This window comes from Xenorhabdus aichiensis (assembly GCF_028598775.1).
In the GTDB taxonomy this organism is placed as follows: Bacteria; Pseudomonadota; Gammaproteobacteria; order Enterobacterales; family Enterobacteriaceae; genus Xenorhabdus; species Xenorhabdus bovienii.
Window position 1 is genome coordinate 115344 of record NZ_JAQRFO010000004.1, and the last position, 52789, is coordinate 168132.

Consider the following 52789-nt stretch of genomic DNA (forward strand, 5'->3'; position numbering starts at 1 on the left):
TGGCGGAGTGGGATCAGCTTTATCGTCAACAGGGTATCAGTGAAATCGATGATGAAATCTATGATCAACTATTGGAAACCCTGACACTTTGGCGAACTTGTTTACATCAGACGTCAGACAGCACGTTTTCTGTTGCTGTACCACGGCAGGGAAAACAACCTCATCCTGTGCAGCATACCGGATTAAACAAGCTGAAAGAGGTAAAGGAAATTCACCAGTGGTTACAGGGACGGTCGGCTGTTTGGCTGCAACCCAAAGTTGATGGTGTTGCGGTTACGTTGGTCTATGAAAAAGGCCGACTGGCGGGGTTAATCAGTCGTGGCAATGGTTCAGAAGGAACGAACTGGATGGACAAAAGTCCATTTATTACCCGCATTCCCAAACAGATAAAAAATGCACCGGAGCGCTTGGTATTACAAGGCGAGTTGTTCTGGCAGCAGGATAATCACCGCCAATCTGTTGCCGGTAGTCAGGGAGCGCGCAGCAAGGTCGCAGGGCTGATGATGCGTAAGTCATCTGCGCCAGAACTTGGTCAGATAGGGATATTTATCTGGGGCTGGCCAGATGGGCCAGATGAGATGGCGGTAAAGCTGGAGCGATTGGCATCAATGGGGTTTCCTGTTGCACAGCAATATAGCCACCGAATTATCAGTGCGGAAGATGCTGAGAAAAGATGGAAATCTTATTTTATCCAGCCACTTCCTTTTGCCACGGATGGCGTTGTCTTAAGACAGGAAACTGAGCCCACTGGCCGGCAGTGGCGCGCAGGCTCAAACAGTTGGGCGATTGCCTGGAAGTACCCATTACAGCAGCAATTGACAACCGTGAGAGATGTCTATTTCAAGATAGGCCGGACAGGAAGGATTTCCGTTTTGCTGGAGTTGGAAAAAGTGAAGCTGGATGACAGGCAGGTCAGGCGTGTCAATATCGGTTCCGTCAGACGCTGGAAACAGTGGAACGTTTATCCGGGAGATAAAGTTACGGTAGCGCTGGCGGGGCATGGCGTCCCGAAACTCGATAAAGTGGTATGGCGCATTGCTGAACGGCCTGATATTCAGCCACCGAATGCGCAGGATTTCCATTCGCTGAGTTGCCTTGTATCCCATGATAGTTGTCAGCAACAATTTATTGCCCGTCTGACATGGCTTGGGGAAAATCTGAAAATGAAAGGTATTGGTCAAGGAACATGGGCGGCTTTGGTGAAACATGGGCTGGTGACACATTTAACGGATTGGCTGGCGCTGGATATTGCACAACTTACTGAAGTGCCAAACATAGGAACCAAACGTGCCGAGTTGATTTTTGCCCAATTCCAGCAGGCAAGATTACAGCCGCTTTCGTCATGGCGTGAAGCGATAGGGTTGCCTTATGCCAATCGATTTACGGATGAAATGGGCTGGCAATGGGATTTGCTGTTATCCGAAACAGGCATGAAGACTCCATTAACGGCAAAGCAAACCGCAAAAATTGCAGCCTTTTTGCAGCATCCAGAGATTAGAGCGTTAGTTCATGCATTAACTGTACATAGAATTGGAGAAAAGCAGGGAAGTGAGGAGAATAAGGTTGGGGAGAAGAAAGAAGCGGAGCCGATAAGTCATTCAGAAGCAAGGGAGCAAGAGCGTGCTCCCGATGCTCTTAATAATGTCAGTGATCAGAACCGTCATAATTGAAGATGGGTAAACCAAGACGATAACGGATAGCAATCAATCGAGCCGCCAGCCCTGCGATAAGCGTAATCAGGATCACGCTGTTCGGGTGCAATGGCGTGTGTAATAACCCGATATATAGCCAAGCAGCAGCGAAAGAAACACCCGCATAGATCTCTTTCTGGAATACCAGCGGGATAGTATTACAAAACATATCGCGCAGTACCCCGCCAAAAACCCCGGTAATCACGGCAGCAATGGCGGCGATGATCGGGCTGTGGTTCATATTCAGCGCAATTTGTGCACCAATAATGGAAAAGACAATCAGACCAATGGCATCGAGAATGAGAAATAAACGGCGCAGATGTTTCATCATGGGGGCAACCCAGATAGTGATCACCGCAGCGCAGGCAACGGTCACGATATAGGCTGGGTTTTCTACCCAGCCAAGTGGGTAATGACCCAGAATAATGTCACGGACGGAGCCACCACCAATGGCCGTCACGGAAGCAATAATGATAACGCCGAATACATCCATTTTCCGGCGACCTGCGGCTAAGGCGCCTGTCATGGCTTCAGCCGTGATACCAATGATATAAAGGACACTAAGTAGCATAAGTTTGATCAAATGGAATAACGTAGTAGTAAAGTGTAATGTTGGAATAATAACGTCTCGACTGAAATTTTTTAGCCGCATTTACATAAGATTAGTTTTTATTATGCGAAACTCCGCAAAATAAGGTAGAAAAATGGTCTTTAAGGAACGCCAGATTACATTCGACAGCCGTAGCCATCAGATAACTAATATAAATATCTGGACTCCTGATAGCCAATGGCTGGTATACGACGTTCGCCCCAGTGGTGCGTCTTTTACGGGTCTCACGATAGAAAAAATTCATGTCGGCAGTGGGCAGGTAGAAGTGATTTATCAGGCGCAGGATGGAGCGCACGTTGGTGTAGTGACGATAAATCCACAGGAGCCTGTTCGCTATGCGTTCATCCACGGTCCAGAAAAGCCAGATACACAGTGGCAGTATGATTTTCATCATCGCCGAGGCGTGATTGTCTCTGATACCCAGCCAAATAGAGCTATCAACATTGATGCGCTGGATATCACTCCCCCTTATACATCCGGTGCTCTGCGTGGTGGTACGCATGTTCACGTTTTCAGCCCTGATGGTAACCGTTTGAGTTTTACTTATAACGACCATGTGATGCATGAACGAGATCCGGCGCTTGATTTGCGCAATGTTGCCGTGGCTATTCCTCTGAGAGCAGTCATTCCACCGAAAAAACATCCCAGAGAATATGATGGTAGTTATTTTTCGGTTGTTGTCAGCCGCACGACAGCGCAGCCCCGTTCTGGCAGTGATGAGATCAATCGGGCTTATGAAGAAGGCTGGATTGGGCAACAGGGATATCTCAAAGAAAATGGTCAATGGCAGCGTTGGGCGCTGGCTTTTATTGGTGATACCCGCGCTGAGAATGGCGAAAAGATACCAGAAATTTATCTCGTTGATTTACCGGAGAACAATGAAGATTATGCCATTGAGAGCAAACAGCCTTTGGCAGGAACAGAAACAACACTGCCAGCACCACCAGCAGGTGTGAAACAGCGTCGTTTAACTTTTACCCATCAAAATCGCTGGCCGGGAGTGGTAAATGTTCCCCGACACTGGCTGAGAACATCACCAGATGGCAGCAAAATCGGATTTTTGATGAAAGACGAAGCGGGTATCGTTCAGTTATGGTACATCTCGCCAAATGGTGGAGCGCCAATGCAACTGACTCACAGTGCATATCACATACAGTCGGCATTTAACTGGGACAGTGGTGGTCGGTTCATCGCCTTTGTTTGTGACAATAGTATTATGCTCTGTAATAGCCAAAATGGCGAAATGCATCGGCTGACAGCACGTACTGATGATGCACCTTCTGCGGATGCGATTGTGATATCACCGGATGACCGATATGTTGCCTTCATGCGTGATATTGATGGTTATCGGCAAGTTTTGATTGTCGAAACTGGCATCGTTGGTGAGTGACGATATCCGATAAAATACCTGTTATAACTCACAATACGGCTGCTGGTGTGGGGGAATAATTATGTTTCACTGTGCGTATTTTCTGGGGCTGTTGCTGTGGCAGTTGAGCGTTGCTCCAGTTTTTCAAGGCGATGCTTAGGTGAGTGTTCAGCTTGGTCTTTGCTGGAACGGGTATAATCATAGGGAAACAGGAGCGTATCCAGAAAGGCAGAGAATGGGAGATCCACGGCGAGCAAAGGTTTCATGACCCACCCGGTACTGTCATCTTTCAGCATGCCAATGCTGGCTTTTGCTCCAGAGTAATAACCTTGATAAGGCCCGCTGTGGGTCATTATGCTGGAGCAGCCAGTGACAAGTGACCATCCCAGTGTGGTACACAATAATAGAAGCACTTTATGGTTTTTCATCGTTTCCATGATCTCAGTGAGTTAATTTGCCGATGCTCAGATGCTTTATGTGCGCTTTAACATTGCTTTTTCCAAAGCATGAAAATAAACCTTGCATATTATTCACTATAGTCAGGTAATACTCAGTTTGCTATAGCATTTATCGTTAAATTTAACGATTTTTTGTGACGGAAATTTAAATTCCACTTTTATGTTTGTTTAAATGTAAACATAAAGGCAAATTATTGAATAATTTATTAACAATACGAATAAATTATTCAATTTAATATCGATTTAAACTATTTATTTATATTTAATGAATGTTTGGCTAAACCAATTTTTTATTAAACAAGTAAAGTCTTTTCCAAATCGTATGCGACGGTTTATCCACTGGTGATGTTTTTGAGGATTATGCCACCTCAAATATTGGTGATTATTTTCTGGACGATGTGATGTTTAAAAATGATTTTGAATAATTAAGGAGATTTTCTTGATTCATTAAATGTGCTTTAGATCACACAATATGGCTCAATCATCTCAATTTCACATAGTAAAGGCAATTTAAGGCAAAAAAATCCTTCTTATTCAAGTTATTAGATTCGGGTTTTTCTGATTAAATAGACTCAGTTCAGGGAAAGAGTATAAACAGGGATTGTTTTCCTTTCCTAATTGTGTGTGAAGAATTCTTTTTGGATTCTAATAACTACTGTCCTGTTCACAGGTAAAAGTCCTCGTTATCATCTTGCTCCCTCCCCCTAAATGAGGGAGCTTTTTTTGTGCCCAAATCAGCGAGTCGCTTCTCTATGCGCGATCTCAATCTCTTCCGACAGAATGCGAATGCCTTCTTCGATCTTTTCCAAATCAGGTACATAGTTCATGCGCATACATTGATGAGCATGAGGCCAGTTGTGTTCCAGACCTGGGAAGAAGAAATGACCCGGCACCATTAATACTTTCCGTTTCTTCAAGCGCTGATAAAGCACTTCCGTGGTGATTGGCAGGTTTTTGAACCAGAGCCAGAGGAATATTGCACCTTCCGGCTTATGGATAAGGCAGCGATCTTCTGACATATGGCGACGAATGATCTCAATCACGTTGTCCACCCGCGTTTTATAAAATGGCTGGATGACATTTTGAGATAGGCGGAATAGATCATTGCGTCTGATCATTTCCAACGCGATAGCGGGACCTACACCGCCCGGTGCGAGGCTAATAACACCATTCATATTACTGACGGCACTGATGATTTTCTCATTAGCGATGATAATCCCGCAGCGGGAACCCGGCAGGCCAAGTTTGGACAGGCTCATGCACAGGATAATATTGGGATTCCACAGTGGCGTCGCGTCATTGAAGATAATACCGGGGAACGGTACACCATAGGCATTGTCGATTAACAGCGGGATCTGATGTTGTTGAGCTAGCCCATCTAAGCGCAGCAACTCTTCGTCAGTAATGACATTGCCGGTAGGGTTGGTTGGACGGGAGACGCAAATCAGGCTGATATCTTCGGAAATATTCAGGTGATCGAAATCGACCCGATACTTGAATTGGCCATTGGGCAGCAACTCAATATTCGGTTTATTGGCGACAAACAGCCCTTCATCCAGACCAGAATCGGAATAGCCGATGTATTCAGGTGCAAGAGGGAATAAAACTCGTTTCATCGAGCCATCCTCACTGCGGCCAGCCAGTAGATTGAACAGGTAGAAAAAGGCGCTTTGGCTGCCGTTGGTCAATGCGATATTTTGTGGATGGATCTCCCAACCGAGTTTTTCCTGTAACTCTTGGGCCAGTGCCGCTATCAGCGTATTTTTCCCTTGTGGCCCATCATAGTTGCACAGAGTTTCGGCCAACTGGCCGCTTGACACCAGATCAGCCAATATCTGCTGGAAATAATCATCCATTTCAGGAATATGGGCAGGATTGCCACCACCTAGCATGATGGCGCCAGGTGTTCTCAGGCCTTGGTTGAGATCATTCATCAGGCGGGTAATTCCAGAATCTTGTGTGAATTTGTTTCCGAATTGAGAAAATTTCATAACGGCGTTTGCGTCTGTTGTTTTATAGGAGAAGGGGACACCATACCCCGCCCCTTATTGGGGCGCAATGGGGTAGAGTCTGTTCTCTGTGTTGTTATATATTACAATATGATTATTCATTGAATTTAAAAACTGGGTCTTTTGAATTTCTCCAGCTTTATATTTTAAAGTGAATTTATCACCTATCTTTATGCACTGATTTCAATTTTTCGACACAGGCAGCTTATGAGGTGATCATTGACTAAACCCGCCGCTTGCATAAACGCATAGCAGGTTGTGCTGCCAATAAATTTGAAGCCCCTTTTTTTCAGTGCATTTGACAGGTCATCAGAAATGGGGGTTCTGACAGGAACGTCAGTCAGGGATTCCCAGTGATTAATGAGTGGGGAATCATCAACAAAACGCCAGATAAATGAACTGAAATCCTCTCCTTGATCGGCCATTTGCAGGTAAATACGGGCATTGTGGATAATGGCATTGATTTTGGCTCGATTGCGCACAATAGCCGGATCTTTGATCAGTTGTTCGACATTATTTTCATCCATGCCGGCGATTTTGACCGGATCAAATTGATGGAAGCATTTCCGGTAGCCCTGCCGTTTTTTTAGGATTGTCAGCCATGATAACCCTGCTTGCTGCCCTTCAAGGCAGAGCAGTTCAAAGAGCTGCTGGCTATCCTTCAATGGCTTGCCCCACTCATTATCGTGATAGGCAAGATAATCTGGATCGGCGGTGACCCAACCACAGCGAATACTTTCCTTGTTGATGAATTCCATATCTTTACTCCCACAGGCGATGGTGAATAATTAAACTTATATTAACTGTATAAATATACAAGTAAAGAGGCTCGAATAAGATTTTTTTATACTGCGGCAAAATTGGCGGGTGATCAGTGCTGTATATCTTACGGTCAAAGGGTATACTGACCGCTTTCGTTTAAATTCATATGTATCGCGTGATGTATCGCGTGTGGATTCAACATGCAAAAGTTTGATACCAAAACCTTTCAGGGGCTCATCCTGACATTGCAGGATTACTGGGCGCGTCAAGGCTGCACCATTGTCCAACCACTGGATATGGAAGTCGGCGCAGGAACTTCTCACCCTATGACCTGCCTGCGCGCTTTAGGGCCAGAACCCATTGCGGCAGCTTATGTGCAACCTTCCCGTCGTCCAACTGACGGTCGTTACGGCGAAAACCCGAATCGCCTTCAGCACTATTACCAGTTTCAGGTCATCATCAAGCCATCTCCAGACAATATTCAGGAGCTTTATCTCGGTTCGTTGAAAGCGTTGGGGCTCGATCCTACCATCCACGATATCCGTTTTGTTGAAGACAACTGGGAAAACCCAACGCTGGGCGCATGGGGGCTGGGTTGGGAAGTTTGGCTGAATGGTATGGAAGTGACTCAGTTCACTTACTTCCAGCAAGTCGGTGGTCTTGAGTGCAAACCAGTTACTGGTGAAGTCACTTACGGTCTGGAACGTCTCGCGATGTATATTCAGGGCGTGGACAGCGTTTACGATCTGGTGTGGAGCGATGGCCCACTGGGTAAAACGACTTATGGCGATATTTATCACCAGAATGAAGTTGAACAGTCTACCTATAATTTCGAACACGCTGATGTGGATTTCCTGTTCACCTGTTTTGAACAGTATGAAAAAGAAGCACAGGAACTGTTGGCGCTGGAAGCACCACTGCCACTGCCAGCTTATGAGCGTATTTTGAAAGCCGGCCATACCTTCAACTTGCTGGATGCTCGTAAAGCGATCTCCGTGACTGAACGTCAGCGCTATATTCTGCGTATCCGTACCCTGACCAAATCGGTTGCTGAAGCATATTATGCCTCCCGCGAGGCGCTTGGCTTCCCTATGTGTAAGAAGAATTGAGAGGCCATCATGATTCAACAGACTTTCCTTGTGGAAATCGGCACAGAAGAATTGCCACCAAAGGCGCTGCGTTCGCTGGCTGAATCCTTTGCGGCCAATTTTGAAGCAGAACTGAAAAACGCCAATCTGGGTCATGGTGAAATTAGCTGGTTTGCAGCCCCTCGTCGTCTGGCACTGAAAGTGGCAAATCTGGCTGTAGCACAGGCTGATTGTGAAGTGGAAAAACGTGGCCCGGCTATTGCTCAGGCATTTGATGCAGAAGGCAAGCCAACCAAAGCCGCGGAGGGCTGGGCGCGTGGCTGTGGTATCACGGTTGATCAAGCCGAGCGCATGGTAACGGATAAAGGCGAATGGTTGCTTTATCGTGCGCAGGTTAAAGGCCGTGAAGCGAAAGAACTGCTGGCGGATATGGTGAGCAGTTCGCTGGGCAAGCTGCCTATCCCTAAACTAATGCGCTGGGGCGATAAAGAAACTCAGTTTGTCCGTCCTGTGCATACGGTCACGATGCTGCTGGGCAGTGATGTGATTGACGGTGAAATTCTGGGCATCAAATCTAATCGCATTATCCGTGGTCATCGCTTTATGGGCGAGGCGGAGTTTGCAATTAATAATGCAGAGCAGTATCCGGCGATTTTGCAGGAACGTGGCCGTGTCATTGCGGATTACTATGCACGTAAAGCGTTGATCAAGCGTGATGCAGAACAGGCAGCGATGCAGCTTGGCGGTGTGGCAGATCTGACAGACAGCCTGCTGGAAGAAGTGACTTCTCTGGTGGAATGGCCAGTGGTTCTGACAGCGAAATTCGAAGAGAAATTCCTTGAAGTGCCTGCCGAAGCGCTGGTTTACACCATGAAAGGCGATCAGAAATATTTCCCGGTTTACGATAAATCCGGCAAGTTGATGGCGAACTTTATTTTTGTTGCCAATATTGAATCGTCTGATCCACAGCAGATCATTTCGGGTAACGAAAAAGTGGTGCGCCCACGGCTGGCAGATGCGGAATTCTTCTTTAAGACTGACCGCAAACAGCGTTTGGAAGATAATCTGTTGCGTCTGGAAACGGTACTGTTCCAGAAGCAGTTGGGTACACTGCGTGACAAAACGGATCGTATTCAGGCTCTGGCTGGCTGGATTGCTGAAAAAATCGGTGCAGATGTCACTCATGCGGCCCGCGCGGGACTGCTGTCCAAGTGTGACCTGATGACCAACATGGTATTTGAGTTCACGGACACTCAGGGCGTAATGGGAATGCACTACGCTCGCCATGATGGTGAAGCGGAAGATGTGGCATTGGCACTGAATGAACAGTATCAGCCGCGCTTCTCTGGCGATGAATTGCCATCCACGGGTGTTTCCTGTGCTGTGGCGATTGCCGATAAAATGGATACCCTTGCCGGTATTTTCGGTATTGGCCAACATCCGAAAGGGGATAAAGACCCGTTTGCGCTGCGCCGTGCGGCACTGGGTGTTCTGCGGATTATCGTTGAGAAAAAACTGCCGCTTGATCTCCAGACCTTGGCAGAAGAAGCTGTGCGTTTGTACGGTGACAAACTGACCAATGAGAACGTGGTGAATGATGTGGTCGAGTTTATGCTCGGCCGTTTCCGCACTTGGTATCAGGAGCAGGGTTACAGCGTTGATGCTATTCAGGCAGTGCTGGCGCGTCGTCCGACTCAACCGGCAGATTTTGATGCCCGAATGAAAGCGGTAACGCATTTCCGCACACTGGATGAAGCGGTTTCACTGGCAGCCGCTAATAAGCGCGTTTCCAACATTCTGGCGAAGTCAGAAGAGAAGCTGAATGACGGTGTTCTTGCTTCTGTATTGAAAGCCGCGGAAGAGATCCAACTGGCAACACATCTTGTGGTGTTGAAAGATAAGCTGGCTCCTCTGTTTGCGGAAGGCAACTATCAGGACGCGCTGGTTGAACTGGCTTCTCTGCGTGAAGTGGTGGATGCGTTCTTCGACAATGTGATGGTGATGGATGAAGATCAACAAGTCAGAATTAATCGCCTGACACTGTTGAGTGAACTGCGCGAGTTGTTTTTGCGCGTGGCAGATATTTCATTGCTCCAGTAAATATTGCTGCATTGTTTGATTAGAAGCCTCGCCTGTTGTGGCGAGGCTTTTTTCTGCCTGTCTCGATGTTTTTTATCGCCATTAAGTGTCACTGATGATGCTTCATGGTACGTGTTCTGGTTGGTTTATCATCAAATAACCACTTATCTTTAAAAAGATATTGACGGTTTGCAGCACTGGCAGTAAGATGCGCTTCGTTTTCGGCGAGTAGCGCAGCTTGGTAGCGCAACTGGTTTGGGACCAGTGGGTCGGAGGTTCGAATCCTCTCTCGCCGACCAGCATTCAGAAACCCTGCTCTTTGAGCAGGGTTTTTTCGTATGTGCTAAATAAAAACTCGGCGTTAACTCACTCCTTGATCTCTATTCATTAAACATCGACGTTATATCACGGTCGGTTTGATAAAATTGTTCATCTATCTGGATTTCATCTCTGAATCTCCCCGATTCGATAATTCATTATTTTTCTCTTTATTCATAAATTAACTTTACTCAATAAAGTATTGCTTTAATGAATAACACGATTATTTTTGTACTAATTGGCTAAATTTAAAACATTTCTTCTTTTCTACCCGTACCCGCATCTTATATTGCCCCGCCTTTTTTATAAGGCGGATTGTTCATTTTTTAAGTATTCAGTCACAAATTTCAAATTATCACCAATAGAAATTAATTCTTTATATATCCACTATTTTTAGTGATTTTATCTGTTTGATGTGCCGATTGTCATATTTTTACACCGTAAGTGTTAATTATTTTTTGATTTTATGTTTTTCTAATGTTGCTAGTGTTATATGTGATTATGTTGACGTCAGGCATAACAATTGGTTAATTGATAAACGAACAACAATAAAGCTGGTCGAGACGGCATCATTTAGGTGGAAACGCTGGGCTTGGCCAAGACACAATAAACATCACAAACGGAGTTTAAGTAATGACAATCTCCAGTAAGAAAAAGTTCAGTTTACTGAAACTGGGCATTGGCCTTGTTGCGTTAGCAGTGACAGCAAGTGTTCAGGCAAAGACACTGGTTTATTGCTCTGAGGGTTCTCCAGAAGGCTTCAATCCACAGTTATTCACTTCCGGCACAACTTATGATGCCAGTTCTGTACCAATTTATAACCGTCTAGTGGATTTCAAATTAGGCACGACAGAAATTATTCCAAGTTTGTCTGAACGCTGGGAGGTCAGCGATGATGGCAAAACCTATACATTCCATTTACGTAAAGGTGTGAAATGGCAAAGTAGTAAGGCATTCAAACCGACCCGTGATTTCACCGCCGATGACGTGATCTTTACTTTTATGCGCCAGAAGGATAAAAAACATCCGTACCACAGCGTTTCAGGTGGTAGCTACGAATACTTTATTGGCATGGATCTGGATAACATCATCAGCAAAATAGAAAAAGTGGATGATTACACCGTCCGTTTTGTGTTATCCCGCTCTGAAGCGCCTTTCATTGCCGACCTTGCGATGGATTTTGCTTCGATTCTGTCTAATGAGTACGCTGATGTGATGATGAAGGCGGGTACACCGGAGAAAGTTGACCTGAATCCGATTGGCACAGGCCCGTTCCAATTGCAGCAATACCAGAAAGACTCCCGCATTCTCTATAAAGCCTTCAAGGATTACTGGGAAGGCCCGGCGAAAATTGATCGCTTGGTGTTCTCCATTACGCCTGATGCCTCTGTACGTTATGCAAAATTGCAAAAAAACGAATGTCAGGTCATGCCGTATCCAAACCCTGCTGATCTTTCCCGCATGAAGCAGGACAAGGATATCGTCCTGAAAGAGCAGGCAGGTCTGAATGTGGGCTATCTCTCTTTCAACGTCGATAAAAAACCGATGGATAACCTTAAGGTTCGCCAGGCGCTGGCGATGGCGGTGAACAAAGATGCGATTATCAACGCGGTCTATCAGGGGGCTGGGCAGAAAGCGAAAAACCTGATCCCGCCAACTATATGGAGCTATAACGATGACATCAAGGATTATGCCTATGATCCTGCCAAAGCGAAGGAATTGCTGAAAGAAGCTGGCCTCCCGAATGGCTTTGAAACCGATCTGTGGGCAATGCCAGTACAACGTCCGTATAACCCGAATGCGCGCCGTATGGCGGAGATGATTCAGGCAGATTGGGCGAAAATTGGCGTGAAGGCCAAAATTGTCAGCTATGAATGGGGTGAATACCTGAAGCGTGCCAAAGATGGAGAACCGATGACCGTCCTCTTTGGATGGACGGGGGATAATGGTGATCCCGATAACTTCTTCGGCACTCTGTTTAGCTGTGCGGCCAAAGAGAAAGGTTCCAACTATTCAAAATGGTGTTACAAGCCATTTGAGGACATTATCCAGCCAGCTCGTGAAACCGCGGACATGGCTAAACGCATGGAACTTTATAAACAGGCACAAGTTGTGATGCATGAGCAAGTACCCGCATTGATCATTGCTCATTCCACGGTTTATGAACCCATTCGTAAAGAAGTAAAGGGTTATGTGGTCGATTCTTTTAGTAAACATCATTTTTACAACGTGACTCTCGACTAATTCTGCTCTTGATTTGTTGTGATTAACCATCCCCCAGATTTTTCTGTGGGGATGGTTTCGCTTCTCTGACAGGCAAATTGACCCTTGTATGACACCAAGCAGCCTGAGAGCTGTAACTGGTAATTAAAAAGAGAACCCAGGATATGCTGCAATTTATCCTCCGACGTTTGGGAATGGTAATCCCCACGTTTATTGGTATTACACTGCTGACTTTCGCTTTTGTGCACATGATCCCTGGCGATCCGGTGCTGATTATGGCGGGAGAACGCGGTATTTCTGCTGAGCGTCATGCCGAATTGATGGCTGCTATGGGGTTGGATAAACCTCTCTGGGAGCAATATCTTCATTATATTAATGGTATATTTCATGGTGATTTGGGGATCTCCCTGAAAAGCCGCATTCCTGTGTGGGACGAGTTTGTGCCCCGATTCAAAGCGACATTAGAGTTAGGGGGCTGCGCCATGTTACTTGCGATCTCTGTTGGTATCCCGGTTGGTGTACTGGCAGCGGTCAAGCGTGGATCTGTTTTTGATCATACGGCTGTCGGGATATCACTGACGGGCTATTCCATGCCGATTTTTTGGTGGGGGATCATGCTCATCATGCTGGTATCCGTTCAATGGAATTTGACTCCTGTTTCCGGCCGAATAAGCGACAGCGTATTTCTTGATGATAGTTACCCGCTGACGGGATTCATGCTGATTGATACTCTGTTCTGGGGTGAAGAGGGCAATTTTATCGATGCTGTAATGCATATGATCCTGCCTGCGGTTGTGCTAGGGACGATCCCACTGGCTGTGATTGTGCGCATGACCCGTTCCGCGATGCTGGAAGTGTTGGGGGAAGACTATATCCGTACCGCCCGCGCAAAAGGCTTGAGCCGTATGCGTGTCATTATTGTCCATGCCCTGCGTAATGCTTTGCTGCCAGTCGTCACTGTCATCGGCCTGCAAGTGGGGATCATGCTGGCAGGTGCCATTCTGACAGAAACCATTTTTTCATGGCCGGGGCTGGGACGCTGGTTGATCGATGCTCTTCAGCGTCGTGATTATCCGGTGGTGCAGGGGGGAGTATTGCTAGTGGCGACCATGATTATTTTGGTCAACCTTGTGGTTGATTTGCTGTATGGCGTCGTCAACCCACGTATCCGTCATAAGAAATAAGGAGCACATGATGACTCAAACAACTGAGCCAGCGGTATCTGATGTGCCGAAATTGATGACACCGATGCGGGAATTCTGGCATTACTTTAAACGTAACAAAGGTGCGGTAGTCGGGCTTGTCTATATCGTATTGATGTTGCTGGTGGCTTTATTGGCAGGTGTGTTGGCACCGCACGGCCCGGCAGAACAGTTCCGTGACTCCCTGCTGTTTCCCCCGGTATGGCAGGACGGAGGAAGCTGGCAGTTTATCCTCGGTACTGATGATGTGGGGCGCGATATTTTGTCCCGTCTGATGTATGGCGCACGCCTCTCTTTACTGGTTGGCTGCCTGGTCGTGGTGATGTCGCTGGTGATGGGCATCATACTGGGTGTTTTGGCAGGTTATTTCGGCGGTCTTGTCGATACGATCATCATGCGTATTGTCGATATCATGCTGGCATTGCCAAGCTTACTATTGGCATTGGTGCTGGTTGCCATTTTTGGTCCGTCGATTGTCAATGCTTCACTGGCGCTGACTTTCGTCGCCTTGCCTCACTATATTCGTCTGACAAGGGCGGCGGTACTGGTTGAAGTGAACCGAGATTATGTAATGGCTTCACAAGTGGCTGGTGCAGGAGCCATACGTCAGATGTTCATCAATATCCTGCCAAACTGTCTTGCTCCCTTGATTGTGCAGGCATCATTGGGTTTTTCAAATGCCATTCTCGACATGGCTGCCTTGGGGTTTTTGGGCATGGGGGCGCAGCCACCCACACCAGAATGGGGAACCATGCTGGCTGATGTCTTGCAGTTTGCCCAGAGCGCGTGGTGGGTAGTGACCTTTCCGGGGCTGGCTATCCTGCTGACCGTATTGGCATTTAACCTGATGGGGGATGGGCTGCGTGACGCACTCGATCCTAAGCTCAAGCAGTAGGGGTATTGAAATGGCATTGTTGAATGTAGATCAATTATCGGTGCACTTCGGTGAAGAAGATGCGCCATTCCGCGCCGTTGACCGTATCAGCTACAGTGTTGAGCAGGGACAGGTTGTCGGGGTTGTTGGAGAATCCGGCTCAGGTAAGTCTGTCAGTTCACTGGCAATTATGGGGCTGGTTGATTATCCGGGCAGGGTCATGGCAGAAAAACTGGAATTCGATGGCCGTGATCTGACAAAAATTTCTGAGAAAGAGCGTCGCCAGTTGGTCGGTGCGGAAGTGGCCATGATCTTCCAAGATCCGATGACCAGCTTAAACCCGTGCTATACCGTGGGATTTCAGATTATAGAAGCGCTTAAAGTACATCAGGGGGGTAGCCGCAAAACCCGTTACCAGCGGGCGGTTGATTTGTTGACGTTGGTGGGTATTCCTGATCCGGCATCCCGTCTGGATGTCTATCCACACCAATTGTCTGGTGGGATGAGTCAGCGCGTCATGATCGCTATGGCGATTGCCTGTCGTCCTAAGCTGCTGATTGCCGATGAACCTACGACGGCACTGGATGTGACCATTCAGGCACAAATCATCGAATTGCTGCTGGAGTTGCAACAGCAGGAAAACATGGCGCTGGTCTTGATCACGCATGACTTAGCGTTAGTGGCAGAAGCGGCTCATCATATCATCGTGATGTATGGCGGGCAGGTAGTGGAAGCGGGCAAGGCAACTGAAATCTTCCGTGCGCCCCGTCATCCTTATACACAGGCATTATTACGGGCGCTGCCGGAATTTTCGACGGATAAATCCCGTCTAGCGTCGTTGCCCGGCGTGGTTCCGGGCAAATATGATCGTCCGACAGGGTGCCTGCTCAACCCCCGCTGTCCCTATGCGAATGAACATTGCCGTCAGGTAGAGCCAGCATTGAAAACGGTTGGGGAAAGTCAGGTTAAATGTCATATGCCGCTGGATGATGAGGGGAGGCCGACAGTATGAGTGAGCAAAACATTCGTAATCAAAACAGGCGTGAACAGGAAAAGGCCACTGTCCCTTTACTCAAAGCCACCGAGTTAAAGAAATATTATCCGGTGAAGACAGGGATGTTTGCGCCTGAGCGTATGGTTAAAGCGCTGGATGGTGTTTCATTTGAGCTGGAAAAAGGCAAGACACTGGCGGTGGTAGGGGAATCTGGCTGTGGCAAATCCACACTTGGCCGCCTGCTGACCATGATTGAAAAACCGACGGAGGGTGAGCTTTATTATCAGGGACAGGATTTATTGGTGCCAGATAAACAGGCAGAAAAACTGCGGCGCCAGAAAATCCAGATCGTCTTCCAAAACCCTTATGCCTCTTTGAACCCGCGCAAAAAAGTGGGGCAGATACTGGAAGAACCGTTGCTGATCAACACGTCGCTCACCGCAGCGGAACGCAAGGAACAAGTGTTGCAGATGATGGAAAAAGTGGGATTAAAACCTGAATATTATCAGCGTTATCCGCACATGTTCTCCGGCGGCCAGCGTCAGCGCATTGCCATCGCCCGGGGATTGATGTTAAATCCAGATGTGTTGATTGCCGATGAACCGGTTTCTGCGCTGGATGTTTCGGTGCGGGCGCAGGTCTTGAACCTGATGATGGATTTACAGCAGGAGCTGGGACTGTCTTACGTGTTTATTTCTCATGATCTCTCGGTGGTTGAACATATCGCTGATGAAGTCATGGTGATGTATTTGGGGCGTTGTGTTGAAAAAGGCAGTAAAGACCAGATTTTCAATAATCCTCGCCACCCTTATACACAGGCGCTGCTGTCTGCGACACCTCGCCTGAATCCGGCACTGCGTCGTGAGCGCATCAAACTGACAGGGGAATTGCCAAGCCCGATGAATCCGCCTTCGGGTTGCGCCTTTGCCGCCCGTTGCCGTCGCGCATTTGGTCACTGTACGCAATTCCAGCCTAAGCTAAGGCAATATGACGAGCAATTGGTCGCCTGTTTTGCCATTGAACAGGACGAAAATTCAGCCAGATAATCGTCTTTGACCGTGATATAACGTGGATATGATATGGATAATGCAAACGTTATTAAATATAAACGTTATGTTGCGGTCATTCTTCTGTTTTGAACTCATCAAAATAAGACGACCGCCAGAAAAATCAAGTATACTCAGTCACATTATTAAGGTGTGATAGCCCGTATTTTTTGCAGGTATTGGTTTGGATAAGATGAAATTGCGTGTCAAACGTTCATTAACTATTAAACAAATGGCCGCAGTGACAGGAGTCGCTTTGATAACTATTGCCATTTTCATTACTATCCAGTTATCACACCTGTTACAGCAGCGGAAAGATGATTATATCAGTCAACTCAATAATGCGGCTGCACAGATTCAAGTTCCTCTGGCAGAAGCGCTGCTGAATTCAGATCTCAATAAAGCGAAAACGCTGTTGATTGGGTTAAAGACATCAGGCATTCTGGGGCGGGCTGATGTGGTATCACCGGATAATGCTCGGGTGATGAGCTTGGATTTCGCGACTTATCGCCCTATACCCGAATTGGCAAAGCAGGTTTTTGGTATTCCCGTTGAGGTACAGATCCCTTTGCATATTTATGGTATTACCCCGCAAACCGAAGCGTCACAGGGATACCTGATCTTGCAGGTCGATTCTAACCGAGTGTACCGATTTGCCTTGAATACACTTGCATTAATGTTGACCACCTATTTACTACTCGCACTTATTCTTACGGTGGCGATAAGCTGGTGCGTGAATCGCATTATCATCCATCCACTGCGCGATGTTGCGCGTGCATTGAATGAAGAACAGCCGACTGCGCCCATACCTTGTCCCAAAAATCATCAGGATGATGAATTGGGGCTGCTGGTTAAAGGCTATAATCGTCAGATTGATAAGCAGAAACTGCGATTAAAATGAAGCCTTGTTGATTAGTAGAGATAATCTATCTGGGCATTAATGGTTTGGCATGAATAGTTAAACCGTGGCAGGTGAAGCCAGGGATAACAAGGATAAAACTGAATAGGTAGGGGTAAGTGAGAATGCAGGGCAAGAAAATCGGGTATCTTATTGGTGGCGCCATTCTGGCTACGTCTTACTTAGCACAGGCAGAGACCTTACAGCCTGATCCGGCTTGGCAACAAGGTAAACTCGAAAATGGGTTCAGTTGGCAAGCCCTGCAAACTCCACAACGGCCCAATGACAGGATACAATTGCGTTTAATCGTGAAAACCGGTTCATTGGCAGAGAAAACGCAACAACAAGGCTACACCTACCTTATTCCCAAAGTCGTATTGTTCAGCAGCAAAGATTTGTCATCGCAAAAACTGGAAAATCTGTGGCGCAACGCGATTGATAGCAAAAATCCCCTTCCTCCTGCCATTGTTTCATATGATTTCACGCTCTATAGCCTCAGCCTGCCGAATAACCGCCCTGATTTACTGAAAGATGCGCTGGTATGGCTGTCGGATATTGCGGGTGGCGCGGTTTTTACGCCGGAGACTTTGGCACAGGCCATGAAAGCGACCGATCATTCCGTCGCGACTTTACCCGCAGATATACAAGATCCTGTGTGGCGGATGCGGCTGCAAGGCTCGACATTGCTCGATCATGATCCGGGTGCGAGCGTATCAGTGCCTGTGGATGTCAAAAAAGTTGAAGCATTTTATCGGCAATGGTACACGCCAGATGCGATGACGCTGTATGTTGCTGGTCATGTTGACAGCCGGATCCTGTCAGAGCGCATTAATCAGGCGTTTTCGCCATTGAAAGGAAAACGGCAGACTCCGGTAGCCGTTGCGACGTTGTTGCCGCTGAAATCAGAAACACTTGGCGTAGTCAGTGATAAAGCTCAACAAGATCGGCTGTCTTTAGTCTGGAACCTGAACTGGCAACCGATTAACGATTCGCAGACCCTGTTTCAATATTGGCTAAACGATTTGGCTCGTGAAGCGCTTTATCGCTACCTGCAACTGGGGCGGGAAGAAAAGCAGGTTGGTATGAAGTTAGATCTGGATTGTCGCATATTGTACCAGCGGGCAAATTGTTTCTTGAATATGGATACTTCTTCGGACAAGCTGACAGAATCGACACTTTATCTGGCTTCTGAACTGGCATCATTGCGTGAAAATGGTCTGCCACAAGAGCAATTTGATGAATTGTATGCTCAGAAACGGCTTCAACTGCAACAGCTCTTTGCGGTCTATGCCCGCACAAATACCGATCTATTGATTAACCAGCGATTAATTTCACAGCAGAATAATGTGATAGATATTGCACCGGAGCAATTCCAGCGCTTAAGGCAGACGTTTTTATCTTCTCTGACACCACCGCTTTTGAACAAAAAACTGAAAGAGATGTTGTCTCAGGATATCTCCTTTATTCTGGTGCAGCCAAAAGATGAAACGGCCGTTAATGTGAATCAGCTTAGAAACAGTTTTAACCAGATTATGCGGCCGGGTCCCGTGCCGGAAACGCCAGCCATTGATACCAAGCCAGCTGCTGATGTCAAAAAAGGGGCGGAGTAGCCTCAGGTTTTTACAACAGTTTGGTTGTTATTTGACCTTGTGATACTGATTTCATTTGCATATAATGAATTCACTCAATGCAATATGAGGTAATGAAATATGGCAATGATGACTGTCAGGAATATTCCGGATGAAGTGCATCGAGCTTTACGGATGCGTGCTACCCTGCACGGCCGCAGCACTGAAGCTGAAGTACGTGCCATTCTGGAAGAATCAGTAAAGGCTGATGGCCGGATCAAATTGGGTTCGATGCTGGCTGAGATTGGTCGCCAGGCTAAATTGTCCGATGAAGAATTTACTGCTATCGAGCAGGTGCGTGACAAAACGCCGGCTAAACCAGTGAGTTTTGATTAATGATTGTACTGGATACCAACGTAATTTCGGAGACACTGCGCCAAGTTTCTGAACCCCATGTCATTGAATGGCTCGACTCTCAACCGATTGAAACCCTATATTTGTCGACAATAACTTTAGCAGAGTTGCGCTTTGGTATGGCTTCACTTCCTCCAGGGAAACGACGAGATAATTTGCAGAAGAGTTTAGAAAGTCGGGTTCTGCCTTTATTTGCTGGACGTCTACTACCATTCGATATGTTAGCGTCACAGTCTTATGGTGAGCTGATGGCAAAAGCCCGAACCCTAGGTTTGGCAATTAGCAAGGCTGATGGATATATCGCTGCAACCGCTATTGCGAATGGCATGATGGTTGCGACGCGAGATGTCAGTCCGTTCAAGGCGGCTGACGTAGACGTGATTAATCCTTGGGAAAGTTAGCCGAAAAATCAGAGGGCGAGTTTACTCTTAGTTTGCGGCCAAACCTCGTTTAAAATAACGGGGTTTATTTTCCATTATTAGATCTTCATGATCATTCTTCCTGAATTGATAGCAATCTAAACATCATAACTTGATCTTTTCTACCAGATAATCAATAAACATTCTGCATTTACGCTGAATCTTGTGTCCATTCGGGAATACGATTGTTACAGGCTGTTTTGGCAGTGAATACTCAGGAAACAGTCGTACTAGATTGCCTGATTTCAGCTCGGTTTCTATCATCCATTCCGGTAAGACAGCCACACCAAACCCTGCAATAGTCATTGTTTTTATTGATGTCGAAGAGTTGGTGTTGAATCTGGCTTTAGCACGTATATCAATTGACGGTAAGGTGAGGTGACTTAATTCCCAGTGGGTCGGTGTTTGCAAATTACTGTTGGCAATCCAATCAACGCCCCTGAGATCATTGACTGATTCCAGTTTATTTTTTTCAAGCCAGTCAGGTGATGCCACCAGATAAATTTTATAGTCAGCAATTTTACGGCTTTTAAGAGAAGAATCTCGCAATACCCCCAACCTAATGGCTAAATCCAGCCTGTCTGAAATAAGGTCATTAAGAGCAGAGCCAGCGTTATAGCTGATATTAAGTTGTGGATGTATTTTACAGAACTCGCCAATCAGAGGAAGAAGAAACCGATCACCGAACTCGATTGTTGATGTGATACGTAAGGTGCCAGAAAGTGAAAGATATTGTTCAGCCACATTATCTAAGCTGGACTGAATATTAATAAAGATTTCACTAAATTCATTGTAAAGAAGCTGACCTGCTTCCGTCAGCGCAATTCCTCTGGAATTACGAATCAATAACGGTACGTTTAATGACTCTTCCAGCCGCTTAACGTGGATACTGGTCATTGCTTTGCTGATCAACAGCCGTTCTGCTGCCCGTGTGAATGATCCACAATCCACTACAGCGATAAAGGTTTGAATCCGGTTTAATTGGTTATTCATCATAGTTAATTACAGCTAAACGGAATGTTCAATTTATATTCATAGTCTTAACGGGTCAAGAAAGCCTAAACTCCGCAGTGGAGGGCATAATGACTTATCGTTATCGTATTGCAATAATTTTTCTGGTTGGTTTTTTTATAGACTGCATCAACATTTTTATGTCAGCTATAGCCTTACCGGATATCGCACGTAATTTGTCAGTTTCGGAATCAACGGTAACCTGGGTTGCGAATAGTTACATATTGGGATTAACTCTCATTATTCCTATAAGTAACTGGTTGGCAAGTCGGTTTGGCACCCGCCAAATCATGATTGCATCCATGTTGATTTTTTCAATAGCCGCGTTTTTTGCGGGTATGGCGACGCATTTTCTCAGTCTGGCACTATTCCGTTTTGTACAGGGTCTCGGAGGAGGATTGTTGATTCCTGTCGGGCAGGCCCTGACTTTGAGCCTGTTTAAAAAACATGAAAGAGCAAAGATTTCAACGATTATCATGGCGGTCGCATTAATCGCCCCGGCAGTCTCTCCGGGAGTGGGGGGGATAATCGTAGATCATTTCTCTTGGCATTGGGTGTTTTTCAGCAATATTCCTTTTAGTCTTATCGCAGCGCTGTTGGCATTTCTCTGGATTAAAACGGAAAAAACAACGGCCGCTAAACCTGATTTGAGCGGTCTATTTTTGGTAAGTTTGTCGCTGGCTTCTCTTTTGCTTGGTTTATCGCTCTATGCTGAAGCAAGCACTAAAGTAGTGCCTTACATATTGGTTATCGCAGGAGTATTGTTTGCTTTACTTTATGTTCGCCATTACCGCCGCATCAATAATCCGGTACTCGATTTAAACATTCTGACCAACATCCAGATGCGTTTTTCAATATGGGTCTATTACGCTGTACCCGGTGTATTTACCGGAGTGAACCTGCTCAATATCTTCTATCTACAACAAGAACTGAATTGGTCTGCGGAGAAAGCCGGATTGCTGATGCTTTTTTATGCAGCCGGTTCCTTCTGTGCGATATTAGTCTGTGGCCGAATATATAACCAGTTGGGGTCGGTACGTTTGTTTTTTACCGGTCTTGTTTTACATGCCGCAGGAATTGCCATACTCGCTACTGTAAATACCCCTCAGGATCAGCCTCTTCTGATTATGGCATACCTTTTGATGGGAATCGGTGGGGGGATAGGCGCAAATACCGCGCAAACTACGGCGATGCTGGATTTTGAAGGCGAAGATTTATCCCGTGCCAGCACGATCTGGAATCTCAATCGCCAGATATGTTTTAGTATTGGTGCCACTATTTTTGCCATGATTTTTAATGTATTGCAGCATAAAACCACTCCGGCAACGGCTTACCATCTCACCTTTATTATTGCAGCAATTTCAGGTTTATTGCCCCTGTTAAAATTGCGCCAACTGGCTAAGAGTCGGGAGACTGTATGAACAACGCAAGAGAATTAATTGCGCATCAAAGCATCATGGAACTTCACCAATGGATAGAAGACGTATTTACCCATGATCAGCAAAAAGGCGCTGCGTCTCTGGAAAATCTGCTTTCTTGCTTCAGCCCTGAATTCAGCATGATTACAACCCGTGGACATACTGCTTTTTTTGTTCAGGTCAGTGAGTTGTTTCATCAGAATATAGGTCATAAACCCAGTTTAAAGATTGAAATCGATTCTATTAAGACACTCGTTAATACTGGCGATACGGTGGTATGTCAATACAGGGAAACACATTGCATGAATGACATAAAACAAGCACGTTGGTCTGTTGTCATCATTGAATTTAAAGAGGGAAATGCATTATGGCGTTACCTTCATGAAACCCCGATTGTGGTTTAAACATGACACAGTACCAAATGAGTAAAACTCTCTAAAAAAGGGCGATCAAACCCGCCCTTTGTATTGATAAACTATCCATTAATCATCGGCTATTTTTTCGCCGCAGCTCTGACTTCAGTTACACTTTTGCCGCCAATGCCCCAGTTATCCGTTTCAACTTCATCAATAATGACAAACGTCGTCGCCGGGTTTTTACCCAGTACATCCACCAGCAGCTGGGTTGCACCTTCAATCAATTGTTTCTTCTGCTCGGCAGTCGCGCCTTCGCGGGTGATTCTGATGTTTACAAATGGCATACATGACTCCTTTTTTGGTTTGTTATGATGTTTTCTCTGCCGTGGCGATCCACGCAGCACAAAACAGCGTTAGACGGGCAAAGAAATAGAAAAATGCCATCAAGCCAATGACCGAGCCGAAGGCGGCGCCAGAAGGTGAACTGGCAAGTCTTGGCAGCATGATCGTCATAATATATTTAATGATCTCAAACCCAATAGCGGCCATTAAGGTGCCCTGAAACAGCGCTTTCCGCTCAGGTTGATGCCGGGGCAAGATCCACAATATCCACAGGAATAGCAAATAATTGGCAGAAATGGAAATCGTCATGCCTATCAGTGTCCATGCAGGGCGCAGCCATTCAATGCCTTCTAATCCAAGGGCATGAACGAGGATTGCCTGAGCAGATCCGGCGATAGACGTCAGCGAAAGCGTTATCACCAATGCGAACAGCAGACCGAATAGGGAGAAAAAATCGCGGATATACTGAGAGTAGATTTTTTCTTTTTCTGCATGATGACGTTCCCAGACATCACGGGATTGGGCGAGGATGGCTTCGCGTAAGTTGCCTACCCAGTTCACGCCCGAATAGAGTGCGATTGCCAGACCCGTCAATCCAACCGTGGTTCTTTGATTCACTGCGGTATCAACACTGTTTTTCAGCGTGTTAGCCAACGACGGGTCACTGATGCTGTTAGCAATACCATTGATCAACCTTGTCAGCAGATCAGGATTGGATGCCAGTACAAAACCGGCGATGGCAAAAGAGAGCATCAAGATTGGGATGAGAGATAGAAATGAAAAATAAGTAATGGCGGCACCGAACTGGCTTCCCATCCGATCATTGAAGCGCTGGGCAGCCCGAATCAAATGGGCAATAAATGGAACAAAATCTCTTGGCATTACATCCCCTTAAATCTGGTTTTGCCTGGTGTACTCATTATGTTAGCGCTATGCGCTAAATGGGTATGTGGAAAAAGAGTAACAGGCAAAACAGAAAAGGCAACAAATACGGGCATGTCTGTCGCTGTTGATAAGAGGGCGATTGAATAGGCAGTAAGAAAGGATAAATAAAGGATATAGAAATAAAAATACGGTAGCCGCATGATGGGCTACCGTACTGAGGATCAATCGAATAAATGCTGATTAATCTAATTGATGGCCTTTGATCCCACTGTGGGTAGTAGGAATTTCTGTATCGTGGCTCTCATTTTTTACGAAAGGAATTTTTCCGGAAAAAATATCTTTTTGTGCAGCACCGGCAAGACCTACCATGGAATCTGGTAGATTAACACCGAGATTTCTACCCTTATCGTATCCAGTCACAGACTGATGTCCAATCTGCTGGGTATTCACTGATACCGTCCCTTGTGCACTGTCAATTTTACCGCCGACTAAATAGGTTTTTCCTGCAACATCCAGATTAATGCCGTGAGTACCGGTCAGGGTTGACTGCTCACCAACGGCTTCTCTGTCTAGCGTATCGTAATTGCCTTTCAGTTTACCGCTGTAACCTTTGAAAGCGGCGGTCAGTTGGTCTTTCAGGCTTGGTGCTTTCGCATCATCCGCTGCTGCGGTTTCAGTTGCGGAGTTGCTATCGGCGGCTGGTGCAGGAGATGTCGTTTCAGCGTCCCCTTTGACGGTTTTGCTGTAACCCAAGCCAGCATCCAGACCGACATTCAGGCTATGCGTGCTGTCTTTAAGGCTTTCAACATTGAGGTTGCCGCCGACATTGCCTGTCACGCGATCGGCCGTAACATTGGTGCCTTTGAGTGACGTATCGCCACCGCTGGTCAGCGTGACGTTACCACCGGACACATGGCCGTTATGGTATGTCATTGTATCCAGACGATTGACACCGAATTTCACTTCACCACCAATGTTATATTTGCTATCGATGATTTTGTTGCCAGCCTCACTACTGTCAGTGGAATTATCAGTTGCAGCATTGCTACCTCCTGCACTATCCCCGCTTTCATTGTTACGGGCCTTGCTGGACATACCCCCTTTGCCCTTGAGACCAACATGCCAACCATTGTTGTTAACGGTGTCCTGGGCGGAAGTCAGTTCAATTTTTCCGCGTTGTGCGGTTAAATCGACTTGCTTACCAGAGACATCAGAACCCTTCAGTGCCAGATTATTGCCTGCATTCAGGTTTACGCCCTGTCCACCTGTGAGGGTACTGGTTTGAGCCGTAGTGCTGTTCTGCTGGTCAGTGTTATAACCACCGCCAGCGCTGGCACTGAAATTCTTACCATCTGGGTTGGTTCCCACGGTTAGAGAAATTTCTCCATTGTGACCTGTACGGTTTTGCTCGTTGCGGTTGGTGGCTTGATCGAACTGGATATTTTCTTTCGCATTGATGTTTGTGCCGCCACTGCCAGCATTCATGGAGGTGCCTTGGTAACGGGCGTCTCTGGTCACCCGGATATCAATACCGTTTTGTGCCTGGATCCCGCTGGTTACGGCATTAGCATTATTGTTGGAGGTTGCCTGATAGCGGCCATCACCTTTGCCATTAACGGAAATATCACTGCCGGTTGAGGTGTAAACGCGCAGGCGGGCGTTGCCTGTGGTGTCAGAAGAATGGCTATCTTTACGATTGTAGGCGGCTTCACTGGTATGACTACCGGCTGTCAGTGACACGTCGCCTTTATTGGCCTGATATTGGGTTCCTTGATCGTAAACATCACCGTTAGTGGTGACTTTGACGTTACCCGCCTGGATTGAAGTGACGACTGCGTTTGACTGGCTATTGCCGGTATAATGGCTGCTGCCTTTGGCCGCTAACTCAAGGCCGGCATTCGGTAAGCCAATTTTGGAAATGGAAGTATCCAATTTATTCTCAGTGACCGCTTTGGCTGTTTTTTCTGCCGGGCGAGTCGTTGCACTGTAATCGGCTGAACCACTGATTTCACCGTCCACCTGCAACTGATTGGTGGAGTTTGATTCCGTATTTTCTGTTGCCAGATTTTTGATGCTACCGGCATTGGCCTGGTAAGCACCATTGACCTGATGCTGAGTGCCTTGCTGTTTTAACTCTCCCATCGCATTCAATTCAAGATTGCCGGTGACTTGAGTTTTTGACACCACAGCAGTGGTTTGGTTTTGGGATTGGCCATGACTTGCGTAACCACCTTCAATACCACCACCGAGCCTATCCATACCACCGGTCAAAAACAGACCGCCACGGCCTTTTACCTGTGAGTTCTCGGTTGATGTCCTGTTTTCCCCGGTGAGTAAGTTGATATTGTTCCCTGTGACTTTGGCATCACCTTGTGTCGTCACTAATTTGGAGCCTGTGATGGTGACATTTTCGCTTGCATTTACGGCGAGGTTGCCACCGTTCAATTCTGATGGATGTTGCGTCGTGACATTGGTTTTCTGGCCATCATGCGTGTGCTCAAGGCCGATACCGACACGGTACTGTTTGTCTTCTGCTTCACGGGCGTAATATTGCCAGTTTAGATTGGTTTTTTCCTGATGATGGCTATTCTGCTCACCATAAGCTAGTACATTGATGTTGCCTGATGTATTCACTTGCAGTTCACCCGCACTTTTCACCAGACTACCAATGATATTGATATCTTTATTGCTGAGTAATTTCAGGTCGGCATCGGAAACCATCTGACTGCTAGACGTGGTCTGCTGTGTATTGTGTTCTTGGTTCGAATTTTTGGTGATGTTAAAGATCGTACCGGTTCTTTCATTCACTTTCTTATAGGAGTTGTTAACCGCATTATCAATGATCAATTGCCCATCATTCGCTTCAACATAAGCTCCCTGTTGTGCTTTCACTTTACTGCCGGTAATAGTGACGCCATTCATTCCCGACAGCAGCAAATGTCCGTCCGCTTTGATATCAGAGGTATGATGAGTTTCCTCTTTATTGAGGTTATCTTTGTCGCTGCCGCCCGCAATGCCGCCCCAGTATTTCTTATTCTTGGCAATGCTTTGATTATCAACAAGAGATTGAACCGTGACTTTCGCCTGCTGACCAGCAGAAACAATCAGGTTTTTGCCGGAATTGACCTGAGAACCGATAATTTCAGCATTTGCCCCTGCATTGATGCCTAAATCTCCCCCCGCATTCAATTCACTGCCGATGCTTCTCTGGGCAGTATGGTTTTTGTTCCAGTTTCCGGTCTGCAAAGCAGCAGTGTGGTTCTTCTTATAGCCTTTCTCGGCTGTCACTTCCGATTCCAGCAGACCCGCCAGTTTCACATCTTTCTTGGCGGATACGGATAGTTGATTGCCGGCGCTGATTTTACTGCCAAGCACTTCTGCATTACCTTCGCTGGCCGTCAGATGGACATTTTCATGCGCCTTGATGGTATTGCCTTCATGATGATATTTGTCACTTTCTTTGGTGACATCGTACTGCCAGGATAATTTCCATTTATTTTTGGTGTTGCTGGTAAACTGGTGGAGTTGCTGTCCATCCAGTTTCAGATCAGCACCCGTCAGCGTGACATTATCCCCTACAATATCGGTCGCCATAACGCGGTTATTTTGCTTGGCCACCAGCGTAATATTTTTGCCTTCTAATTGGGTACGGGCAATGGATTCACTGATTTGCTTTTGTTGGGCATAAAGACCACTGAAACTGCTTTGGTGGTTGTCACTGTCTGTTTTGTCTGATGAGGATTGATTGAGGCGTCCTTGAGACAGAACATTGTTGCCTTGCAATGTGATATCTCCGCCTTTCAGGTCAGCGGCCTGCAACTTCACATCACCGTAAGACTTAATATCAATACTGTCACTGGCTGTCATCTTACCTTGCAGATTGACGCCGCTTCCTTCTGTGGTATTCAGCAGACGAATGCGTCCGGCCTGCATACTGCCGAGGTAATAGCTGTCGAGCACACCAACGTCCGTTTGCTGTGATGCCAGAATTTTCCCATCGGCTGAAATCTGGTTATTACCTGTCGTGATATTGATCGTTTTGGCGGTGATCTCCCGACCATGACTATCAATTTTGGGGGCAATAAAGTTCAGAACATCAGTATGTGACAAGCCATTGTTTTTGATACTCAGCGCATTTTGGTTGTTAAAAGTATTGAACCCTTGCAGGACGCCATTTTCAACTAACGGATTACCGACGACCAGAGAGGCCTGATTGGTATTGATAAAACCGCAGCCGTTGCAGGTGATACCATTGGGGTTGGCCAGCACATAATCGGCGGCTATCCCGAAAATTTCTTGTTGGCCGAGCAAGAATGAAGGGTTACGGCTGATGACTTCATTTAAAATCACACTGGCTGCCTGCCCATTCAGATTGCTGTTAGCAGATAAATGGCCGGCTAATTCTGATGATCCCTCGATCAATGAGTTATTTAATACCGCACCCATCTGATTGACGTTGAAATCCTCATATTGGTTATGTGATAGCCCTGAGTCAGAAGGTGCCACGATATTGACTACCGTAGCCCCTGTATCCGCCAGGATGACATCAGGGCGGTGTTCTGCATCACCTCCGGGAGTAATACCGTTGGCAAAACTGACTGAACAGGTTGTCAGAATAATTGCCATGGATACGGCAAGCTTTCCCGTAGGAGATAGCTTGAACTTTTTCTCTTGCATATTATTACCTCTATTGACTTTCTTTTATTGCCATGTGCAGCCCCCTGAGAGTAAAACCCCAAGTTGACTACGGTTAAAAAATGCTAATTGCTACAAAAATTAAAAGGTGTAAGAAACGCGTGTTAACAGTTGTATGGACTCATCCTTGTCTCTATTTTTATGGGATAATAATTTGCTTCGACTGACCTCGACATCGGCAAGCAGGCGCTGATAGCGCAATGTCAAGCCAGTACTTAATCCAGCACTACTTTGCCAGCCATCCTGACTGCGATAGCCTTTAACCCGTCCGACATCCACTCCCGCCCGCAGGTCAAGCGAACCTTTGAGTATCGGTATTGAGTGGGATAAGGTATTTCTCAGATACCAGCCGTTATCACCGGATAACGTATTTTTACTGAATCCTCGTACTGCATTGCGGTCGGTGATATTGAGCCACTCAACACCGGGCAGTCCGTTTGGGCTGTACTGGGTATAAAATTGGTTATTGAGCCGGTAGGACATATCAAATAGCCTGAAGCGCTGCTGTAAATTTACGGATAACTTTCCTTTGGTAAATTGCTTATTCAAGTTGTCTGTTGAGGTTTGAGCACTGAACCACGGTGTTCCCTGTTCAATGCCCGTGTCAAAAGTGATAAGGCCATTCGCAATGATTTGTAAGTGGCTTATTCCCAGTGAAAACACGGTTAATGTTTGACTGCTGTGACTGAGTTTGGCGCTATCGAAATAGTTGTTGAAATTCTTGTAAACAAGCTGGGTATTCAACGTCGAGATTTGCGATTGATTGCGGTGGAATACCCAATCCATACGCATACCCGACTGCTGTGAATTCCCATGTAGTTTGTACACATTTTTCTGTAGCTTTGGATGGCTGATATATCGGGAATAGCTGGTAAAACCGCTGAAAGTCGCAGCACCGTAAGGAAGTGAATAGAACAGAGTAGCAGCCCGATTATATTGGGTGTCGGGGTTATCGACGGTACTGATGCCGCTGAGACTGATAAAGTCGGACAACCCCAATGGGCTATCAATGCTGGCATTCAGCCGGCTTATCCATTTACCTGTGCTTTTTTGCCCGTAGTTATCGGTTGTCGCAGATATTCTCCACGGGGTGGAATGCTGGTTACTCAGCCTGATAACTGAGCCGCCACTGACCGTACCGGGTAAGATATCGAGCGTTGTTTTATTTGATTGCAGACGATTCGCCTGATCCAGCCCTTGGTCAAGCTGATCAAGATTCAGTGGTTTATTCGTCAGATGAGGAAACAGCATCTGGCTATTGATCCAGCGATTACCACCTTCAATGGCCTCGATAAAACCTTCGACAACATTAATTCCCAATTCCCCATGATGGCTGGGAGGGATAAATTGCACCCGCGCCGTAATATAGCCCTTGGCAATATAAAGGTTAGTGATTTCTGCTGACAGTTTATTGATGTCATTGCTGGTAATACAGTTGTTAGGCAATGCGCTGAGTGTATTCAGATCTGTCAGAGTCAGCAGCGTAATGCCTTGGAGATAAACGCCGCTGATATCCAGACATGCTGGTGCTTCTACCAGTACTGGAGAGACAGTCTGTGGCGAAAGGGCATCGGAACGATTGATTAATCCTTGGTGACGGCGTTGTTCAATTAACTGGTCTATTTCCCTTGAACTGTCTTGTAAAGTCCTTCTTGTCTCATCTGTCGGTAATATGACATTGAGTTCTTCAGGTGACGCTTTTACCTGAAGGGCGGTACATAATAAGATAAAAATTGCCGTCTTTTTAATCATGGGAATACCCAAATGACAATGGTTGATCCGAAAACGTACAGTGTTAGATTAGGTTTAAATATGGTTTGTTAATTAAATATTAAAGCATAGAAAATATTTTATTTTGCTCTGATTAATGTATATATTTTGCCCAAACTTATGGTTTGTAGTTATATATTTATCTTAATGATTTATTATGACTCGTTTTGGTTATGTCCTATCTTATTGTTAAGGGTTAAGTCAAATGTAATTCGTGCTTAATGAAAATTTCAGTAGGATAGCGATAAAACAACAAAGTTCTTTTATTACCCTGTATTTTTAATTTAAAAATTTTACTTATGTCACTTTGATTGCAGGTTAGGGGAAGGCGTTGACCTATCATCATAATCAATGAATTCGGCGTGGATTTTAGTAAAATTTGAGGTCAGGATTTTATAGGCAGTTTTGGGGCGATCTTGTTTAATAAATCGTCATGCAAAAGTGAGTGCTACCGTAAGGCAATATCAACACGGTAGCATCAGTCAGATTGGTTACATATGTAATCATGTATTTATGCATCTCTGTTCAGCATAAAAATAATCACTATATAAAAATCTGACATTTAGAAAAAATCAAAGAAACAAATATGAAAAAGAAAAGGAAGAATTAAAAGGAATTGATGGGGGAAATAATAAGTCATTTATTTATTCAGCCAATGAATAGTATTCATTGGCTGAATGGTTATTACTTAATACTTAATTAATAAGATATTAAGCAACAATTGGCGCGCGCCAGTCATCAGAACCAGAAGTACCTGCTGTAGTGTGTTCCCAATTAATCTTACGATAAGAAAGAGACACACGAATTAATTGAGTGAATTCTGCTTTTGATGGATCTTGGCAGTGTGGCATTTTGCAATCAATGTCAACAATAGTTGCATCTTCAAGTTTGGTCGTGAAGAAATGCTCTTGTTTACCTTCGATTGAAGTACGGTACCATTTCAATTCAACAGTAGGTAACATTTCGCCAGAAGCCAGTGCGTTGTAAAGCAGAGGAACCGCTTTATTCAATGCAACGGTGAAGCGGAATGGTTTATGCGCACGCTGACCAGAAGGCTGACCTGATTGTGGATCAGTTGGGACAGTGACAATGTGGTCAAATTCTTGAACCAGCATTTCGTCTTCGTGACCTTGAACGAAGATATTACCTACTGATTCAGCAGTGAATGCACCAGCAGTAATATTGCCCTGAGTTTTCCCATTGATGGAAATATAACATGGAGTTGGCATATGAATATCCTATAAAATTTTACTAATATATAAGTGTAAGTGTTCATTCCGTGCGTGATTGTTTCATTCTATAATTAAATAAAACTATCGCCGCCGAACACTCGGAGCGAATAATAAAGCTGAAATCGTGTAATGCAAAGTAATTTGCAAATTGCAAGGCAAGCTCTAATTCAATGACAAATAAAAATTTTATAATCATTGCCGTTGTGAAATTTATAGCTGAGTTTTTATAAAAAACAAACCTATTTATCTGGTTAATAAATAAGCTTGGTTTTTTGATTAAATATAATCGATTGATATTTATCTATTTTTTATTTTTTAATGAAATGTTTTTCATGATCATTTGAAAAATGTTAACTGGATCAAAAAATTCGATTAATTCGGATTGCAATGTCGAATAATTAATCTAAATAAAATAAATATTGTTATTGATGGTAATTATGATTCATGAATCATTGGTTGTATTTTATTCTAATAAAAATAAAAAATATTACTTTTTATACAATTGATAGGCAATTGGTCTGCATACTCATGCAGAGCGTAAAACCAAATATTTATCTATTTTTAGGAGAAAAAAACGCTTATAATTTCCTACAGATTGACATAGGGATATTAAAAGCTGGAATAGAGGGAGTTATCAATTTGTGTTTAGGCTTTACATCAAAAAAATAAAATGTCAAACTCGGGCTTGACGATTTTTCATATCGATGTTACCTCCACGATTGGATAGGATATTTCTGAGTGTTTATATATAAGAAGATATAAAGTCCATCCGTGCCTGACAAATACGATTGTTTTTCTTAGCCTATTTTTTTAGGGAGATATTTTGTATTTGTTATATGGGTAAAATTAGAATAATTCTCTCACCAATAATGGGTTGTTAGACAGTTCATGGTTGTATTAGCCAAAGGATTAAAATATGAGTAAGAATAGTCCAGGTAGCGTAGCTCCGAAAGAAAGAATTAATATTAAGTATGTTCCTAATACGGGTGACCAGACCGCAGAAGTCGAATTACCGCTGAATCTTCTGGTTGTCGGTGACTTGAAAGGAAAGAAGGAAGATACGCCAATTGAAGAACGGCAAACAGTTTCAGTCAATAAGAACAACTTCAATGCTGTAATGAATGAGGCGAACATCAACCTGACTTTTAACGTCCCTAATCGCCTTGATGAAAAAAATGAAGAAGATATGCCTGTGAATCTGGAAATTAAATCACTGAGTGATTTTTCACCGGATAATATCGCAAAAAAAGTGCCTGAGTTGAATAAACTCCTGGAACTGCGTGAGGCATTGGTTGCACTAAAAGGCCCTTTGGGAAATATTCCTGCATTTCGTACTCGCTTGCAGTCGCTGCTGGATGATGAATCCGTTCGTGAGCAACTCCTGAAAGAACTTGAAATCGTCAATAAAAAATAACTGGTTAAAGGAATTTTTAAATGGCTCAGCACGAAGAAAACAGCACCGCTCTTGCTTCTGGCGCAACGACCTCCCTGCTTGATGAAATTATGTCTCAGGCAAGGATCACACCAGAAAATGACGGCTACTATATCGCAAAACAAGGTGTCGCCGCGTTTATCAGCAGTATCCTGGACACAGGCGCTAACGAAGAACCGATCAACAAACTCGTCGTTGATAAAATGATCGTTGAGCTTGATAAAAAGCTGAGTGAGCAGATGGATGAAATCATGCACGCGAAGCCGTTTCAGGAGCTGGAATCCTCATGGCGTTCACTAAAAATTCTGGTGGATCGCACTGATTTCCGTGAAAACATCAAAATCAACATCATTCATGCTACTAAAGATGAAATGCTGGAAGATTTTGAATTTTCGCCTGAAATCATTCAGTCTGGTTTCTACAAACACGTCTACTCTACAGGCTACGGTCAGTTCGGTGGTGAACCTGTTGCTGCCGTCATCGGTAACTATGCATTCACCAATTCCTCACCTGACATCAAACTGATGCAATACGTCAGTGCTGTCGGTGCAATGGCTCACTCACCATTCCTTTCTTCTGTTTCACCTGAGTTCTTTGGTGTTAACAGCTTTACCGACCTGCCAGCCATCAAAGATCTGAAGTCCGTCTTCGAAGGCCCTTCACATACTAAATGGCGTGCACTGCGCGAATCTGAAGATTCTCGCTATCTGGGTCTGACAGCACCCCGTTTCCTGTTGCGTCTGCCTTATTCCAGCGTTGAAAATCCAATCAAAAACTTCAACTATCAGGAAAATGTCAGCCGTGACCACGAGCACTTCCTGTGGGGTAACACAGCTTATCTGATGGCGAGTTGTCTGACAGACAGCTTTGCTAAATACCGCTGGTGTCCAAACATCATCGGTCCACAGAGCGGCGGTACGGTGAGCGATCTGCCTGTGCATCTGTATGAAGCAATGGGTCAGGTGCAGGCTAAGATCCCAACTGAAGTTCTGATCACTGACCGTCGTGAATTCGAACTGGCAGAAGAAGGCTTTATTACACTGACCATGCGTAAAGGCAGCGATAACGCCGCATTCTTCTCTGCAAACTCAGTTCAGAAGCCAAAAGTTTTCCCGAATACCCGTGAAGGTAAGATTGCGGAAACCAACTACAAGTTGGGTACGCAGCTTCCATACATGTTCATCATCAACCGTCTGGCTCACTACATCAAAGTGTTGCAGCGTGAACAGATCGGCTCTTGGAAAGAGCGTCAGGATCTGGAGCGTGAACTGAATATGTGGCTGAAACAGTACATTGCTGATCAGGAAAACCCGCCAACTGATGTTCGTAGCCGTCGTCCGCTGCGTGCAGCTGAAATCAAGGTACTGGATGTTGAAGGCGATCCAGGTTGGTATCAGGTGGCTATGCAAGTTCGCCCACACTTTAAATACATGGGTGCAAGCTTCGAACTGTCACTGGTTGGACGTTTGGATAAGGAATAATTATGGCTGCGCTGTACAGTTGGAATAGGGGTAGCTCTGCCAGTCTGTTCGAGCGCATTCAAGGGAAGGGCTCCGGCTCTTCCCGTCAGTCAAGGATGCGTTCACTGCTTGATTCTATAAAGAAGCATCTGAAGGAAGTGCTGAATTCTCGTCCTGGTGCCTGTCAGAGTGCGATTGATCTGGGTGTCATTGATCTCAATGACGCGACGGCGACGTCGGTGGATTTCAAGCAAAGTATCGAGTGGGCGATAGAAGAGTGCATCAGAAATTATGAGCCCAGAATATCAGCGGTTTCCGTCAGCGCCATCAATGATGATTCAGATCCGTTGCTGCTGAGCTTTCACATCAGCGCTGAAATCTTGTTGGATGATATCAACGATGTTGTGGAATTTAGCATTCAGTTGGATAACAACCGGCGCTATTGCCTGGAGCGAACTCAATAAATGTCATTTGAAAAATATTTCAGAGATGAGTTGAACTATCTGCGACAACTGGGGAAAGAAGCCGCAGTTGAACGTCCTCATCTTGCCGCATTTCTGTCTGAACAAGGTTCTGACCCCGACGTTGAGCGTTTGCTTGAAGGTTTTGCATTCCTGACTGGCAACCTGCGGGCAAAGATTGATGATCAGTTCCCCGAACTGACTCACGGCCTGCTCAATATGCTTTGGCCTAATTACCTGCGTCCAACGCCTAGCATGACTATCATCGAGTATACGCCTGATGAGAGCGTCGTAACGAAAGCGACACCGGTCAAGCGTGGCACGCAGATTATGAGTAACACGCTGTCAACTCATGATGATATTTATTCGAACGAAAAATCGTCGGGTAAAAGAGACGAACAAGATCGCTGTACTTTTACGCTGTGTCGTGATGTCTGGCTTTTCCCTCTCTCCATCCAAGACATTTCCGTCAATAACAGTAATGAACAAGGCATCATCGGCCTGAATTTTGCGTCGAAAACTGAACTGAACCTGCATGAACTGGAACTGGACAAACTGCGTTTTTACCTGAGCGGCGATGACTATACCACTTCTCAGCTCTACTTCTGGCTCTGTTATTACTTCAGAAAAGCAGAACTGGTGGTTGGCGATATGGTGATCCCACTGCCGGATTTTGATTTTGTGCCAGTTGGGTTTGAACGGGAAGATGCCTTGTTGCCGTACCCCAAAAACGCTTACATGGGATATCGCATTTTGCAGGAATATTTCTGCTTCGCGGAAAGCTTCCTGTTTTTTGATGTGAAAGGTTTTCCAAAATTGCCTGAAGATCTCAAGACTAAAGATTTCAAACTGAATTTACATTTTTCTCAGGCATTACCACCAGAAGCCAAGATTCGGCATGATACTTTCCGTCTGCACTGTACACCGGCCATCAACCTGTTCCCGATGGACAGTGAAGCCATTGAACTCAATGGTAGTCAGACTGAATATCCATTGAAGGCCAGTTATAGCCTCCCCGATAACTACGATATTTTTTCCGTCGATGGCGTTGAAAGCTGGTTGACGGGTGAAAATGGTGAACGCAGTCGGGCACGTATTGGTGAACGGGTCTATACACCGTTCGAAAGTTTCAATCACCAGATAGATGACGAAGATGAACGCTCAATGCGTTATTACCGCCTTCGGGTGAAAGAATCGCCTTTCCGCAGGGGGCTGGAACATTTCATCTCATTTGTACGAGGAGATGAATCGGATCTGCTTAGACTCAAACTAAAAGAAAATGTTTCTATCAGTTTGACGTGTACTAACCGTGAATTGCCGTTGCAGCTCCGTGTTGGAGACATTAATTACCCATCCATCGGCAGCCCGACATTTGCGACATTCCGCAATATCACACGCCCGTCAGTGCCGCTTTATCCTCTGCTGGATGGCGGTTTGCACTGGTCGCTGCTGTCAAACATGTCGCTGAACTATATGTCATTGCTGGATAAGGACGCGCTGAAGCAGGTACTGCGTACCTACGATTTCCCCAGCATCCACAACCGACAGTCCAAGCGGTCATCGCAGAAACGGCTCGATGCCATTGAAAAGATCGAGACAGAGCCGACAGATCGCCTGTTCCGTGGGCAGCCCGTTCGCGGCCTGCGCTCCACACTGTATATCCGGCAACAGGCATTCAGCTCAGAAGGCGAGCTTTATCTGTTCAGTACAATTTTGTCACGGTTTTTCTCACTGTATGCCAGCGTCAACGCTTTTCATATGTTGAAGGTAATCAATTTAGATAATCAGGAATGTTATGAATGGCCGGTACAGATAGGTCAACACTCATTGATGTAATCACTGAGCAAGATCCTGCCACACCCTTGGCATTGGACATCTCACAGTACAACTTTTATCAGTTGGTTGAACTGCTCAACCAGCTGGCGGTAGCGTGGGAAAAAACGGGAGAGACAGATCGTCCTGATCGTGAATCTGTTCGTTTCAGGGCCAGTGCCAGTCTGGCATTTCCGACTCGTGACGTGATTTCACTCTCGCAGACCAGACGGGGTTATTTTGAGCTGGAAGTTTCCTTTATGGGGCTGCATGGCAGTCAGTCCCCGATGCCGGGTTACTATCTCGATTCGCTGGCTTGGGAAGAAGCGCAGAACGAAAACCGGCTGACGGATTTTCTCAACCTGTTTAACCATCGCTTAATCACGCTTCTGCATCAGATCTGGCGGAAATACCGCTATTACATCTGCTTCAAGAAGGGGGGAGATGATCACTTTTCTCAGCGGATGTTTTCCCTTGTGGGTCTGGGGAGCGATGTTAACCGCCGGATGCTGAACATCAATCACAGCAAAATGCTGGCCTATGCAGGGCTGCTGGCAAGCCCCGGCCGCTCGCCGGAAGTGATATGCAGTTTAGTTTCCCACTGTTTTGATTTACAGGATGTCACCCTTCACGGCTGGCAATTCAGAAAGGTCACGATTCCACTTGATCAGCAGAATCGTCTGGGCGGAACCAATAAAGGACAAAAAATCGGGGATACCGAACTGTCCGTGCTGGGGCAGAACTTCACCATTGGTTCATGGGTCGGCGATTACAGCGGGAAGTTCCTTCTCAGCATCAATAATCTGACCCGTGATCGGTTCCTGTCATTCCTGCCGGATGGAAAGAATTATGCCCCATTGGTGATGTTTATTTCTTTCGTCATGCGCAGTCAATTTGCATGGGAACTGCGCCTTGGTCTGGCAGAAAATCAGGTCAGCGGCATGGTATTGGGGGCGCAGCAGAATAACCATCTGGGGTGGACTAGTTTTCTCGGCGAACCGGAAAAGAAACCCTTTGTCACAATTTCAGTTATGGAATAACGACTATGGAAAAACAACAACCAACGCTTTCATTGCGGGTTCTCAACAGTGAGCAACTGGAAAGTGGCAGATCCGCCAGTTGCCTGTTTTCGGCACAGGGCGGTACGGTCGGTAGCAGTGAAAGTCACCTGTGGTCTGTGCAGGATCAGCAGGGAAATATTCATCCATCACAATTCTCTGTTCAGTGGCGGGATGGCGCGTTCTGCCTGCAAGTACTCGCAGAACCCGTGCAGATCAACAATGCCGCATTAACGTCTCAGTCAAGTCTGATCCGTTTGCAGCAGGGGGATCAGATCAAGGCGGGTAATCTGTCCATTAAGATCCACATTAGTTTCTCTGACGCAGATCGTGTTGATCCCTCGACGGTATCACCTGAATCCTTGGTATCGAGTTACAGCAACCCGCTGGATGCCATGATGGAGGGCGTAGTAGCACAAAAAGCCGTGTTTGCCGAAGATAACAGCATTGCTCCGACGATCCAGCATAGTTTCAGCGATGACCCACTCAGGGTACTCGACAGCGAAAGCCTGACCACGCTGAAGCAGCAGGTTGAAGCCGATGATACCGAGCATCTTTTGCCGCCGGATCATTTCCAATCCCCCCCGTTTGCTAACCCTATTTCTGATAACCGAGGCAGTGTTATGGATCAGGAGTTCCTTGATTTACCGGGTATCACTTCCGATCGGCAGTACGCAGATATGGATGTTGATCATGTTGCCATTACCCCTCTCATGCGTGGGTTAGATGCACAGTTACCTCTGCATGACAGCCAGCAGGCTAACGATTTTCTGCAAGAGATGGGCAAAACCATGAAAGCCGCTATTGAAGGGTTACTGGCTCTCCAGCGTGAACAGCATGGGCTGCGTGATAAACAACTGCGCCCCATCGAAGATAACCCGCTGCGCCTGAATATGGATTATGACACCACCATGCAGGTGATGTTCTCGGATCAGAAAAGCCCGGTTCACTTGTCTGCACCCGCCGCCGTCTCGGAAAGTCTGCATAACCTGCAATTGCATTATCAGGCCAATCGGGAAGCCATTTCGGCAGCATTGGATACCATGCTGGAAGCCTTCTCCCCTGATCAATTGCTCCGTCGCTTCTCACATTACCGCCGCAGCAACGAAGTCAGGAATAAAGACGCGGCCTGGGCGTGGGAAATGTACACCAACTATTACCGTGAATTAGCTTCCAGCCGCCAGCAGGGGTTCGAAAAGCTATTCCGTGAGGTGTATGAGCAGGCTTATGACCGCGCACTGCGTCAGGGCTTAGAGGACTCCAGCAATGAAACATTCCGCTAGTCATCGTGTATGGGCTGTAGGGATTTTATTGTTGTCAGCGATGTTGCTGAATGGTTGTAGCGGTGCATGGAACGCAACAAAGAAAGTCGGTCAAGTGATCTGGGACCCTTCCACACCGGTAGGAAAACCGGATGAACAGGCTTCTGTTGCCAACATTACGTTATTGGCCGAACCGAACATCAACCCCAATGAAAGTGGTGAAGCGGCTCCTGTTGAAATGAATCTGGTTTATCTCAGTGAAGATTCGCGCTTTTTGGCTGCCGATTATGATCAACTTGAAAGCGACAAACTCGAAAAGGCACTGGGGAAAAATTATATCGATCATCAGGATTACACGCTATTGCCGGGGCAATACAAGCCCCTGTCAACGCTGATATTGGAAAAGAATAACCGTTACATCGGTGTCATCGTTCACTATGCAGATGCAAATCAATCTGAATGGAAAAAGATCATCCGAGTAAAAGACATCGGCCGCCATTACAACATCTTGGTGCATGTCAGAAATAACGACGTCGAACTTAGAAAAGAGGAGGAGTAGTCATGCCAGGCAAAAATCGGGTGATTTGGCACGAAGGATTGTTCATCAAGCCACAACATTTTCAGCAACAACAAAAACACAATGATTATCTGGCTCATAGCCTCGTATCGGTGTTGGCCGCTTATGGTCACGGTTTCAGCTCTCTGAGCATCAATCAGGATCTGCTCAATTTAGGGCGCATCGGCATTACCGAAGCCAGCGGCATCATGCAGGATGGCACGATATTCTCTGCGCCCAGCCAAGATCTACTGCCAAAACCGCTGGATATCGAAAACATCAATGACCTGAAAAGCAAAGACATCTATCTGGCATTGCCTATGTCCAGCGATACCATTCGGGAAATTGCTGACAAAGAAGCGGAAATTCAAAGCGCAGTACGTTATCGGGAACTGCCGAGCGATGTCCGTGACCTGCATACCAAAGGCGGCGATTCCTTTGCCCTGAACCTTGCGCAATTGACGCCGGTTCTGATGCAAGGCTCCGAAGATATGAGTGCTTACACGGCGATTCCGCTGTGTCGCATCAAAGAAAAACAGAAAGATGGCACGATCATTCTGGATAGCGAATTTATTCCGACCTGTCTGTCTATCTTTGTCGCTGACAAGTTAAAACGCTTTATGGTGGAAATCGACGGCCTGCTGACTGAACGCTCAAGAACACTGGCCAAACGTATTGGTTCGCCGGGTCAGCAGGGCGTTGCGGATGTCGCGGAGTTCATGATGCTTCAATTGTTGAACCGCGTGCAACCGCTGTTCAACCATTACGCAAAACAAACCGTCCTGCACCCGCTGCATTTATATACCCAACTGCTCCAGACCTGCGGTGAGCTGAGAACCTTCACCGATGCGAGTCGCTTGCCGGGGAATGTGCTGGCGTATGACCACAATAACCTGACGGATACCTTCCAGGACGCGATGCACGCCATTCGTGATGCACTGAACGTTGTTTTGACACCGCGTGCAACGTCAATTGTCCTGAAACAGAACGAAGGCGGTATCCGCGTGGCAACGCTCCACGACAACGATCTGCTGCGTAAAGCCGAATTCGTACTGGCTATCAGTGCAAGTACGCCGCAGGAGCAGCTACGTCGTCAGTTTGTGCAGCAAACCAAAGTCACCTCGATGGAAAAAATCCGCGATCTGGTCAGCGTTCAGTTACCGGGTGTGCCACTGATTGCATTGTCCGCGGCTCCCCGTCAGTTGCCGTATCACTCTGGATACACCTATTTCCGTCTGGATCAGAAGAGCCCGGCATGGAAAGAGATCCAGCAGGGGAATTCCATCGCATTCCACGTATCAGGGGATTTCCCTGACTTAGATATGCAGCTCTGGGCTATCAGGGGCGGTAAGGAATAATCATGAGTGATATCAATGTTGGCAGTCCGTCACTGGAAAAGTCTGAGACGCTGAAAACGTTTCAGCGCCAGTATCAGCTACCGTTGCGTGGTGAAAGCCTCAACCCGATGATCGATGCGGCCACCCCCTTACTGGGGATGGTTCTGCGTTTGCAGGATATGAGTGATCAGGCACTGCCAGATAAGCTTTACCAACAGGTTGTTACTGACATTCGAGCCATTGAGCAGTTTCTGCAAACCAAGGGTTATGAACCCGGCGCGATTGTTTCATTCCGTTACGTACTATGCACCTTCATTGATGAAACCGCGTTGGGGCACGGCTGGAACAGTCAGAATGGCTGGTTGAAGCAATCGTTGCTGGTTCACTTCCACAATGAAACCTGGGGAGGCGAAAAAGTCTTTGTATTGCTCGAACGCCTGATGGGGGAGGCACAGCGCTACCAGCACCTGCTGGAGTTCATTTATCTCTGCCTCTGTCTGGGTTATCGCGGACGTTACAAAGTCAGCACCCAGAAAAGCGATGACTTTGATCGCCTGTTCCGTCGCTTGCAGCAACAGCTTCACTCACTGCGTGGAGAAGCTCCGCCGACCACGCTATATGTCGATATCAACGAGCGTGATGAGCGTTATCGCCTGAGCAGACGTTGGACCATCAAGCACCTGTTTTGGATAAGTGTAGGTTTGCTGGTTGCCATTTACAGTTTCTATGCCATCCGCCTCGGTGATCAGACCCAAGACATATTAAAGCAGCTAAGTAACTTATTGAGATAGGAAGTCGTCATGATTCAGATTGATCTGCCCACTCTTGTAAACCGTTTAAATCCGATGACCCGCCATGCACTGGAAGCGGCGGCGGCATCCTGTGTCAGCCAGCAGCAGCCTGAAATTACTGTTGCACAACTGTTGCTTCAGATGATCGACACACCCCTCAGTGATGTGCGCCTGATCCTCAATAAAGCAGACATCGATAAAGATCTGCTGAAAGAACAACTCGATCAGATGATGCCTCATCATCAGGCGATTGTACAAACCTATCCGAACTTCTCACCGATGCTGGTGGAATGGTTACAGGATAGCTGGCTGCTGGCTTCCACGGAGATGCAGCATACTGAATTACGCGGTGGCGTCATGCTGATTGCTCTGCTGTTCAGTCCAATGCGCTATCTGACACCACAGCCCGCGCGCATGCTGGCGGGTATCAACCGTGAATTGCTGCGTCAGAACTTTGCTGAATGGACGAATGGCTCTGCCGAACAGCCTTTCAGCGGCGACGATAAAAACGGACAGGGCGTACATCCGGCAAACAGCGACAGCCTGCTGGCGCGTTTTACCCAGAACATGACTGAACAGGCGCGTCAGGGCAAACTTGATCCTGTGCTGTGCCGTGATAACGAAATCGATCTGATGATCGACATTCTCTGCCGTCGTCGCAAAAACAACCCGATCGTCGTGGGTGAAGCAGGGGTGGGTAAAAGTGCCCTGATTGAAGGTCTGGCGCTGCGCATCATCAATGACCGCGTACCGGATAAATTGCGCAACAGCGAACTGATGACACTGGATCTGGGGGCATTGCAAGCAGGGGCAGCGGTTAAAGGTGAGTTTGAAAAACGCTTCAAAGGCATTATGGCTGAAATTAGTCAATCATCTAAGCCGATCATCCTGTTTATCGATGAAGCGCACACCTTGATTGGTGCCGGTAACCAAGCGGGTGGACTGGATATCTCCAACCTGCTGAAACCTGCATTGGCGCGTGGTGAACTAAAAACCATCGCAGCGACCACATGGAGCGAGTACAAAAAATACTTCGAAAAAGACGCAGCACTGTCTCGTCGCTTCCAATTAGTGAAAGTCTCTGAGCCAAGCGCGGAAGAAGCCACCGTGATCATGCGTGGTCTGCGAGCCATTTACGAACAGGCGCATGGTGTTCTGATCGATGATGAAGCACTGAAAGCCTCTGCGGTATTGAGTGACCGTTATCTCTCTGGCCGCCAACTGCCGGACAAAGCGATTGACGTACTGGATACCGCCTGTGCTCGCGTTGCCATTAACCTGACATCGCCGCCACGCCAGATCTCCTCACTGACGACCGAATTGCACCAGATGCAAATGGAAATCGATGTTCTGAAAAGAGAACAGCGGATGGGGCTGAACGAACATGCGGAAAGACTGGAAGAACTGCAAAACCAGCAGGTAGAGATTCAGGAAGAACTCGTCACGCTGGAAAAAAACTGGCGGCAACAGCAGGAGCTGGTGAAGCAAATCATCGAATTGCGCAGCCAACTCTTGGCGGATAGCGACGAGTCAGTTGAAGCAGAAACGACGGATAAAGCCATCGAAAATGCGGTTGAAGAGACGGCTGAAGACGCGGAAGAGCAGGAAGCTATTGCGCAAGACGAGCCAGAAGCCGCCGCTGACGAACAATCCCTGATCGAAAAACTGGCGCGGCTCAACGCACAACTGGCAGAGCTACAGCAGAAGCAAACGTTGGTTTCTCCCCATGTAGACAAAACGCAGATTGCCTCGGTTATCGCTGAGTGGACGGGCGTTCCATTGAACCGCCTGTCACAGAGCGAACTGTCTATCGTGACCGAACTGCCTACCCATCTGGGACAAAGTATCAAAGGGCAGGACGTTGCGATCCAGAATTTGCATAAACACCTGCTGACCGCTCGTGCAGATTTGCGTCGTCCGGGGCGTCCTCTGGGAGCCTTCCTGCTGGTGGGGCCAAGTGGTGTCGGTAAAACCGAAACCGTCCTGCAAATTGCTGAACTGATGTTTGGGGGCCGCCAATACCTCACCACCATCAACATGTCTGAGTTTCAGGAGAAACATACCGTTTCCCGCCTGATTGGTTCTCCGCCGGGTTACGTGGGTTACGGGGAAGGTGGAGTGCTGACCGAAGCCATTCGCCAGAAACCGTACTCTGTTGTGTTGCTGGATGAAGTCGAAAAAGCCCACCCTGATGTGCTGAACTTGTTCTATCAGGCATTCGATAAAGGCGAGTTGGCCGATGGCGAGGGACGCATCATCGATTGTAAAAATGTCGTGTTCTTCCTGACTTCCAACCTTGGCTATCAAACTATCGTTGATCATGCCGAGCAGCCAGATCAACTTAACGACCTGCTTTACCCTGAATTGGCCGCGTTTTTCAAACCCGCTCTGCTGGCACGTATGGAAGTGATCCCTTACCTGCCTCTGGGTCACGAAACGCTGAAAACCATCATTCAGAGCAAACTGGCTCGACTGGATAACCTGCTGTCTCAGCGCTTTAACGCCGAAGTTACGATCAGCGATGACGTATCGGAAGAGATCCTGCAACGTGCCACCCGTGCGGAAAACGGCGCCCGTATGCTGGAATCCATCATTGATGGCGCACTATTACCGCCTGTTTCATTACTGCTGTTGCAGAAAATGGCCGCAGGCACCGCAATCAGTGCTATTCGCTTAACCGTGGCAGAACACGAGTTCCATGCTGAGGTTGAGGAGGCAGAATAATGAAACAGCGGCTGAAAAGCGCGTTAGCGTTATTAGATGATGACACTATAGAACAACTGGTTGACCATTTTTTGCTGGTGAGCCAGAGCTCGCGTTTTGATGCCCTGTTAGTTTTTTTGCTTAACGCCAATGAAAACAGACTGGAATGCTACAACCTGCCGGAACTCCACCAAGCGAGCTCACGCCGGCTGAATGTGGATATTGATGACGTCAATAACCCGCTGATACAGGTTCTGCGCAAGGGAACCCCGACGGTATGGGATTCCCTGAATCACGGCGCGCGTATTGACGACTTGAATTTCCGCACGTTTGTTGCGGAACTGCCGCATAACTGCGGGTTGTATGCCATTCCCCTGTTTGACTGTAACGGACAGGCCTGCGGCGTGATTGCCATTTTTGCCGAACATGTCAGCCATTTTATCAACAATGAAAACATGTTCGGCCTCTATTGCCATGTCATGCAGCACCGCCTGAAAAAGTTACAGGAACTCGAACAACTGCGTGGGCAGTTACGCCAAATCCGTCAGGTATTTCAGGTTCAACAACAGAAAGAAAAACAACTGGATGAACTGCTTGCCTCCCTGAGTGGATCGAAACCCGCAGGCGTGAGCCGTATCTCCGTGGATTACAGCCACATCGATAATCTGCCAAAGGCCATCGAAGAATTTGAAAGCGCCGTGTTGGTTCAACGTCAGCGTCAGTATGGCAACGACACCCGACTGATTGCCCAAAGTCTGGGGATTGCCCAGCGCACGTTGGTTTACAAACTGGCTAAATACGGGTGTAGATTATGAATATTGTATTAATTATCAGCTCATTGCTCGCGTCATTGGCGGGTGATCCCAAACTGGCGAACCTGGTTGAGCCAAAGGAAGTGGTTGCACCCAAAGAAGAATACGTGGACGAAATGCAAAAATGCCGTTTTGAACCGTCCCCGCTTGTCCGGCTGGCGTGCTATGACCGTACGGTGAATAACCTGAAGTTTAACGCCCTGCAAATCCCGATGGAAAACATGGGGCTTGTGTGGCGACAGGCGATGGAGCAGGAGATGAAACGCACCGATTACTCCACTAGCTTCATCGTGACGCAGGGAGAAAATGGTGAGGCACCCGTTATCCTGACCACACCGGCGGTCGGGGTGCCGCCTCCCCGTCCGGTCCTGATGCTGAGTTGCATTGACCGCATCACCCGTTTGCAGGTGGCGCTGCCTAAACCGATGGAATCCGGTACGGTCACTGTAGCTACGGATAAAACCCAATTCAAAACCGAGTGGTTCCTGCGGGAACACGGCTACTTATGGGAATCCAGCCGCGGCTTGCCGGGCATTGAGGAAATCAAGCGCTTAATGGACAGCGACCAGATGACCATCACGGCCCGCACTGGCAGCCCGATAACCTTTAATATTTCTCAGTTGGAGCAGGCCGCGAAACCCTTACGCGAAGCCTGCCGTTGGTAACCGACATGGACATCAGAACACAATTCGACTGGTTCGGCGCCCTGCTGGCGCCCCTGTCCGACGAACAGACGGGCAAGGCACTGAGTGAGAGCGACCCCGCCTGGGAATTCATCGACGGCGAGATGGTCAAATTCGGCTCGCTGTCACATGGCACGCTGGAGGTTGACGCCATCCAGCGACAGGCCCTGCAACTTTTCAGCGAACACAGCAAGGACTTCCGGCTGATGGTTCACCTGCTGCGGACTTTGCAACATGCCGGTCACCCCGCCGAGCTGATTCTGGGGATAGAGCTGCTGACCGAGTACGTAAAAAATTACTGGGAAAAAGCCTGGCCGGTCAAACCGGGGTTGAAGCGCCGGCTGGCACAACAGGTGATCAAACGGTTTGAATCGGCTCAGGCGAGCTTCACCGAGCAGGCCAGCAAAAGCCAGCGCGACGAGGCACAAGGTGCCCTGGCTCATCTGGCCCAGTGCTGGCACGCCCATGAACCCGACCTCGCGAAAGACGTCGATCAACTGCGTACCCGCTATAACCGCCAGCCAGAGGCACGAACGGCGCCGACACCGCCTGCACCAGCAGCCCCTCAGGCGACGTCGGCGGCTCCGTCGTCTCAGGCCCCTGAACAAGCGCCGATGCCTGACGTGGAGGTCAACAGTTCCAGTGATAAAGCGTGGAAACAGACCCTGATGACCGTGGCGGATCTGCTGTGTGAACGGTATCCCGAATCCCCGATCGGCTATAGCCTGCGCCGTCATGCTGTCTGGCACACCATTACCACGGCACCGATGGCGAACGCCACGGGCAAAACGCCGTTGGCGCCGGCGTCGGCGGATCGCACCGCCGATTATCTGGCGCGACTGCCGACAGCGGATAACAAATTGCTGGCGCAAATTGAGCAGAGCCTGACCTTGGCACCTTACTGGCTGGATGGCCATGCCATTGCCGCACAGGCGGCAGAACAACGGGGCTACAGCCACGTTGCGCAGGCCATGCGTGACGAACTGAATGCGTTTTTGGCCCGGCTTCCTGTACTGAAAACCTTAAGTTTTTCCGACCTGAGTCCGTTTATTTCTCCTGACACCCTGGACTGGCTCACGCCGGAACCCGACGCCAGCGGAAGCCCGGGGGCTGTGTCGGCCGATCAGGAAGCCATCTGGCACTGCTTCCAGCAACAGGGGCTGGAAGCCGCCCTTCAGATGCTGGAAGCCCACCAGCAGCGACTGACGGAGCCCCGGGATCAATTCTATGGTCAGTTGTTCACTGCCCAACTGCTTGAAGAAGCGGGCATGACCGCACTGGCACAACAGCATTACCGGAACTTGTTACACACTGGACAACACATGTTACTCACTGAATGGGAACCCAGCCTGCTGACCCTGCTGGCTGAAAAAATACCTTCGCCTGCGAAGGATACTGCGTCACACAGGAGCGTTAACACATGAAATGGCCCTCTTTGTCATCCTTGGCGCCGTTGAAATCGGCCTTGCCGGCGCTATCAAAATTTAAATCCCTGCCGCGTCTCAAGGCCACGATGGCGCTGGCGCTGGCACTTATCCCCTGCCTACTGCTGATCGCGGTCTGGGTGTGGGGGCCGGAATGGAAACTGCGCAACGACACCCCGCTGGACAGTCTGGCGGCGCGCTGGCTGGCGACCGCCCTCATCATCCTGATGGTGCTGCTCTGGATCGGCATCAAAGCGTGGCGCCGCCTGCGCCAGCTGGAAAAACTCAACCTGGATGTCGAGCTGAAAGGGGTTGATCCGGTGCGGGTCGATATCGAACACCAGGCCCGTTACCTTGACCACTGGAAATCCCAGCTGCAACGCCATCTGGACAGCTATAACTACCTGTACCAGCGTCCGTGGTACATGATGGTCGGCAGCCAGCAGAGCGGCAAAACCACGCTGATTAAAGAAGGCTATAAACTGTCCGAAATTGCGGCGCCGGAATACCTGCGCCAGGATGGCGACATTCCGTTGAGGCTGCGCTGCTGGCTGGGGGAGAAAGCGGTTATCATCGATCCCGATGGCGGCCTGATTGACCAGCCGGTGCCGGTCAACAGTGACAAACCGCAGATCAACAGCCGCCTGTGGGAAGCCCTGCTGAACTGGCTGACTGAAAACCGCCAGCGCCAGCCGCTTAACGGCATTATTCTGACTGTTGATACCCTGCGCCTGCTGACTGACAACCGGGAGCAGCGGGATCGCTACGTGCGGGAAATCCACCAGCGCCTGCAAAACCTCCGCCTGACCTTCCACAGCCAGCTGCCGCTCTATCTGGTCATGACTAAAATTGACCTGCTGCACGGCTTCGGGGCGATGTATCAGGCGCTGGACCGCCAGCAGCGTGACCAGATCCTCGGCGTGACCTTCAGCCTCAACAACCGGGATGAAAAAGCCTGGCGCAGCGAGCTGGCGCAGTTCTGGCAGCAGTGGATGGCTAACCTCAACGGGGCGATGCCGGACATGATGCTCAACGGCGTCGATGCCAACCAGCGCAGCGACCTGTTCAGCTTTACCCGTCAGGTGCAGGGGCTGCACAGCTATATTGCGCAGATGCTGGAAGACATCCTGTACAACGATGAACACCACCGCCCGATGCTGCGCGGCGTCTACCTGACCTCCGCCCGCCAGATCGGCCAGATGGATGACCTGTTCACCCAGTCCGCGTCAGCCCAGTATCACCTCGGCTCGCAGGCGTTCCCGACGTGGCCGGCGGGCGATACCCTGCCGTACTTTACCCAGTCCCTGTTTGAGGACGTGCTGCTGGCGGAGCCGAACCTCGCCGCGGAAAACCGTCTCTGGCTCAGCCGCAACCGCCGCCAGTTATACACGTTCTCCACGGTCAGTGCCCTAGTGATCGCGGCGCTGTGGGGCGGCTGGCATTATTTCTACCAGAAAAACTACCAGGCCGGGGAAGAGGTGCTGGCGCAGGCGAAAAACTTCCTGTCCGTGCCGCCGCCGGACGGGGATGACCGTTACGGCAACCTCCAGCTGCCGCTGCTGAACCCGATCCGGGACGCCACCCTGGCCTACGGCAACTACCACGAGAAAAAATCCTTCCTGACCGACATGGCGCTGTATCAGGGGGACGGGGTCGGGCCGTATGTGGAAGGCACCTACCTGAAACTGCTGGAGCAGCGTTTCCTGCCGTCGCTGATGCAGGGGCTGCTGGACGACCTGAATCAGGCACCGGCGGGCAGTGAGGAGAAACTCGAGATCCTGCGGGTGATGCGCATGATGGAGGACAGCAGCAAGCGTAACCCGGGCCTGGTCGCGCAGTACATGCGCGCGCGCTGGAGCAAGGCGTTCCACGGCCAGCGTGACTTGCAGGAACAACTGCTGACCCACCTGGATTACGCGCTGGCCCATACCGATTGGCAGGCACAGCGCGACAAGGGCAATCCGGAGGCCCTCGCCCGCTTCGCGCCGTTTGTGAAGCCGATTAAGCAGGCCCAGCAGGAGCTGAGTGCGCTGACCATCAACCTGCGGGTTTACCAGAACCTGCGCCTCAAGGCCCAGGAAACCCTGCCGCCGCCGATCAACCTGCGTGACCAGATTGGGCCGAGTTTCGACAGCGTGTTTATCGCCGGCAACGAAAGCCGGCTGACCGTGCCGCAGTTCCTGACCCGCCACGGCCTGACGGATTATTTTGTCCGGCAGGACAAAGAGCTGGTGGACCTGACCGTGATGGACAGCTGGGTGCTGAATCTGCCCCAGAAGAACCGGTACAGCGAGACCGACCAGGGGAATATCCAGCGCCAGATCACCGAACTGTACGTCGGGGATTACACCGCCCACTGGCGGGCGGCGATGAATAACCTGGAAGTGCGGGACTTTGAGGATCTGCCGCAGGCCATCAGCGCCATCGAACAGGTGATCAGCGGCGAGCAGCCGATCAAGCGCGCCCTGCAAATTCTCAGTGACAACACCCGGCCGCCGGAGCTGGGCGGTTCACTGGGCGACAAGGAAAAACAGGCGCTGCTGGCGCAGGCGGACTACCGGCTGTTAAACCGCATCAACCGGGACTTTGCGCCGGAAACCGGGGTGCTGGTTGAGCACGGCGACAAGGGCAGTACGTTGCAGAGCGTTTACCAGAAACTGATGGCGCTGCACCGTTACCTGCTGGCTATCCAGAACTCGCCGGTGCCGGGTAAGGCGGCGTTACAGGCGGTGCAGCTGCGGCTGGACCAGAACAACAGCGACGCGATTTTTGAAGTGCAGCAGATGGCGAAAAACCTGCCGGAGCCGCTGAACCGCTGGGTCGGTGACCTGGCCGAGCAGGCGTGGCGGGTGGTGATGATGGAAGCGGTGCGCTCGCTGGAAGTGGAATGGAATGAGTCGGTGGTCAAGCAGTACAAAACCTACCTGGCCGGCCGGTATCCGTTCAACCCGGCCGCCACCGAAGACGTGCCGCTGAGTGAGTTTGACCGTTTCTTCCGGCCGGACGGGACACTGGATACCTTCTATAAGCAGAGCCTGAAACCGTTTGTGGAAAACAACCTGACCACCGGGACTGACGGGCGCGAGCTTATCCGGCAGGACGTGCTGAAACAGCTGGCGGTGGCAGACCGTATCCGCACCACCTTCTTCACCCCGCAGAACGGGCTGGGCACGGCGTTTGCCATCGAGCCGGTGAGCCTGACCGGCAACAAACGCCGCGGCCTGCTGAACCTCGACGGCCAGCTGGTGGATTATTCGCACGGGCGCAGCAACGTGGCGCACCTGGTGTGGCCGAACTCGATGCGGGCGGGCACGGAAAGCCGGCTGACCCTGATGCCGGACCGGAGCAACGCGGCGCCGCGCAGCCTGAGCTTCACCGGCCCGTGGGCGCAGCTGCGGCTGATTAACAGCGGCAAGCTGACCAACGTGCAGCCGGGGGCGTTTGACGTGCGCTTCGCGGTGGACGGCGGCGAGATGACCTACCGCATTTACGTGGACGAATCGGACAACCCGTTTGCGGGCGGCCTGTTCAGCCAGTTCAGACTGCCGGACACCCTCTACTGAAGCCGGGTGTGAGTCAGTCTTCAGCAAGCACCATCCCCCCTGCCTCCGGGCGGGGGTTTTTTTAAGGAGGAAGGCCAGAGCATGAGCGAACATCCTGAGAGTTTAATCATCCGGGCGGGCGGCAGTCCGCAGAATCTGCCGGAATTTGCGGTTATCCGCGACGAAATCAACAAAATCAGCCACCCGGCCCAGCCGGAAGTGAACTGGCCGCTGGTGGAATCGCTGTCACTGACCCTGTTTCGCCGTAACGGGGTCGATTTGCAGACGGCGATTTACTACACGCTGGCGCGGATGCAGCTGAACGGGCTGGCAGGCTTTACCGAAGGCTGTGAACTGCTGGCCGGGGTGATAGTCAGTGAGTGGGACGCCCTGTGGCCGCCGCAGCCGGCCGTGCGCACGGATTTACTGGAATGGTTTCACACCCGCACCGGCAGCCAGCTGCGCCAGATGGACTTCGGCACCGGTGACCTGCGGATGATTTACCGGGCGGAGCGGGCGTTGCAGCTGATTATCGACCGGTTGCAGCAGTCCGACCTGAAACGACTGCCGCGGGTGGAGAACCTGCTGTGGTTCTTCCAGAACGCGGCGAAAAAACTGGAAAAACCGCGGCCGGCCGCGAAACCGGTTCAGCCGCCGGTGCAGATGCCGCCGCTGGTCTACCTGTCTCAGTCCGACACCGAGCCGGAAATGCCGCCGCCGTCCGCACCGCCGCGCCCTGACCGCCCGCCGGAAGCGGACAGCCCGCGGGTGCGGGTGCAGTTTCCTGAGCCGCCGCGGGGTTGGAGTGCGTGGCAGGGCTTTGGCCTCGGGGCGTTATTGGGCGTGTTGGTGCTGGTGGGCAGCGGGCTGTTGTTCTATAAACCGCTGCACCAGCAGCTGACGGCTATCACGGCGTCCCCGGCCGGGGCCCGGCTGGCGTGGCTGTACCAGCCCGAACTGGCGGGCTATCAGGGCCAGCTGGACCGGCTGGCCGAGACGTCCCTGCTGGCGACGTGGGACGCGGCCCGCACGCTGACCGGCACGGCAGAACAGCAGTGGCCGGATTCGGCCGAGCAAAGGAACGCTACCCGTCAGTGGACACAGGCGATGACCGCGCGTATCGACAGTATCCCGCTGAAAGGCAGCTGGCACACCACCCGCGACCAGCTCCAGCAGCTGGCGGACAAAATTCTGTTGCAGGAGCGTACCCGGGGCAGCTTTACGCTCTCGTACCTGAAAACTGCGGTCTATGACCTCCAGCGCAGCCACGGCAGCGAAGTGCCGCTGGAAGAACTGCTGCGCCAGCTCAACGCCCGGGTGGCGAACGGGGAGCCGGTGCCGCCGGTACTGCTGAAAGGTATTGATGACCGCTTTAACGCCCTGCTCGGCCGCTATGACCGGCTGCGCCAGGCGGCCGACAATCCGGCTGAAAAACAGGCCGAACGCCAGACCAACCACCATGAACAAGCCGTCACCTCTGACGGCGGGCATTAACCAGGGAGACATGTTATGTCAATAAAAAAGAATATGGCGAAATTACAGAAAGGGCGGGCCCTGATCCAGCAGGGACAGCAGGGCGCCCACATGGCAAAACAGGCGGCGGGCCTGCTGGGGGGCGCTGGTGCCCGGGGTCTGCCCATTCAGGGCATTGCCGGGCCAGTGGCGTCGGGGGGATTAGGGGGCGCCGGCACTTCACGTCTGCCGGTTCAGGGGATTGCCGGTCCC

At 48.7% G+C, this 52789-nt stretch carries 41 protein-coding genes, 1 tRNA gene and 1 pseudogene (1 of these 43 running past the window's edge); 33 read left to right on the plus strand and 10 right to left on the minus strand.

From position 1 onward, the window contains the following. On the plus strand, positions 1–1670 hold the 3' portion of the coding sequence (ligB, locus tag PSI22_RS03515) for an NAD-dependent DNA ligase LigB (protein ID WP_273578608.1). It extends 190 nt beyond the left edge of the window; only the last 1670 of its 1860 coding nucleotides appear in the window; the start codon falls outside the window, past its left edge; its stop codon occupies positions 1668–1670. Here ligB and PSI22_RS03520 read toward each other — a convergent pair. Then, positions 1645–2262 carry a trimeric intracellular cation channel family protein gene (locus tag PSI22_RS03520; RefSeq protein WP_038194748.1) on the minus strand — a complete coding sequence of 206 codons (618 nt, stop codon included), beginning with the start codon at positions 2260–2262 and terminating at the stop codon, positions 1645–1647. The genes ligB and PSI22_RS03520 overlap by 26 nt on opposite strands. Before the next feature lie 133 nt (positions 2263–2395). Here PSI22_RS03520 and PSI22_RS03525 point away from each other — a divergent pair, with 133 nt between their 5' ends. Further along, positions 2396–3691 (plus strand): YidR family protein, encoded by a 1296-nt coding sequence (locus PSI22_RS03525; RefSeq protein ID WP_273578609.1) that lies wholly within the window; start codon positions 2396–2398, stop codon positions 3689–3691. A 59-nt stretch (positions 3692–3750) separates the two neighbouring features. Here PSI22_RS03525 and PSI22_RS03530 read toward each other — a convergent pair whose 3' ends face one another. Continuing rightward, positions 3751–4098, minus strand: coding sequence for a YceK/YidQ family lipoprotein (locus PSI22_RS03530; protein ID WP_273578610.1), 348 nt, complete (start codon positions 4096–4098; stop codon positions 3751–3753). A gap of 345 nt (positions 4099–4443) precedes the next feature. Here PSI22_RS03530 and PSI22_RS03535 point away from each other — a divergent pair. Continuing rightward, positions 4444–4530: pseudogene (locus tag PSI22_RS03535) on the plus strand (hypothetical protein); the annotation flags it as partial. A 332-nt stretch (positions 4531–4862) separates the two neighbouring features. Here PSI22_RS03535 and PSI22_RS03540 read toward each other — a convergent pair. Together PSI22_RS03540 and PSI22_RS03545 are read right to left on the minus strand one after the other, a co-directional pair. After that, on the minus strand, positions 4863–6119 hold the full coding sequence (locus PSI22_RS03540) for a valine--pyruvate transaminase (protein WP_038194639.1): 1257 nt from the start codon (positions 6117–6119) through the stop codon (positions 4863–4865). Between the two features lie 188 nt (positions 6120–6307). Beyond that, positions 6308–6895, minus strand: a complete 588-nt coding sequence (locus PSI22_RS03545) for a DNA-3-methyladenine glycosylase I (RefSeq protein ID WP_273578611.1) — start codon at positions 6893–6895, stop codon at positions 6308–6310. A gap of 204 nt (positions 6896–7099) precedes the next feature. Between PSI22_RS03545 and glyQ the strand changes: the two genes are divergently transcribed. From glyQ to PSI22_RS03605, 12 genes are all read left to right on the plus strand, one after another. Continuing rightward, positions 7100–8008, plus strand: coding sequence for a glycine--tRNA ligase subunit alpha (glyQ, locus tag PSI22_RS03550; RefSeq protein ID WP_273578612.1), 909 nt, complete (start codon positions 7100–7102; stop codon positions 8006–8008). A gap of 9 nt (positions 8009–8017) precedes the next feature. Continuing rightward, the gene (gene glyS, locus PSI22_RS03555) at positions 8018–10087 is read left to right on the plus strand and encodes a glycine--tRNA ligase subunit beta (RefSeq protein ID WP_273578613.1); all 2070 of its coding nucleotides are present in this window, start codon (positions 8018–8020) and stop codon (positions 10085–10087) included. Positions 10088–10288: 201 nt separating this feature from the next. After that, positions 10289–10365: transfer RNA gene (locus PSI22_RS03560), tRNA-Pro, on the plus strand. A 652-nt stretch (positions 10366–11017) separates the two neighbouring features. Continuing rightward, entirely contained in the window at positions 11018–12628 is a 1611-nt protein-coding gene (dppA, locus tag PSI22_RS03565) for a dipeptide ABC transporter periplasmic-binding protein DppA (RefSeq protein ID WP_273578614.1), read from the plus strand. Between the two features lie 143 nt (positions 12629–12771). Further along, positions 12772–13791 (plus strand): dipeptide ABC transporter permease DppB, encoded by a 1020-nt coding sequence (gene dppB, locus PSI22_RS03570; protein ID WP_273578615.1) that lies wholly within the window; start codon positions 12772–12774, stop codon positions 13789–13791. Positions 13792–13801: 10 nt separating this feature from the next. After that, positions 13802–14704: a dipeptide ABC transporter permease DppC gene (dppC, locus tag PSI22_RS03575; RefSeq protein ID WP_273578616.1), complete on the plus strand. Its 903-nt coding sequence runs from the start codon at positions 13802–13804 to the stop codon at positions 14702–14704. A gap of 10 nt (positions 14705–14714) precedes the next feature. Continuing rightward, positions 14715–15695, plus strand: coding sequence for a dipeptide ABC transporter ATP-binding protein (gene dppD, locus PSI22_RS03580; RefSeq protein WP_038250171.1), 981 nt, complete (start codon positions 14715–14717; stop codon positions 15693–15695). Next, positions 15692–16723, plus strand: a complete 1032-nt coding sequence (gene dppF, locus PSI22_RS03585) for a dipeptide ABC transporter ATP-binding subunit DppF (protein ID WP_273578617.1) — start codon at positions 15692–15694, stop codon at positions 16721–16723. The genes dppD and dppF overlap by 4 nt, the downstream gene beginning before the upstream one ends. A 193-nt stretch (positions 16724–16916) precedes the next feature. After that, the gene (locus PSI22_RS03590; protein WP_273578643.1) at positions 16917–17624 is read left to right on the plus strand and encodes a HAMP domain-containing protein; all 708 of its coding nucleotides are present in this window, start codon (positions 16917–16919) and stop codon (positions 17622–17624) included. Between the two features lie 122 nt (positions 17625–17746). Next, complete coding sequence (locus PSI22_RS03595; protein ID WP_273578618.1) at positions 17747–19231, plus strand: M16 family metallopeptidase; 1485 nt, start codon at positions 17747–17749, stop codon at positions 19229–19231. Between the two features lie 99 nt (positions 19232–19330). After that, positions 19331–19585: a FitA-like ribbon-helix-helix domain-containing protein gene (locus PSI22_RS03600; RefSeq protein WP_273578619.1), complete on the plus strand. Its 255-nt coding sequence runs from the start codon at positions 19331–19333 to the stop codon at positions 19583–19585. After that, positions 19585–20004 carry a type II toxin-antitoxin system VapC family toxin gene (locus tag PSI22_RS03605; RefSeq protein WP_273578620.1) on the plus strand — a complete coding sequence of 140 codons (420 nt, stop codon included), beginning with the start codon at positions 19585–19587 and terminating at the stop codon, positions 20002–20004. The genes PSI22_RS03600 and PSI22_RS03605 overlap by 1 nt, the downstream gene beginning before the upstream one ends. 123 nt (positions 20005–20127) lie before the next feature. Here PSI22_RS03605 and PSI22_RS03610 read toward each other — a convergent pair whose 3' ends face one another. After that, positions 20128–21018 carry a LysR family transcriptional regulator gene (locus tag PSI22_RS03610; protein WP_273578621.1) on the minus strand — a complete coding sequence of 297 codons (891 nt, stop codon included), beginning with the start codon at positions 21016–21018 and terminating at the stop codon, positions 20128–20130. Between the two features lie 86 nt (positions 21019–21104). Here PSI22_RS03610 and PSI22_RS03615 point away from each other — a divergent pair, with 86 nt between their 5' ends. Together PSI22_RS03615 and PSI22_RS03620 are read left to right on the plus strand one after the other, a co-directional pair. Further along, a complete protein-coding gene (locus PSI22_RS03615) occupies positions 21105–22454 on the plus strand; it encodes an MFS transporter (RefSeq protein ID WP_273578622.1) in 1350 nt (449 codons plus the stop codon). After that, entirely contained in the window at positions 22451–22855 is a 405-nt protein-coding gene (locus tag PSI22_RS03620; RefSeq protein ID WP_273578623.1) for a hypothetical protein, read from the plus strand. Before PSI22_RS03615 ends, PSI22_RS03620 begins: the two co-directional genes overlap by 4 nt. An 89-nt stretch (positions 22856–22944) precedes the next feature. Here PSI22_RS03620 and PSI22_RS03625 read toward each other — a convergent pair whose 3' ends face one another. The 5 genes from PSI22_RS03625 to PSI22_RS03645 form a co-directional block, all read right to left on the minus strand. Then, on the minus strand, positions 22945–23151 hold the full coding sequence (locus PSI22_RS03625; RefSeq protein ID WP_012986869.1) for a 2-hydroxymuconate tautomerase family protein: 207 nt from the start codon (positions 23149–23151) through the stop codon (positions 22945–22947). Positions 23152–23173: 22 nt separating this feature from the next. Then, on the minus strand, positions 23174–24031 hold the full coding sequence (gene yhjD / locus PSI22_RS03630; protein ID WP_273578624.1) for an inner membrane protein YhjD: 858 nt from the start codon (positions 24029–24031) through the stop codon (positions 23174–23176). A gap of 243 nt (positions 24032–24274) precedes the next feature. Beyond that, the gene (locus PSI22_RS03635) at positions 24275–28711 is read right to left on the minus strand and encodes a hemagglutinin repeat-containing protein (RefSeq protein WP_273578625.1); all 4437 of its coding nucleotides are present in this window, start codon (positions 28709–28711) and stop codon (positions 24275–24277) included. Positions 28712–28810: 99 nt separating this feature from the next. Further along, positions 28811–30481: a ShlB/FhaC/HecB family hemolysin secretion/activation protein gene (locus tag PSI22_RS03640; RefSeq protein ID WP_273578626.1), complete on the minus strand. Its 1671-nt coding sequence runs from the start codon at positions 30479–30481 to the stop codon at positions 28811–28813. Between the two features lie 728 nt (positions 30482–31209). After that, positions 31210–31728, minus strand: coding sequence for an Hcp family type VI secretion system effector (locus tag PSI22_RS03645; RefSeq protein WP_012986874.1), 519 nt, complete (start codon positions 31726–31728; stop codon positions 31210–31212). A 919-nt stretch (positions 31729–32647) separates the two neighbouring features. Between PSI22_RS03645 and tssB the strand changes: the two genes are divergently transcribed. From tssB to PSI22_RS03725, 16 genes are all read left to right on the plus strand, one after another. Further along, positions 32648–33145, plus strand: a complete 498-nt coding sequence (gene tssB, locus PSI22_RS03650; RefSeq protein WP_012986876.1) for a type VI secretion system contractile sheath small subunit — start codon at positions 32648–32650, stop codon at positions 33143–33145. Between the two features lie 20 nt (positions 33146–33165). Continuing rightward, positions 33166–34644, plus strand: a complete 1479-nt coding sequence (gene tssC / locus PSI22_RS03655) for a type VI secretion system contractile sheath large subunit (protein WP_273578627.1) — start codon at positions 33166–33168, stop codon at positions 34642–34644. A gap of 2 nt (positions 34645–34646) precedes the next feature. Further along, the gene (gene tssE / locus PSI22_RS03660) at positions 34647–35087 is read left to right on the plus strand and encodes a type VI secretion system baseplate subunit TssE (protein WP_273578628.1); all 441 of its coding nucleotides are present in this window, start codon (positions 34647–34649) and stop codon (positions 35085–35087) included. After that, positions 35088–36920 carry a type VI secretion system baseplate subunit TssF gene (gene tssF / locus PSI22_RS03665; RefSeq protein ID WP_273578629.1) on the plus strand — a complete coding sequence of 611 codons (1833 nt, stop codon included), beginning with the start codon at positions 35088–35090 and terminating at the stop codon, positions 36918–36920. Next, entirely contained in the window at positions 36884–37936 is a 1053-nt protein-coding gene (tssG, locus tag PSI22_RS03670; protein WP_273578630.1) for a type VI secretion system baseplate subunit TssG, read from the plus strand. The genes tssF and tssG overlap by 37 nt, the downstream gene beginning before the upstream one ends. A gap of 5 nt (positions 37937–37941) precedes the next feature. Continuing rightward, complete coding sequence (gene tagH / locus PSI22_RS03675) at positions 37942–39237, plus strand: type VI secretion system-associated FHA domain protein TagH (protein ID WP_273578631.1); 1296 nt, start codon at positions 37942–37944, stop codon at positions 39235–39237. Continuing rightward, positions 39221–39775 carry a type VI secretion system lipoprotein TssJ gene (gene tssJ / locus PSI22_RS03680; protein ID WP_038191591.1) on the plus strand — a complete coding sequence of 185 codons (555 nt, stop codon included), beginning with the start codon at positions 39221–39223 and terminating at the stop codon, positions 39773–39775. The genes tagH and tssJ overlap by 17 nt, the downstream gene beginning before the upstream one ends. Before the next feature lie 2 nt (positions 39776–39777). Beyond that, positions 39778–41130, plus strand: a complete 1353-nt coding sequence (gene tssK / locus PSI22_RS03685) for a type VI secretion system baseplate subunit TssK (protein WP_273578632.1) — start codon at positions 39778–39780, stop codon at positions 41128–41130. Positions 41131–41132: 2 nt separating this feature from the next. Further along, entirely contained in the window at positions 41133–41900 is a 768-nt protein-coding gene (gene icmH / locus PSI22_RS03690; RefSeq protein WP_273578633.1) for a type IVB secretion system protein IcmH/DotU, read from the plus strand. 9 nt (positions 41901–41909) lie between these two features. Continuing rightward, on the plus strand, positions 41910–44624 hold the full coding sequence (tssH, locus tag PSI22_RS03695; RefSeq protein WP_273578634.1) for a type VI secretion system ATPase TssH: 2715 nt from the start codon (positions 41910–41912) through the stop codon (positions 44622–44624). Then, positions 44624–45418 (plus strand): Fis family transcriptional regulator, encoded by a 795-nt coding sequence (locus tag PSI22_RS03700; protein WP_273578635.1) that lies wholly within the window; start codon positions 44624–44626, stop codon positions 45416–45418. The genes tssH and PSI22_RS03700 overlap by 1 nt, the downstream gene beginning before the upstream one ends. Beyond that, the gene (gene vasI, locus PSI22_RS03705; RefSeq protein WP_273578636.1) at positions 45415–46080 is read left to right on the plus strand and encodes a type VI secretion system-associated protein VasI; all 666 of its coding nucleotides are present in this window, start codon (positions 45415–45417) and stop codon (positions 46078–46080) included. Before PSI22_RS03700 ends, vasI begins: the two co-directional genes overlap by 4 nt. A gap of 5 nt (positions 46081–46085) precedes the next feature. Further along, on the plus strand, positions 46086–47522 hold the full coding sequence (gene tssA / locus PSI22_RS03710; RefSeq protein WP_273578637.1) for a type VI secretion system protein TssA: 1437 nt from the start codon (positions 46086–46088) through the stop codon (positions 47520–47522). Between the two features lie 89 nt (positions 47523–47611). Then, the gene (tssM, locus tag PSI22_RS03715; RefSeq protein WP_273578644.1) at positions 47612–51085 is read left to right on the plus strand and encodes a type VI secretion system membrane subunit TssM; all 3474 of its coding nucleotides are present in this window, start codon (positions 47612–47614) and stop codon (positions 51083–51085) included. A gap of 81 nt (positions 51086–51166) precedes the next feature. After that, a complete protein-coding gene (locus tag PSI22_RS03720) occupies positions 51167–52558 on the plus strand; it encodes a VasL domain-containing protein (protein ID WP_273578638.1) in 1392 nt (463 codons plus the stop codon). A gap of 15 nt (positions 52559–52573) precedes the next feature. Beyond that, positions 52574–52789, plus strand: a 216-nt coding sequence (locus tag PSI22_RS03725) for a hypothetical protein (RefSeq protein ID WP_273578639.1), incomplete at its 3' end; no start/stop codon positions are given.

What these genes read in the sequence shown, in the direction of transcription:
- PSI22_RS03520 (WP_038194748.1), bottom strand. Translation starts at nt 2,262, where the DNA reads ATGCTACTTAGTGTCCTTTATATCATTGGTATCACGGCTGAAGCCATG.
- PSI22_RS03525 (WP_273578609.1), top strand. Translation starts at nt 2,396, where the DNA reads ATGGTCTTTAAGGAACGCCAGATTACATTCGACAGCCGTAGCCATCAG.
- PSI22_RS03530 (WP_273578610.1), bottom strand. Translation starts at nt 4,098, where the DNA reads ATGAAAAACCATAAAGTGCTTCTATTATTGTGTACCACACTGGGATGG.
- PSI22_RS03540 (WP_038194639.1), bottom strand. Translation starts at nt 6,119, where the DNA reads ATGAAATTTTCTCAATTCGGAAACAAATTCACACAAGATTCTGGAATT.
- PSI22_RS03545 (WP_273578611.1), bottom strand. Translation starts at nt 6,895, where the DNA reads ATGGAATTCATCAACAAGGAAAGTATTCGCTGTGGTTGGGTCACCGCC.
- glyQ (WP_273578612.1), top strand. Translation starts at nt 7,100, where the DNA reads ATGCAAAAGTTTGATACCAAAACCTTTCAGGGGCTCATCCTGACATTG.
- glyS (WP_273578613.1), top strand. Translation starts at nt 8,018, where the DNA reads ATGATTCAACAGACTTTCCTTGTGGAAATCGGCACAGAAGAATTGCCA.
- dppA (WP_273578614.1), top strand. Translation starts at nt 11,018, where the DNA reads ATGACAATCTCCAGTAAGAAAAAGTTCAGTTTACTGAAACTGGGCATT.
- dppB (WP_273578615.1), top strand. Translation starts at nt 12,772, where the DNA reads ATGCTGCAATTTATCCTCCGACGTTTGGGAATGGTAATCCCCACGTTT.
- dppC (WP_273578616.1), top strand. Translation starts at nt 13,802, where the DNA reads ATGACTCAAACAACTGAGCCAGCGGTATCTGATGTGCCGAAATTGATG.
- dppD (WP_038250171.1), top strand. Translation starts at nt 14,715, where the DNA reads ATGGCATTGTTGAATGTAGATCAATTATCGGTGCACTTCGGTGAAGAA.
- dppF (WP_273578617.1), top strand. Translation starts at nt 15,692, where the DNA reads ATGAGTGAGCAAAACATTCGTAATCAAAACAGGCGTGAACAGGAAAAG.
- PSI22_RS03590 (WP_273578643.1), top strand. Translation starts at nt 16,917, where the DNA reads ATGAAATTGCGTGTCAAACGTTCATTAACTATTAAACAAATGGCCGCA.
- PSI22_RS03595 (WP_273578618.1), top strand. Translation starts at nt 17,747, where the DNA reads ATGCAGGGCAAGAAAATCGGGTATCTTATTGGTGGCGCCATTCTGGCT.
- PSI22_RS03600 (WP_273578619.1), top strand. Translation starts at nt 19,331, where the DNA reads ATGGCAATGATGACTGTCAGGAATATTCCGGATGAAGTGCATCGAGCT.
- PSI22_RS03605 (WP_273578620.1), top strand. Translation starts at nt 19,585, where the DNA reads ATGATTGTACTGGATACCAACGTAATTTCGGAGACACTGCGCCAAGTT.
- PSI22_RS03610 (WP_273578621.1), bottom strand. Translation starts at nt 21,018, where the DNA reads ATGATGAATAACCAATTAAACCGGATTCAAACCTTTATCGCTGTAGTG.
- PSI22_RS03615 (WP_273578622.1), top strand. Translation starts at nt 21,105, where the DNA reads ATGACTTATCGTTATCGTATTGCAATAATTTTTCTGGTTGGTTTTTTT.
- PSI22_RS03620 (WP_273578623.1), top strand. Translation starts at nt 22,451, where the DNA reads ATGAACAACGCAAGAGAATTAATTGCGCATCAAAGCATCATGGAACTT.
- PSI22_RS03625 (WP_012986869.1), bottom strand. Translation starts at nt 23,151, where the DNA reads ATGCCATTTGTAAACATCAGAATCACCCGCGAAGGCGCGACTGCCGAG.
- yhjD (WP_273578624.1), bottom strand. Translation starts at nt 24,031, where the DNA reads ATGCCAAGAGATTTTGTTCCATTTATTGCCCATTTGATTCGGGCTGCC.
- PSI22_RS03635 (WP_273578625.1), bottom strand. Translation starts at nt 28,711, where the DNA reads ATGCAAGAGAAAAAGTTCAAGCTATCTCCTACGGGAAAGCTTGCCGTA.
- PSI22_RS03640 (WP_273578626.1), bottom strand. Translation starts at nt 30,481, where the DNA reads ATGATTAAAAAGACGGCAATTTTTATCTTATTATGTACCGCCCTTCAG.
- PSI22_RS03645 (WP_012986874.1), bottom strand. Translation starts at nt 31,728, where the DNA reads ATGCCAACTCCATGTTATATTTCCATCAATGGGAAAACTCAGGGCAAT.
- tssB (WP_012986876.1), top strand. Translation starts at nt 32,648, where the DNA reads ATGAGTAAGAATAGTCCAGGTAGCGTAGCTCCGAAAGAAAGAATTAAT.
- tssC (WP_273578627.1), top strand. Translation starts at nt 33,166, where the DNA reads ATGGCTCAGCACGAAGAAAACAGCACCGCTCTTGCTTCTGGCGCAACG.
- tssE (WP_273578628.1), top strand. Translation starts at nt 34,647, where the DNA reads ATGGCTGCGCTGTACAGTTGGAATAGGGGTAGCTCTGCCAGTCTGTTC.
- tssF (WP_273578629.1), top strand. Translation starts at nt 35,088, where the DNA reads ATGTCATTTGAAAAATATTTCAGAGATGAGTTGAACTATCTGCGACAA.
- tssG (WP_273578630.1), top strand. Translation starts at nt 36,884, where the DNA reads ATGGCCGGTACAGATAGGTCAACACTCATTGATGTAATCACTGAGCAA.
- tagH (WP_273578631.1), top strand. Translation starts at nt 37,942, where the DNA reads ATGGAAAAACAACAACCAACGCTTTCATTGCGGGTTCTCAACAGTGAG.
- tssJ (WP_038191591.1), top strand. Translation starts at nt 39,221, where the DNA reads ATGAAACATTCCGCTAGTCATCGTGTATGGGCTGTAGGGATTTTATTG.
- tssK (WP_273578632.1), top strand. Translation starts at nt 39,778, where the DNA reads ATGCCAGGCAAAAATCGGGTGATTTGGCACGAAGGATTGTTCATCAAG.
- icmH (WP_273578633.1), top strand. Translation starts at nt 41,133, where the DNA reads ATGAGTGATATCAATGTTGGCAGTCCGTCACTGGAAAAGTCTGAGACG.
- tssH (WP_273578634.1), top strand. Translation starts at nt 41,910, where the DNA reads ATGATTCAGATTGATCTGCCCACTCTTGTAAACCGTTTAAATCCGATG.
- PSI22_RS03700 (WP_273578635.1), top strand. Translation starts at nt 44,624, where the DNA reads ATGAAACAGCGGCTGAAAAGCGCGTTAGCGTTATTAGATGATGACACT.
- vasI (WP_273578636.1), top strand. Translation starts at nt 45,415, where the DNA reads ATGAATATTGTATTAATTATCAGCTCATTGCTCGCGTCATTGGCGGGT.
- tssA (WP_273578637.1), top strand. Translation starts at nt 46,086, where the DNA reads ATGGACATCAGAACACAATTCGACTGGTTCGGCGCCCTGCTGGCGCCC.
- tssM (WP_273578644.1), top strand. Translation starts at nt 47,612, where the DNA reads ATGGCGCTGGCGCTGGCACTTATCCCCTGCCTACTGCTGATCGCGGTC.
- PSI22_RS03720 (WP_273578638.1), top strand. Translation starts at nt 51,167, where the DNA reads ATGAGCGAACATCCTGAGAGTTTAATCATCCGGGCGGGCGGCAGTCCG.